Raw genomic sequence first — 42,468 nt, 5'->3', positions numbered from 1 at the left:
CACCTTTATCTACCCTTTTTTCTCCACCCTCTTTCCCCCCCCGCCGCTCTCCCGATCTGCGCGCCCCGCCCCCCCCCCCCCCCCCACTCGCGCCACCGTCGCCGCCATGGCGGCCGTCCGCGCCCCGCGCGGGGCGCGCGATCTGGTTCCGTCCGTTGCGCTTGCGTTCGATCAGCGCCACCGCGCCGGCCGGCAGCCAGGCCGAGGCCGTACCGCTGTCCTCGGCGTTGGAGGCGAACAGATGCGGGGCCAGCTGCGACTGCAGATCGGCCGGGGTGGGCCTGCGCTCGGGCTCCATCTGCATACAGGACTCGATGAGCGGCCGCAGTTCGTCCGGCAGACCGGTCAGATCCGGGCCCTCGCGCAGCAGCATGAACACGGTCTCGACCGGGTTGGCGCCATGGAACGGAGCGTGGCCGGTCGCCGCGAAGGTCAGCGTCGAACCGAGCGAGAAGATGTCGCTCGCGCCCGTCACGCTGCGCGAGTCGCGCGCCTGCTCGGGCGACATATAGGCCGGGGTGCCCACGGCCACGTTGGTCATCGTCAGCCGGGTGTTCGAAACCCCGGAAGCGATACCGAAGTCGATTACTCGCGGACCGTCCTCGACGACCAGCACATTCGACGGTTTCAGATCCCGGTGGACCAGACCCGCGCCGTGGATGGACTGCAGCGCCTCGGCGACCCCGGCCGCCAGCCAGCGCACCGCCTGGGCCGGCATCGGCCCGCACTCATTGACTATCTCCTCGAGGGAGGGAGCCGGGACGTAGGCGGTGGCCAGCCACGGCACCGCGGCCCGCGGATCGGCGTCCACGACGGCGGCCGTGTAGAAACCGCTGACCGCACGCGCCGCCTCCACCTCGCGGGTGAAGCGGACACGGAACAGCTGGTCCTCGGCGAGCTCGGTCCGCACCGTTTTGATCGCGACCCGTCGGCCGGACGCCGAGCGGGCCAGATAGACCAGCCCCATACCGCCCGCGCCAAGCCGGCCGAGCACCTCGAACGGTCCGATACGCCTCGGATCGTGCTGCGTCAGCTGCTCCACCACTTGCCTGCCACCTCCCCGTGGGGCTTGAAAAAATACAGCCCCGCTGCAGCGTCTCACCGACAAACCAACCGGCGGCACGCAACCTGCATTCTCTCTGGCGAAGGCGGCGGTTGCGAACCCGGGGGCGATTTCGTCGTGTCACCTGGCGGCGCCCTACTGACCTCCACTTTGCCGTACGCCGGGCTCCCGGCCCCGTTACGCTCCGCTTTCCGTGCGCGAAGACCCCGCCGCCGAGGTGTCGACGACGGCGAAGTGCGCGCCCTGATTGTCCGCAAGCGCCACGAAACGCCCGTACGGCGTATCTTCGGGGTCATTGAGCAGGCGCCCGCCGAGCGCGTGCGCCCTCCGCGCGACTTCGTCACAATTCGCTACCACGAAGTAGGTGAGGAAGTGCGCGGGCATCTCGGCCGGAAATCTGTCGCCCATGGCGGCGCGGGCGCCGATCGCATGCCCGGGCTCCACGGGCTTCCCGCGCGGCGTCCAGAACACGATGTCGGCCTCCTGCCGCCGCCCATCCACCCCTGCCCCTTCACTCGACTCCCTCTCCTCGCCCGGCCTCTTGCCCTCACCCGGCTGCCCGCCCAACTCCCTTTCCTTCCCCAGACGGACCGTCCCGTATCCGAAGACCGCCCGGTAAAAGGCGTCCACACGCTCCGGATCCCGGGTACGGAGCTCGATCCAGCCGTACGAGCCCGGGGCGCCGTGCTCCTCGAAACCGGGGTGGCTGCCCGCCTGCCAGACGCCGAAGACCGCGCCCCCGGGGTCCACGGCCGTCACCATGACGCCGAAGTCCCCGATCGGCATGGGCTCGGTGATCAGCCGGCCTCCGGCGGCGCGGATGCGCGCGGCGGTGGCGGCGGCGTCCTGGGCGGCGAAGTAGATGTTCCAGACGGTCGGCATCCGACCGTCCAGCTTGGGGGCGAGGGCGGCGACGTTCCGCCCGCCGTGGAACGCCTGGGTGTAGTGGCCGTAGTGCCGCTCGCCCGCCCCGAAGGTCCAGCCGAACAGCTCGCCGTAGAAGCGCTTGCCCGCCTCCAGATCGGGGAGCATCGCGTCCACCCAGCAGGGCACGCCTTCCGCGAATGCGGCCATGGTTCCGGTCCTCCCGCACGAATGCCCCACTACGCCACACACAAAGCTCTTTGCGTCATTCGCCACGCTAACGGTTCATCGCCGGTAAAGCCCGATTCGAGACGCGGGCACGGGGCTTGATTCGGGCACATCCCCAGGGTCTATTTCAGGCCGCTCACCGATTCCCCGACCTGCACCGCTGTCGCTCTGTCCACCGAAGTTATCCACAGGCTGTTGATAATATGAATCACACGAACGGGTTAGTCGTCCGCGGACGGCCGAGAAGCCGCCCAGACGGGCCTCGATGACTCGTTGTCCCTGATCAGCGCGGCCTCAGGAGTCCCAGGCCGAGCACGGTCCCCATTTGCACGCAGCCGAATCGCGCTTCGATCACCCCTCGGTAAGCTGACGTCATGACAGGACAAGTACGCACCGTCGACGGGCGGGTCGCCGGTCGCCGCGGGCAGGCGACGCGGCAGAAGCTGCTCGACTGCCTCAGCGAGATGCTCAGCACATCCCCGTACCGAGACGTCAAGGTCATCGATGTCGCGCGCAAGGCCGGCACCTCGCCCGCGACGTTCTACCAGTACTTCCCCGATGTCGAGGGCGCCGTCCTCGAGATCGCGGAGGAGATGGCGAAGGAGGGCGCGGGCCTGACCGACTTGGCCGCCGGGCGCTCGTGGGCCGGAAAATCCGGCGCACAGGCCGCGGAAGAGCTCGTCGAGGGCTTCCTCTCCTTCTGGCGCAAACACGACGCCATCCTGCGGGTTGTCGATCTTGGCGCGGCGGAGGGGGACAAGCGGTTCTACAAGATCCGCATGAAGATCCTCAACGCCGTCACCAATTCCCTGACCGACGCCGTCAAGGAGCTCCAGGCCAAGGGCCGGTACGACAAGGACGTCAGCCCGGCGGCCGTCGCGGGCTCGATCGTCGCGATGCTGGCCGCGGTCGCCGCCCACCAGAAGGGCTTCCAGAGCTGGGGCGTCAAGCAGGCCGAGCTCAGGCCCGCCCTGACGCTTCTGATCCACCTCGGCGTCACGGGCAGGAAGCCGCCCAAGTAGGCCGAGTAACACGCACCGCGCGCGTCGGCGTCGCGAGCGCCCGGGCCCCGACCCTTCGGGCCCGCCATCGCTCGCCCATCGCAGCGGGCCGGTCGGCTCCGGGGTCCCGCACGTCCTGTCACCCCCCACGGCGAACCCCCGACCCACCGGCCCTACGCGCCCTGGCCCACCGGCCCAGCCTTGCGCGCCGTAACCCACCGGCCTCACGCGCCGTGACCCACCGGCCCTACGCGCCGTCGGATCCCTCCCCGTCCCGTGTCGGCGTCACGCGGAACAGGCGGATCTGGCGCTCCACCCGCGCCTGGTACGTCGCGTACGGCGGCCAGAAGCGGAGCGCCGCCGCCCAGGCCGCCTCCCGCTCCTCACCCGTCAGCAGCCGCGCCCGCACCGCGATGTCACGGCCCTTCCAGCTGATCTCCGCGTCCGGGTGGGCCAGCAGATTCGCGGTCCAGGCAGGGTGGCCCGGCCGGCCGAAGTTGCTGCCGATCAGCAGCCAGGTGCCGCCGTCCTCCGGCATACAGGCCAGCGGAGTGCGGCGCGGCAGACCGCTTCTCGCGCCCGTCGCCGTGAGGATCACGCCGGGCAGCATCCGGGCGCTGGGCAGCACCTTGCCGCGGGTCAGCCGGTGCACGGCGCGGTCGAGCACCGGGACGATATGCGGCGCGACCTTCGCGAAGGCCCGGCCCGACGACACCTTCTGGATCAGCCGGACTCCGTAGCCCGGACGCGTTGTGGGCGACTCCATCACACCGCCACCGCCTTCCGGGCCCGGTGCCCATCGGTACTCGCGGTCGCGGTCGCGGTCGCACTCGCGCTCGCCGCGTCCGGCTCCGCGAACAGCCCTTCCCGCTCGGCCGCGCGCGCCCGCAGCCGGTGCACCGGGCCGAAGAGCAGTTCGTCCGAGGCGGCCCGCTTGAAGTAGAGGTGCGCGTCGTGTTCCCAGGTGAAGCCGACGCCGCCGTGCAGCTGCACCGCCTCCCCCGCGGCCGTACGCTGCGCCTCCAGCGCCTGCGCGAGCGCGAGCCCGCTCGCGATGGCCGCCCCGGCGGCTTCTCCAGCCTTGATACCCGGGCCCGCCTCGGACTCGTGCGCCGCCGCGGACCGCCCCACGGCCCACGCCGCGTAGTACGCCGCCGACCGCGCCGTCTCGACCTTCACATACACCTCCGCCAGCCGGTGCTTGACCGCCTGGAACGACCCGATCGACCGGCCGAACTGCATCCGCGTCCGTACGTACTCGACCGTCCGCTCCAGCGCCGCGTCCGCCGCCCCCATCGCCTCGGCGGCGAGCGCGGCCGCCGCCGTCGTCCCCAGCCGCGCCAGCGCGCCCACCACGTCCGGGCTCTCTGCGCCCACCGCGCCCAGCGGCTCGGCCGGTACGTCCCGCAGCTCGATCCGGCCCTGCGGCCGCGTCTCGTCCAGCGCGGTCAGCCGCGTACGGACCAGGCCGGGCGCCCCGGCCCGGACGAGGAAGAGCAGCGTCCGGCCGCGCGTATAGCCGCCCGTGCGGGCGGCGACGAGCAGCAGCCCCGCGCTGTGCCCGTCGAGGACCTGGTCGACCTGCCCGTAAAGCCGCCAGCCCCCGCCGCCCCCGCTGCCCCGGCTCTCCCGCGCCTGGACGCCCCCCGCGCGCCCGCCGCCCGCCCAGCCGCCGCCGTCCTTGTCCCCGCCTGTCAGGCCGAGCGCCCTGGTCAGCTCCCCGCCGGGCACGGCGAGCGACGCCGTGAGTTCGCCGCCCGCGATACGTGGCAGCAGCTCGGCGCGCTGCGCGCCCGTCCCGAGCCGGTCGAGGAGGGGCGCGGCGAGCACCGAGGTGGCCGTCAGCGGGGACGGGAGCAGCGCGCGCCCGGTCTCCTCGCAGGCGAGGGCCAGCTCGGTGGGCCCACAGCCGACGCCCCCGGCCTCCCGGGAAAGAGCGAGGCCGGGCAGCCCTAGCTGCCGTGCGAGCAGCCGCCACAGCGCCTCGTCGTGGCCCGACGCGGTGCGGACCGCCGCCTTGACCTCGTCGGGGCCGCACCGCTCCCGCAGCAGTCTGCGCAGCGTACGGCGGATCTCGACCTGTTCATCGGTGAACGCGGCGTCCATCGCAAGCACCTCCGCTTCTGACGGACCGTCATATTAGGGACGAGGTGCACACTTTCCCACCCCTACACACGACCTCCCTCGCAATCCACCCCCGCCCCCCTCCTCCGGCCCTGTCCCCGCCCCCGCATATCTGATGTACCGTCAGATCTATGCCAGCGAAGCCCGCAGCGAAGCGCAAGCGCGCCCGCAAGGTCGCCGTCGTCGGCGTCTCCCTCTCCGACTGCGGCCGCGTCGACAGCGCGACCCCCTACGCCCTCCACGCCCAGGCCGCCCGCCGCGCCCTCGCCGACTCCGGCCTCGACCGGTCGGCGGTCGACGGCCTCGCGTCGGCCGGGCTCGGCACGCTGGCCCCGGTCGAGGTCGCCGAGTATCTGGGCCTGCGCCCCACCTGGACCGACTCGACGTCCGTCGGCGGCTCCACCTGGGAGGTCATGACGGCCCATGCGGCGGACGCGATCGCCGCGGGCCACGCTCGCGCCGTCCTCCTGGTCTACGGCTCCACCGCCCGCGCCGACATCCGCGCGGGCCGCCGTACCTCCAACCTCTCCTTCGGGGCGCGCGGACCGCTCCAGTTCGAGGTTCCGTACGGCCACACCCTGGTCGCCAAGTACGCGATGGCCGCGCGCCGCCATATGCACCAGTACGGCACGACCCTCGAACAGCTCGCGGACATCGCCGTCCAGGCGCGCGCCAACGCCGCGCACAACCCGGACGCGATGTTCCGCGCCCCGATCACGGTGGACGAGGTGCTGAGCGGCCCGATGATCGCCGACCCCTTCACCAAGCTGCACTGCTGCATCCGCTCCGACGGCGGCTGCGCCGTGCTGCTCGCGGGCGAGGAGTACGTACCGGAGACGGCGAAGCCCCCGGTGTGGGTGCTGGGTTCGGGCACCGCGATCTCCCACACCACCATGTCGGAGTGGGACGACTTCACCGTCTCGCCCGCCGCGCTCTCCGGGCGGCAGGCCTTCGAGCGGGCCGGGGTACGGCCGTCGGACATCGACGTGGCCGAGCTCTACGACGCGTTCACCTATATGACGCTGGTGACCCTGGAGGATCTGGGCTTCTGCGCGAAGGGCGAGGGCGGGGCGTTCGCCGGCAAGGGGCGGCTGACACTTACGGGCGACCTGCCGACGAACACGGACGGCGGCGGGCTCTCCGCCTGCCACCCCGGTATGCGCGGACTGTTCCTGCTGGTGGAGGCCGTACGGCAGCTGCGCGGCGAGGCGGGTGAGCGGCAGGTCCGCAAGGCGGGCGGACGGCTGCCGGAGCTGGCCGTGGCGTCGGGGACGGGCGGCTGGTTCTGCTCGTCGGGGACGGTGGTGCTCGGGCGCGACTGAGGGCGCGCGAGTGGGCACCGGGCACTCAGGGGGACGGCGCGCGAGAGAGCACCGGACGCTCAGGGGACGGCGCGCGAGGGGACATCCCGCGCTCAGGGGATACCGTGCGCTCCCTGTCCCTGCTCCCATGCCACCCTGCTCCTCGGGAACGAACGAGGAGGCAGGGAACCCGATGGGTGCAATCGACGACGAGGCCGCCGAGGAATTCCGCGCACTGCTGCGCGGACTGCGCGTGCGCGACGGCGGCGAACTGCCCGCCTTCGACCCGGCGACGGCGCCCGAAGCACCGCTTCCGCTCTTCCGGCGCTGGCTGCGCGAGGCCGCCGAGGCGGGCGTACCGGGCCCGCACACCATGACGCTGGCCACCGCCGACGCGGACGGCCGCCCGTCCCTACGTACGGTGATGCTGCACGACGCCGACGACCGCGGCTGGCACTTCGGCACGCACCGCACCAGCCGCAAGGGCCGTGAGCTGGCCGCGCAGCCGTACGCGGCGCTGGGGTTCCACTGGACCGCGCTGGGCCGGCAGGTGCGCATCGGCGGGCGGGTCACGGCGGCCGGCCCCGAGGAGAGCGCGGCGGATCTGCACGGGCGCTCACCGGCGGCGCTGACCGCCGCGCTGGCCGGGGCCGGGCGGCAGAGCGAGGTCCTGGGTTCGTACGAGGAACTGGAGCGGGCCTTCGAGGCGGCGCGGGAGCGAGTCGAGCGGGAGCCGGACGCGACGGCGCCGAGCTGGACGCTGTATGTCCTGGTCGCGGACGAGGTGGAGTTCTACCAGGAGGAGGAGCACCGCCGGCACGTACGGCTGCGCTACCGCCGGGCGGCCGAAAGCGGTGATTGGCGGCGCGAGCTGCTGTGGCCGTGAGGGCGGGCCGCTCAGGGAGGCTCATCGCCTCTGTCCGGTGCCCTTGACGGGGCGGAAGACGGGGATCGCCGGGGAGTCCTCGTACGGGGCATCCTCGCCCTCGGCGCGAAAGTCGACGCACAGGTCCATGCCCACACGCAGATCCGGACCGGCGCACCCGACCAGCTCGGTCATCATCCGTGGGCCCTCGGCGAGTTCGACGACGGCGGCGGTATAGGGGACACGCGCGCCGAACGGCGGCAGGTCGTTGCGGTGCACCACGGACCAGGTGTAGAGGGTCGCGCGGCCGCTCGCCCGCTCCCAGACGACGCTCTCGCTCCAGCACCGGGGACAGAACTCGCGCGGATAGTGGTGAGCTTGGCCGCAGTCGTTGCAGCGGCGGATCAGCAGCTGCCCCTGCGCGGCCGCGTCCCAGTAGGGGCGGGTGAAGGCGTCGATCTCCGGTAGGTCGAAGCGGGGTGCGCCCTCGGGGAGCGTGCTCACAGGAACAGCCCCCACGCCTCGTCCAGCGCCCAGGTCTGCCAGCTCATACCGAGGAGGGCGACCAGGGACATGAGCACCATCATGGAGTTCTGCCCCTGCTCGGCCCAGTCGTGGATCATCAGCACGAAGTAGAGCAGGTTCAGCAGCGCGCCGCCGATCAGGGCGATCGGGGTGAGGAAGCCCAGGACCAGGCCCAGGCCGATGGCCAGCTCGGCGTAGAGGACGACATACGCCATCAGCTTGGGGCGGGACCCGACGACGGCGCCGAATCCGCCGCGTACGAACGCCCAGCGGTGCTTGGCGGCGACGCCGGCCGCCCAGGTGATGCCGGTGTTCCGTTCCAGCCAGGCCTTCTTGTCCTTGTGCCGCCAGCTCTCCAGCCACCACAGGCCGAGCCCGATGCGGAGCACGGCGAGCCATTCGGGCCCGCTGAGCCAGATCGTACGCATCTCTCCCCCTCTCCGGCCGCCCCGCCGGGCGCCGACCACGCAATCTGACGGTACGTCAGTTCAGCGGACGCGGGGGCGGCCGCGCAAGGGGTCGTGCAGCGGCCTGTGATCGATCCGCAACCGATTCGGAATAAATTTGTCGGAAACCTGTCAAATATCTGACTACGCTCACGCCCATGGCCGACACCTTCCCCGAGCACTCCTCACCTGTGTACGTGATCGGCGCCGGCCCGGGCGGGCTCGCCACAGCGGCGGCCCTGCGCGAACGCGGCATCCGCGCGGTGGTCCTGGAGAAGTCGGAGGCGGTCGCCGCCTCTTGGCGTGCCCATTACGACCGGCTGCATCTGCACACCACGCGCCGCCTGTCCGCCCTCCCCGGGCTCGCGATCCCCCGTGCGTACGGGCGGTGGGTCGCCCGCGACGACGTGGTGCGCTATCTGGAGCAGTACGTCGAGCACCACCGGCTGGAGATCGTCACCGGGGTGGAGGTCTCACGGATCGACCGGGCCCCGGACGGCGAGGGCTGGGTGCTGCGGGCCACGGGCGGGCGGACGCCCTCCTCGCCCGTCGTGGTCGTGGCCACCGGCTACAACCACACCCCGCGCGTGCCCGACTGGCCGGGCCGGAAGACCTATACCGGCGAGCTGCTGCACGCGAGCCGCTACCGCAACGCCCGCCCCTACGAGGGCCGGGACGTCCTGGTCGTCGGCATCGGCAACACGGGCGCCGAGATCGCGGTCGACCTCGTCGAGGGCGGCGCGGCCCGGGTGCGGCTCGCGGTGCGCACCGTGCCGCACATCCTGCGCCGCTCCACGGCGGGCTGGCCCGCGCAGGCCACCGGCATCATGGTGCGGCGGCTGCCCACCACGCTGGTGGACCGGGCGGCACGGGTGATGAACCGGCTCACCATGCCGGACCTCGCCGAGCACGGACTGCCCTTGCCGGAGACCGGCCTGTACACCCGGGTGCGCCAAGGCGCGATTCCGGTGCAGGACGTCGGCCTCATCGACGCGGTCCAGGCCGGGAAGGTGGAGGTGGTGGCGGCGGTCGAGTCCTTCGAGGAGGACAAGGTGGCGCTGGCCGACGGCTCCCGCATCAGCCCCGACACCGTGGTCGCGGCGACCGGCTACCGGCGCGGCCTGGACGACCTCGTCGGCCACCTGGACGTGCTCGACGCGCGCGGCAGGCCGCTGGCCCACGGCCCGCGCACCGCCCCCTCGGCTCCGGGCCTGCACTTCACGGGCTATACGAACCCGATCAGCGGCATGTTCCGCGAACTCGCCATCGACGCGCACAAAATCGCCAAGGCCATCGACCGCACATCGGCGTGATATCGCCGCTCCCGCCCGGCGTGACCGCTGGATCCGCCGGGCACCATCACCTCACCGCCTCAAGAGCGGCCCCCGTCACCCTGCGTTTTGTCCACGCACCCCCATTCCTGACATGGCGTCAGTTCCGTTAATCTGACTCCTGAGTAATCTGACTGGACGTCAGCTATCTGGCTTGTCGCCAACGAGCAGGAGTGGCGGATACCGATGCTTGGATCGACTCACGGCACCCTCACCACCAACTCCCGTCACGCCCGCGTCGCCGCCTGCGGCCGGCCTCCCGGCCCCACCGTCCATGTCCACGGCAGATCCGCGGCCGCCGAGACCGCCGAGGACATGGACGTCAGCGGCCGCCCGCTGCACTCCGCCGTCCCCGATCTGGACCGGTTCTTCCGCCCCGAGTCGGTGGCCGTCATCGGCGCCTCCGACGCCGAGGGCCGCCCCAACACCGGCATCACCCGGCAGCTGATCGCCTGGGCCGAGCGCGTCGGCGCGCGCCTGCACCCCGTACATCCCTCCCGCTCCGCCGTCTTCGGCCTCCCCTGCGTCCCGTCCGTGGCCGATCTGCCCGAACCGGTCGATCTCGCCGTCCTCCTCGTCCGCGACCCCCTTCCGCTCGTCGATGAACTCGCCGCCGCCAAGGTCAAGTTCGCCGTCGCCTTCGCCTCCGGCTTCGCCGAGACCGGCGCCGAAGGCGCCGCCGCCCAGGCCCGGCTGTCCGCCGCCGTACGGCGCGGCGGACTGCGCCTGCTGGGCCCCAACACCAACCTCAACGCCTTCGAGGAGTTCCGCGAGGACCTGGACGGGCCGGCGATCGCCCTCATCACCCAGTCCGGCCACCAGGGCCGCCCCGTCTTCACCCTCCAGGAGCTGGGCATCCGGCTCAGCCACTGGGCCCCCACCGGCAACGAGGCCGACCTGGAGACCGCCGACTTCATCTCCTACTTCGCCTCCCGGCCCGAAGTCGGCGCCATCGCGATGTATGCGGAAGGGCTCAAGGACGGGCGCAGCTTCCTGCTGGCCGCCGACCGCGCCGCCCGCGCCAAGGTGCCCGTCGTGGCCGTCAAGGTCGGCCGCACCGAGACCGGGGCCCGCACGGCCGCCTCCCACACCGGCAAGCTGACCGGCTCGGACGCGGTCGTGGACGCGGCCATGCGGCAGTTCGGCGTGATCCGGGTCGACGGCCTGGACGAGCTGCAGGACACGGCCGCGCTGCTCGCCCGCGCCCGGCCCCCGCACGCCGAGGGCGTCGTGGTCTATTCGATCTCCGGGGGCACCGGCGCCCACTTCTCCGACCTGGCGACGGCCGCCGGGCTCCCGCTGCCCACACTCTGCGCCGAGAAACAGGCCGAGCTCCACCAGTGGATACCCGACGACCTCAGCGTCGCCAACCCCGTCGACAACGGCGGCCACCCCGTCGGCGACTGGCGGGGCCGGAAGATCATCGACGCCATCCTCGCCGACCCGTCCGTCGGCGTGCTGATCTGCCCGATCACCGGGCCGTTCCCACCGATGAGCGACAAGCTGGCGCAGGACCTGGTCGACGCGGCGGAAGAGACGGACAAGCTGGTGTGCGTGGTGTGGGGCTCGCCGGTGGGCACCGAGGCCGCCTACCGCACCACCCTGCTCGGCTCCTCGCGCGTCGCCACCTTCCGGACCTTCGCCAACTGCATCACCGCCGTCCGCGCCTATCTGGAGCACCACCGCTTCACGGCCGGCTACCGCTCCCCCTTCGACGACGCCCCGCGCACCCCCTCCCCCTCGGCCCGCAAGGCCCAGGCGCTGCTGCGCCCGGGAGAACAGCTGAGCGAGCACGCCGCGAAGCAGCTGCTGCGGGCGTACGGCATCCGGGTGCCGCGCGAGCAGTTGGTGACCAGCGCGGCGGCGGCCGTCCGCGCCGCCGGTCTGGTCGGCTACCCCGTCGCCATGAAGGCCTCCGCGCCACAGCTCGCCCACAAGACCGAACTGGGCCTGGTCAGGCTCGGGCTCACCTCCGCGAGCCAGGTCCGCGACACCTATCGGGACCTGACCGACATCGCCCGCTACGAAGGCGTCGAGCTGGACGGTGTGCTGGTCTGCCAGATGGTCGAGCGCGGTGTGGAGATGGTCGTCGGCGTCACCCACGACAGCCTCTTCGGGCCGACCGTCACCGTGGGCATCGGCGGGGTGCTCGTCGAGGTGCTGCGGGACACTGCCGTACGCGTGCCGCCCTTCGGCGAGGACCAGGCGCGCGCGATGCTCACCGAGCTGCGCGGCCGGGCCCTGCTCGACGGCGTACGCGGCATGCCCCCCTGCGATGTGGACGCCCTGGTCGAGGTCGTCCTCCGCGTCCAGCGCATGGCCCTGGAGCTCGGCGACGACCTCGCCGAGCTCGACGTCAACCCCTTGATGGTGCTGCCGCGCGGCCAGGGCGCGGTGGCCCTCGACGCCCTGGCCGTGTGCCGCTGAGGCACCCGGCCCGCGCGCCCGGCCCTCCACCCGAACCGTTGCCGCCGCCTCGACACCACCCGCCCCGGCCACGGCCCCAGCCCAAGGGAATTCCCCCATGACTTCCTCCCCCGAAGAATCACCTGAATCCGTTGTACGGCACGCCACTGACAACGGCGTGGCGTGGATCACCCTCGACCGCCCAGCCGCGATGAACGCCATCACCCCTGACCAGCGCGAACGCCTGATTTCGCTGCTCGACGACGCCTCCGCCGACCCGGCGGTCGGGGCCGTGGTGATCACCGCCACCGGCAAGGGCTTCTGCGCCGGGGCCGACCTGCGCGGCGGTGCCCGCACGGGCGCCGCCGGGAGCGCCAGCGGCAGCGCCGACGGGGACGAACGGGTCGCCGGCGATGTGGCCCGGCTGATCCGGCGCGGGGCGCAGCGGCTCATCGCCGCCGTGCTGGACTGCGAGAAGCCGGTCATCGCCGCCGTGAACGGGACCGCGGCCGGGCTCGGCGCCCATCTCGCCTTCGCCTGCGATCTGGTGATCGCCGCCGAGTCGGCCAGGTTCATCGAGGTCTTCGTCCGCCGCGGGCTGGTCCCCGACGGCGGCGGCGCCTATCTCCTCCCACGCCTGATCGGCCCGCAGCGGGCGAAGGAGCTGCTGTTCTTCGGCGATTCGCTGTCCGCCGCCGAGGCCGAGCGGATCGGCCTGGTCAACCGGGTCGTCCCGGACGGCGAGCTGGCCAAGACCGCCCGCGAGTGGGCCGAGCGCTTGGCCGCCGGCCCGACTCGCGCCATCGCCCTCACCAAGCAGCTGGTGAACGGCTCGCTGGAGGCCGATCGCGCGGCCGCGTTCGCCGCCGAGGCAGCGGCCCAGGAGATCAACATGACCACGGCGGACGCGCAGGAAGGCGTCCGCGCCTTCGCCGAGCGCCGCGCCCCCGAGTACCGGGGCCGCTGACTCCCGGGCCGCCGAAGGGAGCGGAGGGTCCGGGACTTCCCATCTGACGCAGCATCAGATTCAATGGAATCATGATGGGACACGCCGGGATGGCAGCTACCGCGGTCCGCTATCTGCGCTCGGTCGGCTCGCCGACCGCCGCCAAGCGCCGCGACAATCCTCTGCCGCAGGGGGCCTCGGCGCCGCACCGGCCCGGCCGCCCCGCCCTGCGCGCCGTACGCGCGGACGAGCGTCTTCCGCTGGACCCGGCGGAGTTCCGGCGGGTGCTCGGCCACTTCGCGAGCGGCGTCACGGTCATCGCGGCGGTGGACGAGGAGGGCCCGGCCGGGTTCGCCTGCCAGTCCTTCTCCTCCCTCTCCCTCGACCCGCCGCTGATCGCCTTCATGGTCGCCCGTACGTCCACGACCTGGCCGCGCATCGCCCGCGCCGGGGCCTTCTGCGTCAACATCCTGGGGGCGGACCAGGGCGAGCTGTGCCGGGGCTTCGCGGTGAGCGCATCCCGGCGACCGGACAAGTTCGCCGGCGTCCGGCACCAGCCGGCCCCGGTGACCGGCTCACCGCGGCTCGCGGACGTCCCCGCGTGGATCGACTGCACGGTCCACGCCGTGCACACCGGCGGCGACCACCTGGTGGTCGTTGGCCGCGTCCGCGCCCTCGGCACGGACGACCTCACCGCCCGCTCGGGCCCTCTCCTCTTCCACCGCGGCGAGTTCACCACCCTGGCACCACAAGGCCAGGACGGGGCTCAGCAGTAGGCGCTGTCCGGGCGACGGGACCTAGGCGATGCGCGGGACCTCCTCCCGCTCCCGCCGGATGACCAGGGCCATCAGCGCGGCCACCGCGCACAGCGCGCCCGCGCTGTACCAGACCATGTCGTACGACCCGAAGGTGTCCCGCGCCACGCCTCCGACGAAGGCGATCACCCCCGCGCCCACCTGGTGCGAGGCCAGCACCCATCCGAAGACGATCGCGCTGTCCTCGCCGTAGTGCTCACGGCACAGAGCGATGGTGGGCGGCACGGTCGCGACCCAGTCGAGCCCGTAGAAGACGATGAAGAAGAGCATCGGGGGATGCACGGAGTCCGACAGGAGCATCGGCAGAAACATCAGCGAGAGCCCACGCAGCGCGTAGTAGACGGCGAGCAGCCGCCGCGCGTCGAACCGGTCGGTGAACCAACCGGAGGCCACCGTGCCCACGATGTCGAAGATCCCGATGACCGCGAGCAGACCGGCGGCGGCCGTCACGGGCATGCCATGGTCGTGCGCGGCGGGCACGAAGTGCGTCTTGACCAGGCCGTTGGTGGAGGCGCCACAGATCGCGAAGGTCCCGGCCAGCAGCCAGAACGGGCCGGTGCGCGCGGCCGAGAGCAGCGCGGTGATCGCCCGGCGGGCCGCGCCGCGCTGCGGTGCGGGCTTGGGCGCGGGCGGCCCCTCGGCCCCGTACGCGGCCACCCCCACATCGGCCGGGTGGTCGCGCAGCAGCAGCCAGACGAAGGGGACTACGGCGAACGCGACGACCGCCACCGTGACCGCGGCCGGGCGCCAGTGGTGGTACTCCACGATCCACGACAGGGCGGGCAGGAACACCAGCTGCCCGGACGCGCCTCCCGCCGTGAGAATGCCGGTGACCAGGCCGCGCCGCTCGACGAACCACCGATTGGTGACCGTCGCGGCGAAGGCCAGCGCCATCGAGCCGCTGCCGAGGCCCACGAGGACGCCCCAGCACAGGACGAGCTGCCAGGCTTCGGTCATGAAGACCGTGAGCCCGGCCCCTACGGCGATCACCGTCAGCGCGCAGGCGACGACCTTACGGATGCCGAAGCGATCCATAAGGGCGGCGGCGAACGGCGCGGTGAGCCCATAGAGGGCGAGATTCACGGACACCGCGAACCCGATCAGCCCCCGCGACCAGCCGAATTCCTCGTGCAGGGGGTCGATCAGCAGACCGGGGAGCGAGGCGAAGCCGGCCGCGCCGACGATCGTCACAAAGGTGACGGCGGCGACCCACCACGCACGGTGAATCCTCGGCCGCCGCCGGGCGGGAAGGGGTTGCTCGTCCTGACCTGGAGTCCCTGGGAGTTCGGTTGCCTGCGTCACCTGACCAGCATCAACGCTGCGTTCGGCCCGTACGAGTGGCCCGAGGGACAGCATTCGTTAGGATCGGGCCACGAGATATGCGTTGGAGGCCCGTATGCCCTCATCCATGGACGCCGACAGCCGGCACCGGATCGCCGTGCTGGTCCTGCCCGGTGTGATCCCCTTCGAGCTGGGCATCCCCTTCAGGATCTTCGGCGGGGCCCGCTCCGCGGAGGGCGAGCGCTTCTACAAGGTGTTCAGCTGCACTCCTGAGCCCGGCGAGGTATCGACGGACGCCGACTTCCCGATCGTCGTCGAACGCGGCCCCGAGGCGCTGGCCGAAGCCGACACCATCGTCGTACCCACCAGCTACGAGATGGGGCAGGTCTATAGGGAGGGCACACTTCCGCCGGCGCTCGCCGCCGCCCTGCTCCACGCCCGGCCCGGCGTCCGCTGGATGTCCATCTGCACCGGCAGCTATGTGCTCGCGGCCGCCGGGCTGCTCGACGGCCGCCCCGCCACCACCCACTGGCGGAGCTCCGCCCACTTCCAGACCCTCTTCCCCTCCATCGCGGTCGACCCGGACGTGCTCTTCGTGGACGACGGCGATGTGCTCACCTCGGCGGGCGTCGCCTCGGGCATCGACCTGTGTCTGCACGTCGTGCGGCGCGATCACGGCGCGGCCGTCGCCAACGAGGTCGCGCGGCGCAGCCTGGTGCCGCCGTACCGCGACGGCGGCCAGGCGCAGTACATCGAACGCCCGCTCCCCGAACCGCAGCAGGCGACCACGACGGCGGCGCGCGCCTGGGCGCTGAGCCGCCTGGAACGCCCGATCTCGCTCCGCGAGTGGGCCGACCAGGAGTCGATGAGCGTACGGACCTTCACCCGCCGCTTCCGCGAGGAGGTCGGTGTCAGCCCCGGGCAGTGGCTCGTACAGCAGCGCGTGGAACGGGCCAGGCATCTGCTGGAAGGCACCGATCTGTCGGTGGACCAGGTGGCGCGGGACGCGGGCTTCGGCACGGCCGCGTCGATGCGGCAGCACCTGCAGACGGCGCTCGGCGTCTCGCCCACGGCCTACCGGCGCACCTTCCGTGCCACGGCCGTCGGTGCCACGGCTGTCGGTGCCACGGCTGTCGGTGCCACGGCTGTCGGTGCCACGGCCGTGGGTGCCCTGGCCGACGCCTTCGGCAGCAGGTAGTCCCAGGGACGCCTCGCTGATCAGAAGGTGAGCACGGCCCGCGCCACCCGGCCTGCCCGCGCGTCGTCGGTGGCCTTGGGGAAGTCCTCGACGGGATAGGTCTGGGTGACCAGTTCGTCCAGCAGCAGCCGGCCCTGGCGGTAGAGGTCCGCGTACAGGGCGATATCGCGCTGCGGCCGGGCCGAGCCGTAGCGGCAGCCCAGGATGGCCTTGTCCAGATACATGGAGGAGACCAGGAAGGAGGCTTCGGCGTCGGCGGGCGGCACGCCGAGCAGCACCGCCTGGCCGTGCCGGTCGAGCAGGTCCACGGCCTCCCGGATGAGCCGGGTGCTGCCGACGCACTCGAAGGCGTGGTCGGCGCCGGACGGCAGGATCTCCCGGGCTGCGGCCGTCGAGGCGACGAAGTGCGTGGCGCCGAACTGCCTGGCCAGCGGCTCCTTTGCGGGGTTGGAATCCACGGCGACGATCGGCCCGGCCCCGGCGATCCGGGCGCCCTGCAGCACATTGAGCCCGATTCCGCCGGTGCCGATGACGACGACCGACTCGCCGCGGTCGACCCGGGCGCGGTTGAGCACGGCGCCGACGCCGGTGAGGACGCCGCAGCCGATGAGGGCGGCCGAGGTGAGGGGGATGTCCTCGGGAATCCTGACCGCCTGCACGGCCTTGACCAGCGTGCGCTCGGCGAAGGCGGAGTTCGAGGCGAAGTTGTACAGCGGCTGCCCGGCGCGGCTGAACGGCTTGCCCGGCCTGCCGATCGCCTTGCGGCACATGGTGGGGCGGCCACGGCCGCAGTCGGCGCAGGTCCCGCAGTTGGCGATGGTGGTCAGGGCGACATGGTCGCCGGGCGCGACATGTGTGACGCCGGCGCCGACCTCCACCACCGTGCCCGCGCCCTCGTGGCCGAGCACGACCGGGACGGGGAAGGGGATGGTGCCGTCGAGAACGGACAGATCGCTGTGGCACAGGCCCGCGGCGGCGACGCCGACCAGCACCTCACCGGGGCCTGGCGCCCGGATCTCCAGGTCGTCGACCACGCGCGGTTCGGTGCCGTCGAAGATGACGCCTCTCATCACCACTTCACCACTCTCTTTTCCTGGCCAGGACCACTTTCAGGAAGCCCAGACCACCGACTGGAGTTCGCTGTACGCGTGCAGGCCGAACGAGCCGCCGTCGCGGCCCACCCCGCTGTGCTTGAAGCCGCCGAACGGCGTCTCCGGGTGGCGCTGGGCGGTGTTGATGCCGACGTTGCCGCTGCGCAGGCGGGCGGCGAGGGCCCAGGCGCGGCCCGCGTCGGCGCTGAAGACGTAGTCGTACAGGCCGTACGGCGTGGAGCAGGCGATACGGACGGCCTCGTCCTCGTCGTCGAAGGGAAGGGCGACGACGACCGGGCCGAAGATCTCCTCCTGCGCGACGGTCATATCGGGACCCGCGTCGGCGATCAGGGTCGGGGCGACGTAGAAGCCGGGCTCGACCGCGGGGCGTTCGCCGCCCACCACGATCCGGGCGCCCTGGTCACGGGCCCCGGCGAGGTACGACTCGACGCGGTCGCGCTGGGCCGCGGAGATCAACGGGCCGACGATCGTGGAGTTATCCACAGGGTCCCCGACGATCAGTGACTTCGCATACCGTGTGAGTGCGGCGATGACCTTCTCGTACAGCGATCGATGGACGAGCACACGGGTCGGCGCCGTGCAGATCTGCCCGCTGTGGAAAGACCAGGTCGAACCGACCGCCCCGACCGCCGACTTGATCACGGACTCGTCGGCGTCCCCAAGGACGATGGCCGCGCCCTTGCCCCCCAGCTCCATCAGGGTGCGCTTCATCGAGTGGCCTGCGGACTCGGCGATCCTCTTTCCCACGGCGGTGGAGCCGGTGAAGCTGACCATGTCGACGCCCGGGTGCGCCACAAGCGCCTCGCCAGCGGCCGCGCCCGATCCGGTGACGACATTGAAGACACCGTCCGGGAGCCCGGCCTCCTTCAGCAGGGGGCCGAGTTCCAAACAGCACAGAGGGTCCTGCGGGGCCGGTTTGGCGACGACCGTATTACCCATCGCCAGGGCTGGGGCGACCTTGCCCGCGAGGTTGGCGAGGGGGAAGTTGTAGGAGGTGATACAGCCCACGACACCCACGGGGCGGCGGACGGCGGCCGCGCCGACGAGCCCGCCGGGGGCGAGGAGCGAGGCGGCAACGGGCAGGGGCGCGAGCGGGACCGTGTCCGGCTCGACGGCGCCTCGCGCATACCGGCGGAAGCGGTCGGCGGCCGGGGGCACCTGCATGGCCTTGGCGACGCGCATCGTCGCGCCCGTCTCGGCCTGGGCCAGCGGGATCAGCTCCCGGGCGTGCTCGGCGATCAGGGTGGCGGCGCGGTCGAGCACAGCGGCGCGCTCATGGGGGGCGGTGCGCGCCCACCCCTCATAAGCGTCCTGTGCCGCGCTCACGGCGGCGTCGACGTCGGCCACGTCGGCCTCCGGGGCATGGCCGACGATCTGCTCGGTGGCGGGATTGACGACCGGATAGTGCCCCTGCCCTGGCCGCCGCCGACCGCCGCCGATCCAATGCCCGTACGCCGTCTGCCGGCCCACCCTCTGCCCGTCCGCCTTCTGCCCGTCCGCCTTCTGCCCGTCTGCCGTCGGCTCGTCGGTCTTCATCCGCGTGATTCCTTAGGGAGGTTGAGAACGCGCTCGGCGATGATGTTCCGCTGGATCTCGTCCGAGCCGCCGTAGATCGTGTCGGCCCGAGAGAAGAGGAAGAGGCGCTGCCCGTCGTCGAGTTCGTACGGCCGCTCGGCGGTCCACCGCTCGGGGCCGAGCGCGGCCGCGGCGCCGCGTATCCGCACGGCCAGTTCGCCCAGCCGCTGGTGCCAGCCGCCCCACAGCAGCTTGGCGACGCTGGGCGCGCCGGGGCCCGATGCCTCGCCCAGGGTCCGCAGCGCGTTCCAGCGCATGGCCTTCAGCTCGGCCCACTGCTCGACAAGCCGGTCGCGCAGTACGGGGTCGTCGGCGGCGCCCGTGCGCAGCGCCAGCCGGACGACCCGGTCGAGCTCCTGGGCGAAGCCGATCTGCTGGGCGAGGGTGGAGACGCCGCGCTCCACGGCGAGCAGGCCCATGGCCACGCGCCAGCCCTGGCCGGCGCCGCCGACGAGGTGTTCCGCGCGCGCCACCGCGCCGTCGAAGAAGACCTCGTTGAACTCGGCGTCGCCGGTCAGCTGGCGGATCGGGCGCACTTCGACCCGTCCGGGCTGGTCCATCGGTACGAGAAGAAAGGAGAGACCATGATGGCGTTGTGAGCCGTCCTCGGTGCGCGCCAGAACAAAGCACCAGTCGGCTTCCTGGGCGAGGGAGGTCCAGATCTTCTGCCCGGTGACGCGGTACGTGCCGTCGCCCGGGTCGCGGACGGCGCGGGTCCGCACCCCGGCGAGGTCCGATCCGGCCTCGGGCTCGCTGTAGCCCTGGCACCACAGCTCCTCGCCGCGGGCGATGGGGGGCAGAAAGCGGGCGCGCTGGGTGTCATCGCCGTAGGCGAGCAGGGTCGGGGCGAGGAGGTTTTCGCCGATGTGGCCGAGCCGGGCGGGGGCCCCGGCGCGGGCGTACTCCTCGGCCCAGACGACCTGCTGGGTGAGGGTGGCGGGCTGGTTGCCGTAGGTGCCGTGCGTACAGTCCCAGCCGAGCCCGATCCAGCCGCCGGCGCCGAGTTCCCGCTCCCAGGCGCGGTGCGCGTCCGCCGCTGCCGGTGGGCCGTCGTGGCCGGCGCCGGGCTGCGCCTGCGACGGCGACTGGGGCTGTGGTTCCGGCTGTGGCTGTGGCCGCCCGGCGAGTTGGGACAGTGCGTCGGCGACGTGTTCGTCGAGCCAGTCGCGGGCTCGGGTGCGAAAGCGTTCGTCCTCCGGTCCGAAAGCGAAGTCCACGGCTTCTCCCGTCTACCGTCTACCGCCCCGCTCCCCCGGCCGCCGCTGGGCGGTGGCCCCGCCCAGCGGGTGCGGGTCACGCGTTGGGGCGTTGGCCCTTGGCCGCCGCCTTGGCCATGGCGTCGAGCTGAGCGAGCATCGGCATGGGGTCGGTGCCGACCGTGCCCGGGAGGAAGTCGGCGATCTTCTCCGGGGTCCAGGCGCCTTCCGTGTATCCCGCGCGCAGTTCCCGCGGCTGGGCCCAGACCGCGATCTTGGGGCCCGCGATCGTATAGACCTGTCCGGTGATCTTCTCGTCCCGGGCCCGTTCGCTCAGCAGATAGACCACCAGCGCCGCCACGTCCTCCGGCTCGCCGATCTCCTTGAGCTCCATGGGCACATTGGCGGACATCCGCGTCCGGGCGACCGGTGCGACGCAGTTGGCGGTCACCCCGTACTTGTGGAGGCCGAGTGCGGCGCTGCGTACCAGGGAGATGATCCCGCCTTTCGCGGAGGCGTAGTTGGCCTGCGCGACGCTCCCCTGGTGGTTGCCGCTGGTGAAGCCGATCAGGGTGCCGGAGCCCTGCTTGCGCATCACCGCGGAGGCCGCCCGGAAGACGGTGAAGGTGCCCTTGAGATGGGTGGCGACGACCGGGTCCCACTCCTCCTCGGTCATGTTGAAGAGCATCCGCTCGCGCAGGATCCCGGCGACGCAGACCACGCCGTCGAGCCGCCCGTAGTGTTCCAGCGCCGTGTCCACGATCCGCTGTCCGCCCGCCATGGTCGAGACGTCGTCGGCGACAGCCACCGCCGCTCCGCTCGCCGCCTCGATCTCCTTGACCACCGCCTCGGCGACTTCGCTGCTGGGTTCGCCGCCCTCGATCGACACTCCGTAGTCATTGACGACGACCTGGGCTCCTTCAGCCGCGCAGGCCAGTGCCACGGCTCGGCCGATGCCCCGCCCGGCCCCGGTGACGGCGACCACTTTGCCGCCCAAGAAGTTGCCCACGTCGCTTCCCCTCCCGGAGTTTCTGACGGTCCGTTAGATTTTTGAGCAGACGCGGCCCGAGTACAACCCCCCGAGCGGAATCCCGCCCGGAAGCCGAACCGAGGAGGCTCCATGACTCTGCCGCCCGAATTCCACGACATCGCCAAGCGCATCAACAACTGGGGCCGCTGGGGGGAGGCGGACGAGATCGGGACGCTCAATCTGATCACCGACGAGGTGGTCAGGGGCGCCGCGGCGACCATACGGAGCGGCCGCCGCATCCCGCTCGCGGTCCCGCTCCAACAGGACGGGGTGCAGACCGGTGTGATCCCGGGCCGGGTCAATCCGCTGCACACCATGATCGCCGTCAATCTGGAGATATTCGGCCCGGACACCGTGGCCACCAGCGACGACGCCGTGACGATGGGACTGCAGTCGGGCACCCACTGGGACGGGCTGACCCATGTCTCGCACTCGGGCCGGATCTACAACGGCCGCCCCGCCGACTCCGTCACCCCTCATGGCCGCGCCACTTTCAGCGGCATCGACAAGGCGCGGCATATCGTCTCGCGCGGCGTGCTCCTCGATGTCGCCCGCACCCACGGACTCGACCGGCTCCCCGAGGGGCATGCCGTCACACCCGAAGACCTGGACGCCGCCGAGGCGCTGGCGAAGACCACCGTCCGCCCCGGCGATATCGCGCTGGTGCGCACCGGTCAGATCCAGCGCTATCTCGCGGGCGAGAAGGAGGCTTACGCCTTCCCCTCACCCGGCCTGTCCCTCCGTACCCCCGAGTGGTTCCACGCCCGGGACGTGGCCGCGGTGGCCAACGACACCCTCACCTTCGAGATCTTTCCCCCGGAGATAGAGAACCTGTGGATGCCGGTCCACGCCCTCGATCTCGTGGAGATGGGTATGCAGCAGGGCCAGAACTGGAATCTGGAGGAGTTGGGGCAGGCCTGCGCCGAGGAGGGGCGCTACACGTTTCTGCTGTCGGCCACACCCGAGCCGTTCGTCGGCGGCGTGGGGAGCCCCGTCGCGCCCGTGGCGATTCTGTGACCCGTGGTGATTTTGTGACCCGTGGCGTCTCGTGACGCGCCGCGGTTCCGTGACGCGCGGCCCACGGGGGCGCGGCCCCGCCATACAGCGGGGCGAGGGGCGGGTCTGTCGGGCGGCGGTGCGCTCATGCACACCCCGAGCACGGCACGGCACACCGCCACCCGGCTCCGGCGCCGATGCCCTGTCACGCGCCGGGCAGCGACCCGCACTCGCCAAGGAACCGCGCCGTAAGCACACGGCCCACAGGAATCACAGAGCCCTCGGCGTCCCCTCGCAACGAATCGCTGATCCTAGAGTGATCAAGCCACCACATCACGTCAACACCTGGTCTGGACTTTGTCGACTACACCCGATTTGTGATGGCGCATGAGAACCCGCATGCCCCGTCAGGACCGGTTCTTCATGACTTCCGTACCCCTCATGACCCCCACGGGCGCCCCGGTCCACCTCGCACCAGATGCGCTTGCCCGCGCCCTCCGGATGCCAGCCCCAGCGGTCCGCCAAGCCGTCGACCAGTTCAAGACCTCGCCCGTTGGTGGCCTCTTCGCCCGCGCACCGCCGCCGCGGCGCCCGGCCGCTGGCGTCGGCGACCTCGACCCGGACCGTACCCGAGCCCGGCCCCCACCCCCCGCGGCCGCCCGCACCGGGCCCGCCGACGTCGCCCTGCGCCGGGAAGAGCATGCGCAGCACCGCCGGACAGCCCGTGTGCACCACGGCGTTGGTCACCAGCTCCGAAATCAGCAGGATCAGGGTCTCGGCAAGCGGCTCGTCCACCCCTATCCCGGACCCGGCGAGCCGCGAGCGCGCCCATCGGCGGGCGCGGCTCACCTCCGCGGGGTCGGGCCGGACCTCCATCTGCATCTGAAGCACCTGCACCGCTCACACCATCCGAACCGGCGGACACATCGCCTCGTACCTCCAAGAGGTCACGGAACGTGACTCTCCCCCAGCTACCGCTGGGAGGTGCCCCCTCCCAGCGACGGCTGAGAGGTACCCCCTTGCGAGACAGCATGGTTGACGTACAGTCACCCCAACAAGCGCTTCGGTCATATTCCAGCGCCAAGGAGTATGCGTGCGGCATACTGTGCGACGCGCGCCGTTGGGAGTCGAACACCGGGGCGCAGAGCCTGCGCACCCCGCGCGAGCGGGGCACATTGGCGTGCCCGGAGTCGCCCCATGGGCCACGCCGGGATAGTTGCACCCCAAAACCGTTCGCACGCAACGGAGAGTACCCGAGCATGGGCCCGACTCCCCCCTGCGACGAGTCACACCTAGGAAACAACCCGGTATCAACGCTCGGTCACCTCGAAGACTCTGGGGATTCCCCCAGGAATCGCGACACCTGAACAATTCAGGCGTATCCACGAAGTCGGGTCACAAACCTCATCAGCCGGCGAGCAGCCCGGCCGCGAGCTCCTCCTCGGCCTCGGCCGCCGTCTGCCACTGCTCGGCCCTCACCCAGGCCCGCTTGAGGTGCAGATGGACATCGGCCTCCCAGGTGAAGCCCATCCCGCCATGGATCTGCAGACAGTCCCGCGCGTTACGGACGGCGGCCTCGTCGGCAAGCAGCTTGGCGGCCGCCACTTCACCCGCGTCTTCGGTGACAGCGGCGGCGTAAACCACACTTCTGGCTGTTTCCGCGCGCACCAGCATCCCGGCGCACAGATGCTGTACGGCCTGGAAGGCGCCGATCGCCCGGCCGAACTGGGAGCGCTCCTGGGCATGGCGTACGGCCAGCTCGACCGTACGGGCCGCGCTGCCCAGTTGCAGGGCGGCGGTCAGCAGCACCGCCTCCCGTCTGAGCCGGGCCGCGGAGCGGCGCCCGGCCGGGCCTGCGGCCGACCACCATTCCCCCCGGCCCGGACCGCTGCCACGGTCCAGCCGGTGCAGTGGCGTCGCCGGGTCCACGGACCGTATCGGCCGTGCGGAGCGCGCGAGTCCGGCCGCGGACCGCACGCCGATCCCCCCGTCACCCCCGTCACTGTCGCCGCCCCCGCCGCCCTCGCCGCCGTCACCGTCACCCCCGTCGCCCCCGCCTCCACCGCCCTTGTCGTCACCGATCACCAACACGGCATCGGCCGACGCCAAGTGCTCGACCAGCGACCCCGCCGCGTCCAGCGCCGTGACCACGGCCCGGCCCTCGGCCGCGCCCGCCACCACCCCGGCCGCCAGATGCGTCGCGACCAGGGGCCCGGGCAGCAGCGCCCGGCCCGCCTCCTCGAAGACCAGCACCGCCTCGGGCAGGCCGAGCCCCACCCCGCCGTCCGCCTCCGCCAGCCGCAGCGCGAAGAACCCGGCCCCGCCCAGCTCCCGCCACAGCGCCCGGTCCACCGCGGGCGCGCCGGCGTCCACCACCGCCCGCAGCCGCTCCCGCGGAAACCGCCCCTCCAGCAGTTCGCGGACCCCCGCCCGCAGAGCACGCTGGTCGTCCGTGAGCCGGAAGTCCACGGGCCCGCTCACCGTCCCTTCGGCAGGCCGAGGATGCGCTCGGCGACGATGTTGTGCTGGATCTGGGAGGTGCCCGCCGCGATGGTGTACGAGAGCGAGGACAGCCGGTCCGCGACCCATGCGTGGTCGGCGTCCAGCGCCCCCGCGCCCAGCACTTCGGCGGCCGCGTCGTACAGCTCCTGACGGACATGCGAATAGCGCAGTTTGAAGACCGAGCCGCCGGTGCCCGGCACCCCGCCGGTGCGCTGCGTCTCGCTCACGTTCCACTGGGTGAGCCGCCACAGCGCGGCGAACTCGGCCGCGAGCCGCCCCAGCCTGCGGCGCAGCACCGGGTCGTCCCAGCGCCCGTTGGCCTTCGCCTCGCGCGCCAGGGCCTCAAGCACCCGGCGGCAGGCCACGACCTCGCCCACGAACGCCGTGCCGCGCTCGAAGGAGAGGGTCACCATGGTCACGCGCCAGCCGTCGTTCTCCGCCCCGATCCGGTGGGCGACCGGCACCCGCACCTCGTCCAGGAACACCTCGGCGAACTCCGCGGTCCCGGCGAGGGTGCGCAGCGGCCGTACGGTGACCCCCGGCGCGTCCATCGGCATCGCCAGCCAGGAGATCCCCTGGTGCTTGGGGGCCTCGTCGCTGACAGGTGCGGTGCGGACCAGGAGTTCGCACCAGTCGGCGACCTCGGCGTGCGAGGTCCAGATCTTGCTGCCGGTGATGACGTACGAGTCACCGTCCCGCACCGCCCTGGTGCGCAGCGAGGCCAGGTCGGATCCGGCCTCCGGCTCCGAGAAGCCCTGGCACCAGACCTCGTCCCCGCGCAGGATCGGCGGCAGCCAGCGCGCCCGTTGCGCCGCGTCGCCCTCGGCGGCGATGGTGGGGCCCGCGTGCAGCAGACCGACGAAGTTGGCGCCCACATAGGGCGCCCCGGCCCGTTCGGTCTCCTCCAGGAAGATCAGGTGCTGGGTGGGGGTCGCCCCCTGGCCGCCGGCGTCTTTCGGCCAGTGCAGCCCGGCGTACCCCGCGTCGTACAGCGCGCGCTGCCAGCCGCAGTCGTAGGCGCGGCGGCCGGGCCAGTCGGCGGGGTCCGGGGGATCCGGCAGCTTGGGCAGGACGTCGGCGAGCCAGGCGCGCAGCCGCCGCCGGAAGTCCTCCTCCGCCTCCGTGTACTCGAGGTCCATCCGCGTCCCCTCGCAGACGTAAATCTGACGCTACGTCAGATAAATCACAAGGCTAGCCCCGCAGACTCTGGACCGACAAGGCGCCGAGCTCTACGCTTCCCGCACAATCTGACTAGGCGTCAGTTGGAGGTCCCGCATGACCGACACCGCCCAGGAATTCGGCACCGCGCATCAGCTCGGCACCTCGGCGACGCTGTGGGAGCTGGTCGAACGGCGCGCCGCACTCACCCCCGACGACCCCGCCCTGCTGCAGGCCGCCGCCTCCGCCCGCGACGACCGGCGGATGACCTTCCGCGCCCTGCGCGCCCGCGCGGAGCGCACCGCGGCCGGGCTTTACGGAATGGGGGTACGCCCCGGCAGCCGCGTCGCCTGGCAACTGCCCACCCGTATCGAAACGGCCGTCCTGACCATGGCCCTGGCCCGGCTGGGCGCCGTGCAGACCCCGCTCATCCCCTTCTACCGCGACCGGGAGGTCGACTTCGCGCTGCGCGCCTCCGGCGCCCGCTTCCTCGCCGTCCCCGGTCGCTGGCGCGGCTTCGACCACACCGCGATGGCCCACCGCCTCGCCGCGCGACTGCCCGATCCGCCCCTGGTCTTCGAGGCGTACGACACCCTCCCCGAGGCCGATCCGGACGCCGTGCCGCTGCCCCCGCCGCCCGCCGACGGGACCGCCGTCCGCTGGATCTACTGGACCTCCGGCACCACCTCGGAGCCCAAGGGCGTTCTGCACACCGACCGCAGCCTGATCGCCGCCGGGGCCTGCCTGGGCCATGCGCTGCGGCTGCGTCCGGACGACGTCGGCTCCATGGCCTTTCCGTACGCCCATGTGGCCGGGCCCGACTACACGGTGATGCTGCTGATGTACGGCTTCCCCGCCGTGCTGCTCGAGCACTTCGCGCTGCCCGCCTCGCTCGCCGCGTACCGGCGGCACAAGGTCACGGTCGCGGGCGGCAGCACCGCCTTCTACTCGATGTTCCTGGCCGAACAGCGCAAAGACCCCGGCCACAAGCTCATCCCCACCCTGCGGCTGCTGGCCGGCGGCGGCGCCCCCAAACCGCCCGAGCTGTACTACGAGGTCGTCCGCGAACTGGGCTGCCAGCTCACCCACGGCTACGGCATGACCGAAGTCCCCATGATCACCATGGGCGCGCCGGACGACACCCAGCACCACCTCGCGACCACCGAAGGGCGGCCGCCGGCGGACATGGAAGTCCGCATCGTGGACCGGGACGGAAAATCGCTGCCCTCAGGGACCGACGGCGACGTGCGGTTGCGCGGCGAGGCCGTCTGCGCCGGGTATCTGGACGAGGCCCAGACCCGCGAGGCGTTCGACGCCGACGGCTTCCTCATCACCGGCGACCTCGGGCATCTCACCGCGGAGGGACATCTCGTCCTCACCGGCCGCTCCAAGGACGTCATCATCCGTAAGGGCGAGAACATCTCCGCAAAAGAGGTCGAGCAACTGCTCTACGAGCACCCCGACGTCGGCGATGTGGCCGTGATCGGGCTGCCGGACGCGGTCCGCGGCGAGCTGGTGTGCGCGGTGGTCGAACAGCCCGCCGGACGGCCCGCCGGCACGGAACCGCTCACCCTTGAGGCCGCGATCGCGTATTTGCGCGCCCAAGGGCTGTCCGTGCACAAGCTGCCCGAAAGGCTCGAAATAGTCGACGCGCTGCCGCGCAACGACACGCTCCGCAAGGTGCTCAAGTACAAGCTGCGGGAGCGGTTCGCCTAAGGCTCCGGCCGTGCGGCGGGATCAGCCGGACGTGCTGTACGTCGCCGTCGCCTGCTCGAAGTAGCGGGCGACCGCGCGGCGCTCGTCGGCCGGGCCGATCACCAGGACGACGTGGTACCGGCCGTCGATGAGCATCACCAGATTGCGGGCGTACACATTGCGGCCGCTGCTGTCCCGCCAGCTGAACTCCCCCTCGGCCATCGCCGTCTGCCCCACGTCGATCCGCCGCAACCCGGAGGACGAGGCCCAGGAGGAGGAGCGGAAGGCCGCCAGCTCGGGCTCCTTGTTCTGCTGGTAGGCCATGGGGTCGGAGCCGAGCTCGGACTCCTTGTCCCGCCCCGCCACCACGACCAGTTCGAAGTCGCCGCCGATATAACGGATCTGGCCGCGGGAGTTCTCGCCGCGCCGGGTCCAGCTCTCGTGCACGGCGACCTTGAACCCCTTGGGGTCCTTGCGCACCGCGAAGCCCTTCGCCAGGCCCGCGGGCGGCGTCGACTGCGCCTGCTGATCGTCCGGCGCGGACGTGCCCGAACCCTCGCCGCCCCCGCTCGAACTCTGCGGATCGTGCGGCGACGGCTCCCGCGAGGCGGTCGGCGCATCGCTCTGCGCGCCCGCCGTGCCCGTACGGCCCTGGCTTTTCTCCTCGTCGGCCCGCGGCATGAACATCATCGCGTACAGCACCGCCGCCGCCAGAACCAGCAGTATCAGCGCCAGCAACACCCGGCCCAGCCTGCGCGGACGGCGCTCACCCGGCTCTTTGCCCCGCTTGTGCCGCCCGTGCGCGGCGACGACCGGCGCGCCGCCCCCGCGGCCCCTGCGCACCAGCCAGCCACGGCGGCGCACAATGGGCAGCCGCCGGGGGTCGGACGGGCCGCCCGGCCCTATCGACGGCACCGTGACCGTGCTGCTGCCGACATCCGGCTCCGGCGCCGAGCGGATCAGCGACCGCAGCCAGCCGCGCAGCTCCTCGAAGTCCGGGCGCTCGGTGGGGTCCTGGCGCATCAGCGACTCGACGACGGGGCGCAGCGGACCGCACTCCTCCGCGTACGCGGGCGCCTCGGAGCACACCAGCTGCACCAGCTCGGCGGCGCTCTCCTCGGGGTACGGGGCATGCCCCTGTACGGCGCGGTAGAGCAGCACGCCCACCGCCCACAGGTCGGCGGCCGGGCCGACGGGAGGCGCCAGCCGCCAGTTCTCGTGGACCGGAACCGCCTGCTCGGGCGCCCACCGCTCGGTGACGGCCCCCACCACGACGATCCGCGCCTGCCGCGCGCGCTCGGCGGCCAGCGCGGTCGCGGGCCCGCGCCGCGCGCCATGGGCGGCCGCGGCGTCGTCGTCCCATGAGCCCGCCTTGGGGACCCCGTTCGGGGCGGCCGGCCGGCCCGGGTCGATGTACAGCGCGCGGGTCGCGTGCGGGTGCCGGTCGGCCTGAGTGCCCAGGTCGGTCTGCCGGTTTGGGTCGGCATACGGGGCTGGGACCGCCGAGCGGTTCGGGTCCGCGTCGGCGTACGGGGCCGGGGCCTTGACGGGGCCCGGGGCGGTGCCGTTGGCGTGGGGGGCGGGGCGCAGGGCGCCTTCCGCCTGCTCGGCGGCGGGCCCGTTCGGGACGTCGGTCGCGCCGGGTCGCGCGCTACGGGGCGCGGAGCCCTCGACGTTCGCCCGCGCGGCGGCGCGGGCGCCCGCCGCGTAGGCGGCGATCGCGCTGGCTCGTGCGGCGCGCTCGGCGGCGCCCTGCGGGTCGCCGGGCGCCGGGGCGGACGGGCGGCCGTCGGAGGCCGGTTCGCCCCGCCGCGCTCCCGGTACGCCCGGCCCGGCACCGTGCGTGCTGTGCGGGGCGCTCAGGCCGTTCTGGTCGTCCGGGGCGTCCGGCCGCCCGCCGTCGATGCGCTCGGCGGGGCGCCATTCCGAGCCCGGGGGCAGCCTCAACCCGAGGGCCGGGCCGGGCTGTTCGAGCGCACCGCGCTGCCCTGGGAGCCCGCCGGCCGGACCGCCCTGCGGCCCGGGGCGCGGCCCGCGCTCGCCCGGCGCCGTACCCGGATCACGCGGCGTGGGAAAGCCGCCCGCCGCGCCCTGGTCGCGGTACAGCGGCTGCGTCCGGTGGACGGCAGGACCCCCGCCAGGGGGCAGAACGCCGCCCGCCGCGGAACGCCCCTCGACCGCCGGGCCCCCGGCCTCGCCGCCGCCGTCGAAGTCGGAGTCGCCGTCGGAGTCAGCCTGTTCCGCTGGGGCGGAACGCCCGCCCTGCTCAGCCCCGTCGGCCGGACCGGCCGACGGCCGGGGCACCGGGTCGTACCCGCACAGCGCCTCTTCCGCGGCGCCCGCCGCCAGCCCGGTGAGCATGGCGCGGCCGTCGTCGCAGACGAGGACGGTCCGGGCGGTGATGTTGCGGTGGATCCAGCCATCGGCGTGCAGGGCGCGCAGCGCGGTGAGGATGTCGTGGGCGAGCTCGGCGGCGCGGTACGGGGACAGCGTCCGCTCCGCGAGCAGCGCGGCCAGCGGGCGGCCGGCGACCAGTTCGCTGACGATCCACAGGCTCCCGGCCTCCACGAAGACATGGAAGACCTGGTCGAGCCGCGGATGGTCGGGCACCTGCGCGGCCGCCGTCGCGGCCTCGATGGCGCGGCGCACCGCCGGGTCGCCGCCGGCGCGGGCGCCGCGGCCCATCCCGTTCGTACGCCCTGAAGCCCCCGAGTACCCCGAAGCCCCAGGCCCGCCCGCCCCGTAGCGCCCGTCGTCGCCGACGACCTCCGCCTCGACGGTCTCCGGCAGCGGTATCTGCCTGAGGTGGACTTCCTGCCCGCTGTAGGTGTCGAAGGCGCGGGTCTCGACGAGTTCGTACTCATCGGCCGGGGGCAGGGGCAGGCGATAGCGGTCGGCGAGAACCCGACCCGCGTATTCGTCCACGACGCCTCCCCGAGCGCGCGATCCGCTCCCTCATCCGCACCGAACGAAACCGTCAACCAGGGGCGTTTTGCCCGCGCTTGCCGCTGCGTACGGTTCTCGGCCTCTCACGATACGTGCCCGGGGCGCGCTGTGCCGACCGGTGTGCTCAGTCCGTGATGTCGAAGGTGTCGAACGCGGTCTCGCGGAGCGTCTTGCACTCCTTCTCGTCCCACTTGCTCTTCTCGCAAGTGATCATTATGGCGAAGCCATGGCTGCTGTCCGCCCTGAAGCCGCGGTTGAGCACCCGGACCCGCTTGCCGTCCTTGTCGCGCTCGAACTGCCAGTCGGCGACCGTGGGGTAGCCGTGCCACTTCACCGACTCGATGCTGATCAGCTTGTAGCCGGGCGTGCTCCTGCTCACGGCGGGTTCGCTTTTGCGCCACTCCGCCGCCGCGTCCGACTTCGGTGACGTGGTGAAGTCGATCTGGATCCGCGGGATATCGGACCCGCCGTAGTAGATCTTGCTGCCGGAGTAGGTCCCCGCGTGGGCCTTCCACCCCTTGGGCATCGCCATGGTGAACGGGAAGTCGGAGCTCTTGACGGTCGCGTACCCGTCCGGCTGCGAGCCCTTGCCGTCTCCGCCGCCCTTGCCCTTGTTGCTGTCGTCGTCGCCGTCGCCCGAGCCGCCGGAGCCGCCCTTGCCCTTGTTGCCCTCGTCCGTCGGCTTCTCGGTGGACGTCTGCGGATCCGGGGACTTGCTGGACGACTGGCCGGACTGGCTACCGGAGTCCTTCTCGCCCTTCGTGTCGGCACCCGTACTGGCCGAAGCCGTCCCGCGGTCACCGGACTTGCCCTGGTCGCCGCCGTCGTCGCCGCCGCTCAGCGCGATGGCGAGCACCGTGCCGACGACCGCGAGCGCCACGATCACCGCGATGATCACCAGCGTGCGCTTGGGCACCACATCCGTCAGCGGGGCGCGCGGCGGCTGCGGGGCGGGCGGGATCTCGACGCCCGAGGAGCCCGCGGCGGGGGCCGCAGCCTTGGCCTTACCGGACTTGGCCGCCTTGGCGGGCTTGCCTTCCGAGGACTTCTTCGCGGCGGAGGCGGCCGAGTCCGCGGACGCCCCGGCGTCACCCGATCCGGCGGCGGCACCGGCCGACGCCGACGCCGCCGATGCCTTCCGTACGGAGCGCAGCGCGCCGCGCACCCGGTCCGAGGGCGCGGCGGACGGGGCGTCCTCGGGCGGGGCGGGCGGCAGGGACATGGTGCGGGTGGCGTTGGCCGCCGCGGCCTTCGACCGGCCCTCGTCGGGCGCGTCCAGCGCCTGGGTCAGCAGCGCCCGCACGCCCGCGTCGTCGAGCCGCCGCTCGGGGTCCTTGTCGAGCAGGCCGTAGATGACCTCCTCCAGCACGCCCGCGTTCTTCGGCTTGTCGACTGGCTCGGTCATCACGGCCGTGAGCGTCGCTATGGCGGTGGCCTTGTCGTACGGCGGCACGCCCTCCACCGCCGCGTACAGCAGACCGCCCAGCGACCACAGGTCGGCCGGCGGGCCGGGCTTGTGGCCGCGGGCGCGCTCGGGCGAGATGTAGGAGGGCGCGCCGACGAGCATGCCGGTCGAGGTGACGGAGGGGTCGCCCTCGACCTGGGCGATGCCGAAGTCGGTGAGCACGACGCGGCCGTCGTCCGCGATGAGGACGTTGGACGGCTTCACATCGCGGTGCAGGATGCCCGCCTGGTGCGCGGCGCGCAGTACGTCGAGGACGGCGAGCCCCACCTCGGCGGTGCGGCGCGGGGTGAGCGGGCCGTCGTCCCGTACGGCGTCGGCGAGCGAGCGGCCCTCGATGAGCTCCATGACGATCCAGGGGCGGTCGTCCTCGTCCACCACGTCGTAGACCGTGACGGCGCCGTTGCTGCGGATACGGGCGATCGCCTTCGCCTCGCGCAGCGTACGGGTGATGAGCCGTCTCTTCTCGTCCTCGTCGACGCTCGACGGGAAGCGCAGCTCCTTGACCGCGACGGTGCGACCCAACGTTTCGTCACTCGCCCGCCAGACAGTGCCCATCCCGCCCTGGCCGAGAACTTCCCCGAGCCGGTACCGCCCGGCGAGGAGGCGCCCGGTCGAGCCCTGCGTCCGCTCCGCCTCCGACATGCGTCCCCTCTGCAAATCAACCCGCCCTGAACCCACCCTGGGAGAGCCCCCATTGTCTCTCATCCGCGGACCGGGGGAAGTCCCGGGGTCCGGGGCCGGGCCTGGCGGCCGCGGCCACACCTGTGAGCATCTGGGGGTTCGCAGCCGATGAAGGCTTCACGAAATCCCGACGAGACCCGACGAAAACCCGGCGAGACCCGAGGCAACCTTAGGCGACCCGGGACGCCCCAGGACGACCCGAGGAGCAGAGGAACAGAAGAAGAGTCGACGAAAGGGCTCCCGATATGCCGATCCGCGCCCCCGGGCGGACGAGGCGGGGCCGCGCGCGGGCCGCGGCGCTCGCGCTGGCGGCGCTCCTGGGCGCCGCGGTCCCCGGCTGCGGCGCCCCGGCGGACCCCGGCGCGGCTCCCACGCCCGTCGCCGCGACGGTCCGGCACTCCGGCGGGCGGGACGCCGAGGCGGCCCTGCACGCGGCCGTACGGCGGCTGGTGGCCGGGGGCCGGGCACCGGGCGCCGCCGCGCTCGCCCTGGACGGCGGCGGGACGCGCTTCGCCTCGGCCGGGCTGGCCGATGTGCGCACCGGTCGGCGAATTCACGAAAGCGACCGCTTCCGCGCGGGCAGCATCACCAAGACCTTTGTCGCGGCGGTCGTCCTCCAGTTGGCCGAACAGCGACGGCTCGACCTGGACGACACGGTCGATGAGCACCTTCCGGGGCTGGTGCGCGGCCATGGCAACGACGGCCGGAAAATCACCCTCCGGCAGCTTCTCACCCACACCAGCGGTCTGTTCGACTTCGCGGGCGATCAGCGCGTGGCCCGTCGGCTGGCCGGCCCGCCGGGCGCCTCCTCCCTGACGCCACGGCAGCTCGTACGCATCGCCGTCGCCCACCGCCCGCGGTTCGCCCCGGGAGCCAGGTGGCACTACTCCAACACCAACTACGTCCTGCTGGGCCTGGTCGTCGAGCGCGTCACCGGCCGCCCCTACGCCGCCGAGACCGAGCACCGCGTGCTCACCCCGCTCGCCCTGCGCGGCACATCCTTCCCCGGCACCCGCACCACCCTCCCCACCCCGCACGGCCGCGCCTACGCCGCCCAAAACGGTGCCCGTCACCGTCACACGCCCCGCGAGCGCGCCCCTGGCGACCGCGCCCCGCGCGACCGCGCCCCGCGCGACCGCAGGCCCCACGACGGCACGCCCCACGACCGCACGCCCCGCGATGTCACCGACCTCGACCCGTCCCCGGCGAACGCCGCGGGCGAGGCGATCTCCACCCTCGACGACCTGGCCCGCTTCTACGCCGCACTGCTGCGCGGCGAGGTGGTGGGCCCGGCGGCGCTGCGGCGGATGCGCGACACCACGGCCTCCGACGGGCAGTACGGGATGGGCCTCTTCCCGGTGCGGCTGTCCTGCGGGGTGACGCTGTGGGGCCACAACGGCCGGATCAGCGGCTCCTACGTCCAGGTCGTCGCCACCCCGGGCGGCCGCCATGTGCTGGCCTACCGCCTCAACAGCGATGTGCTCCCGCCCTCGGCGGCGGAGCGGGACCTCCTCAAGGCCGAGTTCTGCCGGACCTGATCCGCCGCGCGCACCCTCCCGTGCACCGCACATACCCCCGCACCCCGCACCCCGGAGCTCAGAGCTCAGAGCTCAGAGCTCAGAGCGGGATGATGTCCGGCGCCCCCAGCCGGGCCGCGTCCGCCGTCAGATCGTCCGGCTGGAGCTGCGATTCGCGCTCCGCCTCGACCCGCTTCTCGTAGTGCCGGACCTCCTTGTCGATCTGCTCCGGCCCCCAGCCCAGCACCGGCGCGATCAGCTCGGCGGCCTCCCGGGCGCAGCGGGTGCCCCGGTCGAAGGTCTCGATCGAGATGCGGGTGCGCCGGGTCAGGACGTCGTCCAGGTGGCGGGCGCTCTCGTGGGAGGCGGCGTAGACGATCTCGGCGCGCAGATAGTCGTCGGCGTAGGTGAGCGGTTCGCCCAGGGAGGGGTCTTCGGCGATCCGGTCCACGATCTCCTCGGCGAGCGAGCCGTAGCGGTTCAGCAGATGCTCGACGCGGGCCACATGCAGCCCGGTGCGCTTGGCCATGCGCGCTCGCGCGTTCCACAGCGCCTGGTAGCCCACGGCGCCGGCCAGCGGCACCTCCTCGGTGACGCAGGGGCCGACCCACTGGTCGAGGCCGTGCACCGCCTCGTCGACCGCGTCCTTGGCCATCACCCGGTACGTGGTGTATTTGCCGCCCGCGACCACCACCAGGCCCGGCGCGACATGGGCGACCGTGTGCTCGCGCGAGAGCTTGCTGGTGGCGTCCGACTCGCCGGCCAGCAGCGGGCGCAGCCCGGCGTACACGCCCTGGACGTCGGCGCGGGTGAGCGGGACCGCCAGCACCTCGTTGACATGCTCAAGCAGATAGTCGATATCGGCGCTGGAGGCGGCCGGATGGGCCTTGTCCAGGCTCCAGTCGGTGTCGGTGGTGCCGACGATCCAGTGCCTGCCCCACGGGATCACGAACAGCACGCTCTTCTCGGTGCGCAGGATCAGCCCGGTCGTGGAGTGGATCCGGTCCTTGGGCACGACGAGGTGGATGCCCTTGGACGCCCGTACATGGAACTGGCCCCGCTCCCCGATCAGCGCCTGCGTCTCGTCCGTCCACACCCCGGTGGCGTTCACCACCTGGCGGGCGCGGATCTCGAAGTCGGCGCCCTTTTCCCCGGAGGGCGTCTCCATGTCGCGCACCCGGGCGCCGACGATGCGCTCCCCCTCCCGCAGGAAGCCCACCACCCGCGCCCGGTTGGCGACATGGGCGCCGTACGAGGCGGCGGTGCGCACCAGCGTGGTGACGAAGCGCGCGTCGTCCACTTGGGCGTCGTAGTACTGCAACGCCCCGACCAGGGCGTCCTTCCGCAGACAGGGGGCGACCCGCAGCGCCCGCCGCCGGGTCAGATGGCGGTGCGCGGGGAGCCCGCGGCCGTGCCCGGAGGAGAGCGACATGCCGTCGTACAGCGCCACGCCGGTGCCCGCGTACAGGCGCTCCCAGCCGCGGTGTTTGAGCGGATACAGGAACGGCACCGGCTTGACCAGGTGCGGGGCCAGCCGCTCCAGCAGCAGCCCGCGCTCCTTCAGGGCCTCCCGTACGAGGACGAAGTCCAGCATCTCCAGATAGCGCAGGCCGCCGTGGATCAGCTTGCTGGACCGGCTCGAGGTGCCGGCCGCCCAGTCCCGCGCCTCGACCAGGCCGGTCTCCAGGCCCCGGGTGACGGCGTCCAGGGCGGTGCCGGCCCCCACCACCCCGCCGCCCACGACCAGCACGTCCAGCTCCTGGTCCGCCATCCGGGCCAACGCCTCGCCGCGCTCGGCCGGCCCCAGTGTCGGTGTCCTCACGGCTGCCTCCCGTGGCGATCGAAATGGTGATCGAGATCACAACGTTCGTGAACGATTTTCCTGGGTTTCCGTCCATGACGCCATGCCGGTGCGGCGCCGGCACCCGACACCCCGCATCAATACTGAATACGAGTCATATTTCCGCTTAGTCTGCATTCATTCCATTCCGCGCAATTCTGCGCCATCCGGAATCGCCTCGGGAAGGGTCGGCACGAAGTCATGCCCGCAGATCTCGCCGTCATCGGACTCGGCCACCTCGGCATCCCCCTCGTCCAGGCCGCCACCGCCGCCGGCGTCCGCACCCTCGGCTACGACCCCGACCCCGGCGCCGCCGCCGATCTGCGCGCGGGCAGGCTGCCGTGCGCAGCGCCGTGGGACGGCGCGCTGTCGGCCGCCGACCTGCGCCGGATGGCCGCCGGGGGCTTCCGGACCACCAGCGACCCCGCCGAGCTCGGCCGCGTCCACACCGCCGTGATCTGCGCCCCGACCCCGCTCGGCGCGGACCGGACGGCCGGCTTGTCGGCGGTCGGCGAGGCCGCCCGCGCGCTGGCCGCGCAGCTGCGCCCGCACACCACCGTCGTACTCGAATCCGCCGTGTACCCCGGCACCACCGAGGAATTCCTGCGGCCGATCCTGGAGGACGGCTCCGGGCTGCGGGCCGGGCGCGACTTCCACCTCGCCTACTCCCCCGGCCGCCTCGACCCCGGCAACCGCGCGTACGGCTACGCCAACACCCCCAAGGTCATCGGTGGGCTGACCCCCGCCTGCACCGAGGCGGCCGCCACGTTCTACGGCCGCCTCACCGAGAAGGTCGTACGCGCCCGGGGCCCGCGCGAGGCCGAGACCGTCAAGGTCCTGGAGACCAACTACCGGCACGTCAACATCGCCCTGGTCAACGAGATGGCGATGTTCTGCCAGGACCTCGGCGTCGACCTGTGGGACGTGATCCGCTGCGCCGAGACCAAGCCGTTCGGCTTCCAGGCGTTCCGGCCGGGGCCCGGTGTCGGCGGCCACGGTGTGCCGATCGCCTCGGACTGCTCGCCGTACGGCGGGCGCGGCCCCGGCCGTCCACTGGCCATGGTGGAGCTGGCACAGCAGGTCAACGGGCGGATGCCGGGCTATGTCACCCGACGCTGCGCGGCCCTGCTCAACGAGCACGGGAAGTCCGCGCGCGGCGCCCGGGTACTGCTGCTCGGGGTGAGCTACAAGCCCGACGTGGGCGACCAGGAGGGCGCCCCGGCCCGCGAGATCGCCTCCCGGCTGATGGAGCTGGGCGCCCAGCTGAGCTTCCACGATCCGTTCGTGGCGCGGTGGCGGGTGGTCGGCCGACCGGTGCCGCGCGCGGACGCGCTGTACGAGGCGGTGGCCGACGCCGACCTGACGGTGCTGCTGCAGCACCACCGCAGCTACGACTTGCAGGGCCTGGCCGTGAAGGCGCAGCTGCTGCTGGACACGCGCGGCGCCAGCCCGGCGGGCACGGCGTACCGGCTCTGAGCCCCCGCACAGTGCCGCCCCGCCGTACCAGCTTCTGAGCCGCCGCGCCCGCAAACCCGCGTCACCCCCGTACGCCCGGGGATCCACCCCCGTACGCGCGGGGACTCACCCCCGTACGCCCGGCGGCGGTGGCGCACCACCGCGCGCCTGCGCGCGGCGCAGCCGGAACGCCGCGGCCAGCATCATCAGCCCCACCCCGCCCGCCACGAACGCCACCGCCCCCGAGGGCACCGAGCGGACATCGGCCGTGAAGGTGATCGGGCGGCCCCAGGGCCTGCCGTCGGAGCTGGTGTAGAGCTGGGCGGTGAGCCGCACCGGCCCGTTGGCGTGCGCCCGCACCCCGACCCGTACCGTACGGCTGACCGCCCGCGACGCCTGTACCCCGACCGCCCGGTCCACCGCGGCAAGCCGCTCCGGCCGGCTGGAGGCCACCCGCAGCTCCACTCCGGTCAGGTCCTGCTGCAGCCCGTTGTCGACCGTGACCGGGATGGTCGCGGACTGGCCGGCGACCGTCACCTTCGATTTGGGCACCAGCCGGACCGAGTCGATCGAGGCGGTCAGATAGCGGCTCACACCGCGCCGGTACGAGCGCGCGCCCGCCGGGTTCCCGCGCCAGCTCATGGAGACCGCGCGCGCCATCGCGGCGTACGCGGAGGCGGTGGTGCGCCCCGGGTCGGACAGCACCTTCGAGAGAGTGCCAAGACGCCGCTGGTCCCGGGCGACCGCCGCCAGCGAGCGGGCGGGCAGTTCGGAGGCGCGCAGCGCGACCGGGTAGCCCCCGGTCTCGCGCAGCTGCCCCGGCTCCGGGTCCTGCGCCGCCGCCTCCAGCCGGGACGGCTCCAGCCAGCCCGCCGCCAGCCCCTCGGACACCGCCTCGGACACCGCCCGCGCCGCGCCCGCCGACATCCGGCGCGGGGGGACGACAGTCAGGGCGCGCGAGGCGTACGGCAGCTCCCGGACGGCCGTCAGGCTCTCCGCGAGCAGCCGCTGCCGCACCCTCAGCCGGAGCGGCGCCCCGGCCGCGGCTGCTTGTAGGGAGGCTGGCCGGCTCTGGGCCAGCAGCGAGGCGACGGTCGTGTCGTACGTCAGGGCCGTCATCCGCTCGCCGAGCGCGACCGCGCGGTCGTCCGTGGCCCCGCCGGTGACCAGCGCGCCGGAGGAACGGCGCAGCCCCCCGACGGTGCTGCCGGAGGCCAGCACCGTCCCCAGGCCCAGCCGCTCGGCGTAGCCGGCGATCCCGGCGTCCACCGCGCCGCCCGCCGGCCAGGCCACATCGGCGCGGGCGTCGGTGTCCAGCTCGCGGTCCACCACGTCCTTGCCCGCCCGGGACACCCGGCGCAACAGCCCCGCCAGCGCGTCGCCGCCGGGGCCGCCGCGCGCGAGCGAGGCCAGGTCGGGGTCCGCGTACGGCAGCGCGACGACGTCCTGTCCGCGCACCGCGCGCTTGAGCGCGGCCAGCCAGGCCGCCGCCGCCCGTCCGCCCCGGCCCGCGGTGGTCTGCCGGGGGTCGGTGGCGCCGGGGGTGCGGGCCACCCGGTAGCCGTCCGCCATCGCCCGCGCCTGCGCCACCAGGTCCGGGTCCACCGCCCAGGTCACCGGCTGCCGCGCGCCCGTCTCGACCAGCCGCCGCAGCCGCCCGCCCGCGGCGAACGCGGCGGCCAGCGCGTCATCGCGGAACACCGGCCGCACGCTCTCCTGGGTGCGCAGGGTCAGCGCCTCCATATGCGGGGTGTCGGTGATCGGCCACAGCACGGTGGTGCGCAGCGGCTGGTACGCCGTGCCCTCCGGATAGACCGGCAGAAAGGTGCGGGCCAGCCCGAGGACGGCCCCGTCCTCGCGGGCCACGTCCACCATCAGCCCGTACGCCCCCGCGCCGTCCGCGCCCAGCTCCGGCACCGGCACCCGCAGCCGGAAGTCGCGGTGGGCGCCGGGTGCGAGGGAGGGCAGCCGGTGGACATGGCCGGGAATCTCCTCGCCGTCCGCGCGGGTCAGGTCCGTGCGCCCGGCCGCGGCGGCGAGGCCGCTGCGCGTGCCGAGCGCCGCCTGCCCGGTGCGCACGCCCACATGCGCACCGGTGACGCGGTGCCGTGAGTGGTTGACCACGGTGCCGCTGAGCGTGAGCCAGCCGTCCGGGCGCCGCAGAACGGCGGGGCTCGCGGACGCCAGCCGGACGGTCACGGCGTACGAGCTCCGGTGGCCGCCGACACGGTCACGACCAGGGCCACCGGTGGGGCCGGACGGGGTGGCGCGGGGGCTCTCGTACGAGGGCACGGAGGGCACGGCCGCCGCGGCCGGTACCGGCGGCACAACCGGCATGACCAGGCCCGCACTTAGGGCCGTGCCCGGCCCCGCGCTCAGGGCGACGCTCAGGACCGCGCTCAGGGCGGCGACCGCCGCGACGATCGCTCGCGCACATCTCCCGTCGCGTGCCACTACCGCCACCTCGACGTCGGTCCGTACCACCCCCGTGAACGGACGCGGTGTCACCAGACCACCACGGGCGGGCCCGTACCGCACGTCCGAGGGCCCCGCCCGAGCGGGCCGTCCGCGCCCGGCCTCAGCCCCGCGCGGTGGCGGCCAGCCCCCGGGGCCGGGCGTCCAGCACCGTGCGCAGCGACGCGAAGTCCTCGACGCAGCGGCCGGTGCCGAGGGCCACACAGTCCAGCGGGTCGTCGGCCACCAGCACCGGGATGTCCAGCTCGCGGCTGAGCCGGACGTCGAGGCCGCGCAGCAGCGCCCCGCCCCCGGTCAGCACGATGCCCCGGTCCATGATGTCGCCCGCCAGCTCCGGCGGGGTCTCGTCCAGTGTGGACCGCACCGCCGCGACGATGCTGTCCACGGGCTCGGCCAGCGCGTGCCGCACCTCATCCGCCGTCAGCTCCAGGACCTTCGGCAGTCCGGTGACCAGGTCCCGGCCACGGATGGTGCAGCGGTCCGGCGGCAGCAGCGTCTGCGTCTGCTCCGGGTCGGCAGCCTTGCCGGATCCGTCGAGCCCGTCATCGCTGCCGGGCTTGTCGAGCGAAAGGCCCTCGCGGCCCCGGGTGGCCGACACCACCTCCACATTCCGCTCCGGGCGCCTGACGGACGATCCGCTGCCGGGCGCAGACCAGGCGCCGACCGCTGTGGCGGAGCCGATGCTCACCTTGATCTCCTCGGCGGTCCGCTCCCCGATCGCCAGCGCGTACCGCTTCTTCACATGCGTGCTGATCGCGGCGTCCATCGCATCGCCCGCCATGCGCACCGAGCGGGCGGTGACGATCCCGCCCAGCGAGACCACGGCCACCTCGGTCGTGCCACCGCCCACGTCGACCACCATGCAGCCGGTCGGGTCGCTCACCGGCAGCCCCGCGCCGATCGCCGCCGCCATCGGCTCCTCGATCAGATGCACTTGGCGCGCCCCGGCCTGTGAGGCGGCCTCCATGACCGCACGCCGCTCGACACCCGTGATGCCGGAGGGCACACACACCACGACGCGAGGGCGGGAGAGCCGGCGGCTGCCCGTGACCTTCTTGATGAAGTGCCGCAGCATCCGCTCGGCGATCTCGAAGTCGGCGATGACTCCGTCCCGCAGCGGGCGGACGGCGACGATGTTGGAGGGGGTGCGCCCCATGGTCTCCTTCGCCTCGGAGCCGACCGCCAGCACGCTGCCGTCCGTCGTGCTGACCGCGACGACTGACGGCTCATTGAGCACGATCCCCCTGCCCCGCACGTACACCAGGGTGTTCGCCGTGCCGAGGTCGATTCCGACATCACGTCCCGTGAACGTCTTGTTCTGCGCCATAAGTTGACATTATTGCTTATGCCGGATTCTTGCCGGGCGCTGATGTCGACCGCACCCTCGTACGACCGGATCGCTGCTACCTTGCGTTCATGATCACGTGACAGGAGGGGACACCGGAGCGGAACGACATCGCCTGCTCCGCCGTTTACAGAGGTGGAGAGTTACCTCAACGACAAGCGCGTCACGAAATAGTGGCCGTCAAATCACCATAAGGACGGACAGGTTGTCTCTGTCCGGTCGCAGGCGTGTCACGGACGACAGACACGACTTGTCTGATTGTCGTGCCCGGCTGTTAGTTTTATGGCTCGAACTCTTCGTTCGCGCTCCCATCAGCATGAATCCCCGGAGCGCGGGCATCACCTTCATCCCCGGGGGATCTCCATGAGCCAGAACTGGCAGCAGCCTCAGCAGCCGCCCCAGCAGCCCCAGCAGCCCGGTGGTTACGGCTACCCGGCCCAGCCGCCGCAGCCGCAGTTCGGCGGCCCGCAGCAGCAGCCGCAGCCGCAGTTCGCGGGCGGCTTCCCGCCGCCGGCGCCGCCGGCCGGCCGCCAGGGCAACCCCGCGGTCGCGGTCCTCGCCGCCGTCGTCGCCGCTCTGGTCGGCGCGTTCCTCTACGCCTTCCTGCTGAGCGCGCTGGCCGACACGGACGGCCAGGAGCCGAAGATCACCCAGTTCGCCTACGCGGGTGTCGCGGTCGGCGCGCTCGTGGGTTTCGTCATCGCCAAGCTGGGCGGCCGTAACCCCGCGCTGTGGGTGGTCGGTGCGGTTCTGGCCCTGATAGCGGTGTTCATCGGTGAGACGTACGGCTACGCGATGATCATGAGCGACTGGTTCGGCAACAACGAGAGCTCGCTCCGCGCCCTCGGCGTTGACCAACTGTCTGCGAACGAGATCTTCTTCAGCCACTTCAGCTCGCCTGTGTTCGAGGTGAACGGACAGTCCACCCCCAGTCTGTTCGACGCGTGGAAGGACGACGCCGACGCCCTGACCTGGATCTTCATGATCCTGGCCCCGGCCGCGGCGGTCTCCACCTCCTACCGCCTCAGCAACCGCTGAAGCACCGACGCGCCAAAACGGGTTGGGCCCCGACCGCATCGCGGTCGG

General features: G+C 72.7%; 32 protein-coding genes. 13 read left to right on the top strand and 19 right to left on the bottom strand.

Annotated features, from left to right (window positions below; genetic code table 11):
* Window positions 1-1,045: serine/threonine-protein kinase (locus ACWDSL_RS28080; protein WP_450489984.1), on the bottom strand; the 1,045-nt coding region annotated here is incomplete at its 3' end.
* A 195-nt stretch (window positions 1,046-1,240) separates the two neighbouring features.
* Window positions 1,241-2,137, bottom strand: a complete 897-nt coding sequence (locus ACWDSL_RS28075) for a VOC family protein (protein ID WP_450489982.1) — start codon at window positions 2,135-2,137, stop codon at window positions 1,241-1,243.
* Between the two features lie 392 nt (window positions 2,138-2,529).
* Here ACWDSL_RS28075 and ACWDSL_RS28070 point away from each other — a divergent pair, with 392 nt between their 5' ends.
* The gene (locus ACWDSL_RS28070; RefSeq protein ID WP_450489980.1) at window positions 2,530-3,177 is read left to right on the top strand and encodes a TetR family transcriptional regulator; all 648 of its coding nucleotides are present in this window, start codon (window positions 2,530-2,532) and stop codon (window positions 3,175-3,177) included.
* Between the two features lie 226 nt (window positions 3,178-3,403).
* Here the strand turns inward: ACWDSL_RS28070 and ACWDSL_RS28065 are convergent, their stop codons facing one another.
* Together ACWDSL_RS28065 and ACWDSL_RS28060 are read right to left on the bottom strand one after the other, a co-directional pair.
* On the bottom strand, window positions 3,404-3,922 hold the full coding sequence (locus ACWDSL_RS28065) for a nitroreductase family deazaflavin-dependent oxidoreductase (protein ID WP_450489978.1): 519 nt from the start codon (window positions 3,920-3,922) through the stop codon (window positions 3,404-3,406).
* Window positions 3,922-5,262 (bottom strand): acyl-CoA dehydrogenase family protein, encoded by a 1,341-nt coding sequence (locus ACWDSL_RS28060; protein WP_450489976.1) that lies wholly within the window; start codon window positions 5,260-5,262, stop codon window positions 3,922-3,924. Before ACWDSL_RS28060 ends, ACWDSL_RS28065 begins: the two co-directional genes overlap by 1 nt.
* A gap of 149 nt (window positions 5,263-5,411) precedes the next feature.
* Between ACWDSL_RS28060 and ACWDSL_RS28055 the strand changes: the two genes are divergently transcribed.
* Complete coding sequence (locus tag ACWDSL_RS28055; protein WP_450489974.1) at window positions 5,412-6,602, top strand: thiolase C-terminal domain-containing protein; 1,191 nt, start codon at window positions 5,412-5,414, stop codon at window positions 6,600-6,602.
* Between the two features lie 172 nt (window positions 6,603-6,774).
* The gene (locus ACWDSL_RS28050; protein WP_450489972.1) at window positions 6,775-7,467 is read left to right on the top strand and encodes a pyridoxine/pyridoxamine 5'-phosphate oxidase; all 693 of its coding nucleotides are present in this window, start codon (window positions 6,775-6,777) and stop codon (window positions 7,465-7,467) included.
* 21 nt (window positions 7,468-7,488) lie between these two features.
* Here ACWDSL_RS28050 and ACWDSL_RS28045 read toward each other — a convergent pair whose 3' ends face one another.
* On the bottom strand, window positions 7,489-7,950 hold the full coding sequence (locus ACWDSL_RS28045; protein ID WP_450489970.1) for a Zn-ribbon domain-containing OB-fold protein: 462 nt from the start codon (window positions 7,948-7,950) through the stop codon (window positions 7,489-7,491).
* Window positions 7,947-8,399: a DoxX family protein gene (locus ACWDSL_RS28040; RefSeq protein ID WP_450489968.1), complete on the bottom strand. Its 453-nt coding sequence runs from the start codon at window positions 8,397-8,399 to the stop codon at window positions 7,947-7,949. Before ACWDSL_RS28040 ends, ACWDSL_RS28045 begins: the two co-directional genes overlap by 4 nt.
* Window positions 8,400-8,575: 176 nt before the next feature.
* On the opposite strand from ACWDSL_RS28040, the gene ACWDSL_RS28035 reads away from it, so the two are divergent.
* The 4 genes from ACWDSL_RS28035 to ACWDSL_RS28020 all read left to right on the top strand — a co-directional run bounded on the left by ACWDSL_RS28035 (window position 8,576) and on the right by ACWDSL_RS28020 (window position 13,876).
* On the top strand, window positions 8,576-9,730 hold the full coding sequence (locus ACWDSL_RS28035; RefSeq protein WP_450489966.1) for a flavin-containing monooxygenase: 1,155 nt from the start codon (window positions 8,576-8,578) through the stop codon (window positions 9,728-9,730).
* Window positions 9,731-9,934: 204 nt separating this feature from the next.
* Entirely contained in the window at window positions 9,935-12,175 is a 2,241-nt protein-coding gene (locus ACWDSL_RS28030; RefSeq protein WP_450489964.1) for an acetate--CoA ligase family protein, read from the top strand.
* 97 nt (window positions 12,176-12,272) lie between these two features.
* Window positions 12,273-13,121 carry an enoyl-CoA hydratase/isomerase family protein gene (locus ACWDSL_RS28025; RefSeq protein WP_450489962.1) on the top strand — a complete coding sequence of 283 codons (849 nt, stop codon included), beginning with the start codon at window positions 12,273-12,275 and terminating at the stop codon, window positions 13,119-13,121.
* 89 nt (window positions 13,122-13,210) lie between these two features.
* Complete coding sequence (locus tag ACWDSL_RS28020) at window positions 13,211-13,876, top strand: flavin reductase family protein (protein WP_450489960.1); 666 nt, start codon at window positions 13,211-13,213, stop codon at window positions 13,874-13,876.
* 21 nt (window positions 13,877-13,897) lie between these two features.
* On the opposite strand, the gene ACWDSL_RS28015 is transcribed toward ACWDSL_RS28020, so the two are convergent.
* A complete protein-coding gene (locus ACWDSL_RS28015; RefSeq protein WP_450489958.1) occupies window positions 13,898-15,271 on the bottom strand; it encodes an MFS transporter in 1,374 nt (457 codons plus the stop codon).
* 52 nt (window positions 15,272-15,323) lie between these two features.
* Between ACWDSL_RS28015 and ACWDSL_RS28010 the strand changes: the two genes are divergently transcribed.
* A complete protein-coding gene (locus ACWDSL_RS28010; protein ID WP_450489956.1) occupies window positions 15,324-16,394 on the top strand; it encodes a GlxA family transcriptional regulator in 1,071 nt (356 codons plus the stop codon).
* Between the two features lie 20 nt (window positions 16,395-16,414).
* Here ACWDSL_RS28010 and ACWDSL_RS28005 read toward each other — a convergent pair whose 3' ends face one another.
* The 4 genes from ACWDSL_RS28005 to ACWDSL_RS27990 form a co-directional block, all read right to left on the bottom strand.
* Complete coding sequence (locus ACWDSL_RS28005; protein ID WP_450489954.1) at window positions 16,415-17,464, bottom strand: Zn-dependent alcohol dehydrogenase; 1,050 nt, start codon at window positions 17,462-17,464, stop codon at window positions 16,415-16,417.
* A 39-nt stretch (window positions 17,465-17,503) separates the two neighbouring features.
* Window positions 17,504-19,042 carry an aldehyde dehydrogenase family protein gene (locus ACWDSL_RS28000; protein ID WP_450489952.1) on the bottom strand — a complete coding sequence of 513 codons (1,539 nt, stop codon included), beginning with the start codon at window positions 19,040-19,042 and terminating at the stop codon, window positions 17,504-17,506.
* A complete protein-coding gene (locus ACWDSL_RS27995; protein WP_450489950.1) occupies window positions 19,039-20,298 on the bottom strand; it encodes an acyl-CoA dehydrogenase family protein in 1,260 nt (419 codons plus the stop codon). Before ACWDSL_RS27995 ends, ACWDSL_RS28000 begins: the two co-directional genes overlap by 4 nt.
* Window positions 20,299-20,374: 76 nt before the next feature.
* Window positions 20,375-21,286 (bottom strand): SDR family oxidoreductase, encoded by a 912-nt coding sequence (locus ACWDSL_RS27990; protein ID WP_450489948.1) that lies wholly within the window; start codon window positions 21,284-21,286, stop codon window positions 20,375-20,377.
* Between the two features lie 111 nt (window positions 21,287-21,397).
* On the opposite strand from ACWDSL_RS27990, the gene ACWDSL_RS27985 reads away from it, so the two are divergent.
* Window positions 21,398-22,324, top strand: a complete 927-nt coding sequence (locus ACWDSL_RS27985) for a cyclase family protein (RefSeq protein WP_450489946.1) — start codon at window positions 21,398-21,400, stop codon at window positions 22,322-22,324.
* A gap of 312 nt (window positions 22,325-22,636) precedes the next feature.
* Here ACWDSL_RS27985 and ACWDSL_RS27980 read toward each other — a convergent pair whose 3' ends face one another.
* From ACWDSL_RS27980 to ACWDSL_RS27970, 3 genes are all read right to left on the bottom strand, one after another.
* A complete protein-coding gene (locus ACWDSL_RS27980; protein WP_450489944.1) occupies window positions 22,637-23,200 on the bottom strand; it encodes an ATP-binding protein in 564 nt (187 codons plus the stop codon).
* Between the two features lie 510 nt (window positions 23,201-23,710).
* Window positions 23,711-24,772, bottom strand: coding sequence for an acyl-CoA dehydrogenase family protein (locus tag ACWDSL_RS27975; RefSeq protein WP_450489986.1), 1,062 nt, complete (start codon window positions 24,770-24,772; stop codon window positions 23,711-23,713).
* An 8-nt stretch (window positions 24,773-24,780) separates the two neighbouring features.
* Window positions 24,781-25,944, bottom strand: coding sequence for an acyl-CoA dehydrogenase family protein (locus tag ACWDSL_RS27970; RefSeq protein ID WP_450489942.1), 1,164 nt, complete (start codon window positions 25,942-25,944; stop codon window positions 24,781-24,783).
* Between the two features lie 136 nt (window positions 25,945-26,080).
* Between ACWDSL_RS27970 and ACWDSL_RS27965 the strand changes: the two genes are divergently transcribed.
* Window positions 26,081-27,679 (top strand): class I adenylate-forming enzyme family protein, encoded by a 1,599-nt coding sequence (locus tag ACWDSL_RS27965; RefSeq protein WP_450489940.1) that lies wholly within the window; start codon window positions 26,081-26,083, stop codon window positions 27,677-27,679.
* 21 nt (window positions 27,680-27,700) lie between these two features.
* Here the strand turns inward: ACWDSL_RS27965 and ACWDSL_RS27960 are convergent, their stop codons facing one another.
* Together ACWDSL_RS27960 and ACWDSL_RS27955 are read right to left on the bottom strand one after the other, a co-directional pair.
* Window positions 27,701-30,583: a protein kinase gene (locus tag ACWDSL_RS27960; protein ID WP_450489938.1), complete on the bottom strand. Its 2,883-nt coding sequence runs from the start codon at window positions 30,581-30,583 to the stop codon at window positions 27,701-27,703.
* 145 nt (window positions 30,584-30,728) lie between these two features.
* Complete coding sequence (locus ACWDSL_RS27955; RefSeq protein WP_450489936.1) at window positions 30,729-32,711, bottom strand: protein kinase domain-containing protein; 1,983 nt, start codon at window positions 32,709-32,711, stop codon at window positions 30,729-30,731.
* A 284-nt stretch (window positions 32,712-32,995) separates the two neighbouring features.
* Between ACWDSL_RS27955 and ACWDSL_RS27950 the strand changes: the two genes are divergently transcribed.
* Window positions 32,996-34,288, top strand: a complete 1,293-nt coding sequence (locus ACWDSL_RS27950; RefSeq protein ID WP_450489934.1) for a serine hydrolase domain-containing protein — start codon at window positions 32,996-32,998, stop codon at window positions 34,286-34,288.
* Window positions 34,289-34,367: 79 nt separating this feature from the next.
* Here the strand turns inward: ACWDSL_RS27950 and ACWDSL_RS27945 are convergent, their stop codons facing one another.
* Complete coding sequence (locus ACWDSL_RS27945) at window positions 34,368-36,089, bottom strand: glycerol-3-phosphate dehydrogenase/oxidase (protein WP_450489932.1); 1,722 nt, start codon at window positions 36,087-36,089, stop codon at window positions 34,368-34,370.
* 219 nt (window positions 36,090-36,308) lie between these two features.
* On the opposite strand from ACWDSL_RS27945, the gene ACWDSL_RS27940 reads away from it, so the two are divergent.
* On the top strand, window positions 36,309-37,583 hold the full coding sequence (locus tag ACWDSL_RS27940; RefSeq protein ID WP_450489930.1) for a nucleotide sugar dehydrogenase: 1,275 nt from the start codon (window positions 36,309-36,311) through the stop codon (window positions 37,581-37,583).
* Window positions 37,584-37,688: 105 nt separating this feature from the next.
* Here ACWDSL_RS27940 and ACWDSL_RS27935 read toward each other — a convergent pair whose 3' ends face one another.
* A complete protein-coding gene (locus ACWDSL_RS27935) occupies window positions 37,689-40,070 on the bottom strand; it encodes a DUF6049 family protein (protein ID WP_450489928.1) in 2,382 nt (793 codons plus the stop codon).
* A gap of 70 nt (window positions 40,071-40,140) precedes the next feature.
* Window positions 40,141-41,364, bottom strand: a complete 1,224-nt coding sequence (locus ACWDSL_RS27930; RefSeq protein ID WP_450489926.1) for a rod shape-determining protein — start codon at window positions 41,362-41,364, stop codon at window positions 40,141-40,143.
* A 381-nt stretch (window positions 41,365-41,745) separates the two neighbouring features.
* Here ACWDSL_RS27930 and ACWDSL_RS27925 point away from each other — a divergent pair, with 381 nt between their 5' ends.
* The gene (locus tag ACWDSL_RS27925; protein ID WP_450489924.1) at window positions 41,746-42,420 is read left to right on the top strand and encodes a hypothetical protein; all 675 of its coding nucleotides are present in this window, start codon (window positions 41,746-41,748) and stop codon (window positions 42,418-42,420) included.
* The last annotated feature ends 48 nt before the right edge of the window (window positions 42,421-42,468 follow it).

It is taken from the genome of Streptomyces sp. NPDC000941 (genome assembly GCF_053599555.1).
The sequence above is the reverse complement of the archived record's forward strand: the minus strand, read 5'-3'. Positions and strand labels throughout refer to the sequence as shown.

Excerpts from the sequence above, each read along its gene's own strand:
- ACWDSL_RS28065 (WP_450489978.1), bottom strand. The coding sequence starts at position 3,922 with ATGGAGTCGCCCACAACGCGTCCGGGCTACGGAGTCCGGCTGATCCAG.
- ACWDSL_RS27955 (WP_450489936.1), bottom strand. The coding sequence starts at position 32,711 with ATGTCGGAGGCGGAGCGGACGCAGGGCTCGACCGGGCGCCTCCTCGCC.
- ACWDSL_RS28035 (WP_450489966.1), top strand. The coding sequence starts at position 8,576 with ATGGCCGACACCTTCCCCGAGCACTCCTCACCTGTGTACGTGATCGGC.
- ACWDSL_RS28005 (WP_450489954.1), bottom strand. The coding sequence starts at position 17,464 with ATGAGAGGCGTCATCTTCGACGGCACCGAACCGCGCGTGGTCGACGAC.
- ACWDSL_RS27930 (WP_450489926.1), bottom strand. The coding sequence starts at position 41,364 with ATGGCGCAGAACAAGACGTTCACGGGACGTGATGTCGGAATCGACCTC.
- ACWDSL_RS28060 (WP_450489976.1), bottom strand. The coding sequence starts at position 5,262 with ATGGACGCCGCGTTCACCGATGAACAGGTCGAGATCCGCCGTACGCTG.
- ACWDSL_RS27970 (WP_450489942.1), bottom strand. The coding sequence starts at position 25,944 with ATGGACCTCGAGTACACGGAGGCGGAGGAGGACTTCCGGCGGCGGCTG.
- ACWDSL_RS28010 (WP_450489956.1), top strand. The coding sequence starts at position 15,324 with ATGGACGCCGACAGCCGGCACCGGATCGCCGTGCTGGTCCTGCCCGGT.
- ACWDSL_RS28000 (WP_450489952.1), bottom strand. The coding sequence starts at position 19,042 with ATGAAGACCGACGAGCCGACGGCAGACGGGCAGAAGGCGGACGGGCAG.
- ACWDSL_RS27940 (WP_450489930.1), top strand. The coding sequence starts at position 36,309 with ATGCCCGCAGATCTCGCCGTCATCGGACTCGGCCACCTCGGCATCCCC.
- ACWDSL_RS27925 (WP_450489924.1), top strand. The coding sequence starts at position 41,746 with ATGAGCCAGAACTGGCAGCAGCCTCAGCAGCCGCCCCAGCAGCCCCAG.
- ACWDSL_RS28015 (WP_450489958.1), bottom strand. The coding sequence starts at position 15,271 with ATGCTGTCCCTCGGGCCACTCGTACGGGCCGAACGCAGCGTTGATGCT.
- ACWDSL_RS27985 (WP_450489946.1), top strand. The coding sequence starts at position 21,398 with ATGACTCTGCCGCCCGAATTCCACGACATCGCCAAGCGCATCAACAAC.
- ACWDSL_RS27965 (WP_450489940.1), top strand. The coding sequence starts at position 26,081 with ATGACCGACACCGCCCAGGAATTCGGCACCGCGCATCAGCTCGGCACC.
- ACWDSL_RS28075 (WP_450489982.1), bottom strand. The coding sequence starts at position 2,137 with ATGGCCGCATTCGCGGAAGGCGTGCCCTGCTGGGTGGACGCGATGCTC.
- ACWDSL_RS28020 (WP_450489960.1), top strand. The coding sequence starts at position 13,211 with ATGGCAGCTACCGCGGTCCGCTATCTGCGCTCGGTCGGCTCGCCGACC.
- ACWDSL_RS28025 (WP_450489962.1), top strand. The coding sequence starts at position 12,273 with ATGACTTCCTCCCCCGAAGAATCACCTGAATCCGTTGTACGGCACGCC.
- ACWDSL_RS28055 (WP_450489974.1), top strand. The coding sequence starts at position 5,412 with ATGCCAGCGAAGCCCGCAGCGAAGCGCAAGCGCGCCCGCAAGGTCGCC.
- ACWDSL_RS28050 (WP_450489972.1), top strand. The coding sequence starts at position 6,775 with ATGGGTGCAATCGACGACGAGGCCGCCGAGGAATTCCGCGCACTGCTG.
- ACWDSL_RS28040 (WP_450489968.1), bottom strand. The coding sequence starts at position 8,399 with ATGCGTACGATCTGGCTCAGCGGGCCCGAATGGCTCGCCGTGCTCCGC.
- ACWDSL_RS27950 (WP_450489934.1), top strand. The coding sequence starts at position 32,996 with ATGCCGATCCGCGCCCCCGGGCGGACGAGGCGGGGCCGCGCGCGGGCC.
- ACWDSL_RS28030 (WP_450489964.1), top strand. The coding sequence starts at position 9,935 with ATGCTTGGATCGACTCACGGCACCCTCACCACCAACTCCCGTCACGCC.
- ACWDSL_RS28070 (WP_450489980.1), top strand. The coding sequence starts at position 2,530 with ATGACAGGACAAGTACGCACCGTCGACGGGCGGGTCGCCGGTCGCCGC.